We start from the raw sequence: 57,671 nt of genomic DNA, 5'->3' as shown, positions 1-57,671 counted from the left end.
CTGATCCTGATCGTCAGCGAGCTGCCGACGGATGTGTTTTCGCCCGAGTCGCAGAACTTCTTCTTCGTCATCGGGACGATTGCCATCTGGCGGTACTCCTGGTGGGCAGTGCAGGCAATCCGCTCGGTCTGGTACAACCGGGTGATCTTCCCGCGCATGCGGGCCGAAGCCGATGCGGTGGACGAGCACGAAAAGCCTCCGGAGCTTTTCGTGCTGTGCACCTCGTTCCGCATCGAGGCTCGGGTCAACTTCCAGGTCTATGATGCCCTGGTCAGGGAAGCTCACGCCTACGGCGTGCCGACGACGATCTTCGCCTCCGTCTCGGACCGTACCGACGTGGATGTCATCACCCACGTCATGGACGAGCACGGCTGGCCGCAGAACGTCGAAGTGCGCTACATGTTCCAGAAGGGGGACGGCAAGCGCTCGGCCATGGCCGAGGTGCTGCGGGCGATCTCCCGGCGCCTGCCGGCGCCGGGATCGCTGCTGATCTCGATGGATGGCGATATCCGGCTCGAGCCGGGCACGCTGTCCCGTTCGCTCTCCTTCTTCGCGGCACAGGACGACCTGGGGGCACTGACTACCAACAACCGTGCCGAGGTCACCGGTAACGACGCCACCCGCGAGTGGTATGACCTGCGCTATGCGCAGCGCCACCTGATGATGAGTTCGATGTCGGTATCGCGTCGGCTGCTGGTGCTTACCGGCCGCTACAGCGTGTTCCGCGCCGACCTGGCGACCCAGCCCGACTTCATCGAGCTGATCGAGAGCGACCACGTCGACCACTGGCGCTTCGGCAACTTCAAGTTCCTTTCGGGGGACGACAAGTCGTCCTGGTACTGGCTGCTGAAGAACGGCTGGCGCATGCTCTACATTCCCGACGTCTACGTGACGGGGTTCGAGGAGCTGCCTGATCGGCGGCGTTTCTTTGCCTCGACCACCGACCTGATGCGTCGCTGGTACGGCAACATGCTGCGCACCAGTAACCGCGCCATTGCGCTGGGGCCTCGCCCGATGGGCATGTTCACCTGGTGGAGTCTGGTCGATCAACGACTCTCCATGTGGACGACGCTGGTGGGGCCCACTGTGGTGACCCTGGTATCGCTGTTCATCAGGCCCTCGTTCTTCTTCGCCTATGTGCTGTGGATCCTGATGACCCGCGGCATTGCCACTCTGATCCTTGCCTGGCAGCGCGGGCGCTTCAGCCTGCTGTGGATCCCGCTGATCTATTACAACCAGGTGTGGGGTGCGATGCTGAAGACCTATGTCAGCTTCCGCTTCAACCGTCAGAAGTGGTCGCGCCAGGGCATTTCGGCGGGCGAGCCGGACGATCCAGCAGCGGCCCGCAGGCAACGCCGAATGGGCCACCTGCTGCATGGCTTTGCCTACGGCGTGCTGCTGTTCGTGCTGATCCTGTCGACCGGTGTGATGGCCCCACCCGACCGCACGTCGCTGCATATCGCCCGGGACCAGACCTGGGAGCGCAATCAACAGCCGGAGAGGCTCGACCGCTGGATCGCCGCCGCCATGGCCGACAACAGAACGAGTGAAGCGGTGCAGCTCCCGCCAGGACACTTCCGCTTGGAAGGCGATCTGATCGACACCCTGCAGCAAAGCGCCCGGCCAAGCGACAGGCAGATCCAAGGCAATCGCCGCACCACGCTGGCGATATCGCCCGCCTTGGCGGAACTGATGCAGGGACCCGATGGCGAGCCGATCCAGGATGCCGTGCAGTGCACCGTGGATGCGTCCTGCCAGTTGGCTCTCGATGAACACAACCTGACCCTCGTCAACGTAAGACTCAGGATCGAGCCCGCCGCCCAAACGGAAGTAGCGGCGACTCAACCCTGACGCAAGGAGCGACCTACGGATGACTGATCATTTTTCCAACGACGACCCCAAGCGACACGAGCCTACCCTCGGTGGGGATCGCGCAAGGAGGCAACCCGATGCTGCCGCCGAGCCGGGCGGCGTCGATCACGACAGCGCACGCTTGACTCGTGGCGACCGCCTGCAGCACGAACGGCGCGACGAGCGCGGCTACATTCGCGTTACCCTGCCCTTTCGCGTCGACCTGGGCGACAGCGATACGGAGCTGAGTGGCAACGACGTCTCCCTGGGCGGCTTTTCCGCCCACAGCCGGCGCGACTACCAACCCGGTGAGCGCATCTCCGCCTCGCTGCTGATGATGGCAGGCGCCACCGAGCTGATCGTCCCACTGAAGGCGGAGTGTTTGCGCACCACGCCCGCTGAGCGCGGCGAGGGTTACGACGTCAGCTTCGAGATTACCGAGATCGAGCCGCAGCACCGCGAGTTGCTGCGCCAGATCATCCGCAGCGCCCTCAGCGGCCGCTCGCCCAATGTCGAAGGATTGATTGGTGGCGAAGACCCGCAGACGCCCCGCAAGCGCCAGGCGTCCAGAGCGCTACCGCCGGCACGGCCGCCCAAGCCCATGGGGCGCTACATCCTGTTGTTTGCCGCCATCGGCGTGCTGGTCCTGGTAGGCGCCGCAACCGCCTACCGCAACTTCATGCTGATCGAGCCCAGCTTCGCCGCCGTGACGGCACCGCGCATCGACATTCGCGCTCCCAGCCCGGGCATTCTCGGCGAACATGAACTGGTGGCCGGCGACCAGGTCGAGCGCGACCAGCTGTTGACCAACGTGATCAATAGCGACCTAGAGTCCGACCTGATCCTTGCCGAGGCGGCGCTGGACTACAACAACCGGCTGCTCGACAACCTGCGCGAGCACATCGAAGGCGGCATGCAGGAAGTCAGTCTGGCCAACTCGGCCCAGCCGGCCAGCGGCGACACCATGACCTTCGAGTCCGTCTCGCCTGAGATCGCGCAGGCACGTATCGACCAGTTCGAAACGGTGCGCGACTACGAGAGCTCGCGTATCGCCGCCCTCGAAGCCCGCATGGCCAGCAACGACATCTACAGCCCCTGCGACTGCCTGGTGGCATGGGCGCTGAGCAGTGCCGACGGGGTCTACATCAACGAAAGCGAACGGATCATGACGCTGATCCGTACCGACGAGGACGACGTGCTGGTCGAGGCGCTGGTCCACATGAACGACATCAGCCGTATCGACCCCGACCAGCAGGCCTACGTTACCCTGGCCAATGCCAACCAGCCCATTCGCGCCCGAGTGCGCAACGTCGCTCTGGACGTCGAGCGCCAACCGCGCGCCGGGTTCCCCAGTTGGGTGCGACAGCAGCAGAACGTAGCCAGCGTGCTGCTGGTACCGGAGGAGCCGCTGCCGGCCGAGAGCGTCGGCCAGCCGGTGGACGTGCGCTTTACCGAAGCCCCGCTGCTGGGTGCCGCCTCGGAGCGAATCTGGCAGGGAGTACGCTCGGTCATCCAGTTCGGCGATGATATCTACCGCGCAGCCATGGAGGACAACGATGAAGTTACCGACGACAGCTAAGGAACGCGGTTCCGTCGGCATGCATTCCAGCCTGCTGCTGGGATGCCTGACCCTGCTACCGGTCGCGGTCGGCCACGCTGACGAGGGCGCAGAGGCCCTCGTCGACATTCCACAGGAGATAGCCTGCTCACAGCGCTACACGGCAATGGAGACGCCGCGGCCACGCCAGGCGGCGAATGCCACGGCTGCGGACGGCCATGCCGCCGTGCGCCAGAACTTTCATACCACGCGCCACTGGGGCACCGACGAGAACGTCGAGCGGCTGGGCGCCGGACAGACCGGCATCGGCGAACCCGGCCTACGCGTACGCTACCCCGCCGGCACCTCATCGCCGGGAGAAGAGCCCCGCGGTGGCGCCGGTTTCTACAGCGATCCGCCTTCTCTGCAGGGGGCCGACCGTGCCTGCCTGAGCTATATGGTCCGCTTTCCTGCCGATTTCGACTTCGTTCGCGGTGGCAAGCTGCCGGGGCTGTATGGCGGTGAAGCCCCCTCGGGCGGGGAAGAGGTCGACGGCGTGAACGGTTTCTCGATGCGCCTGATGTGGCGCGAGGAGGGCGAAGGCGAACTCTACCCCTATGTGGTCGGCTTCGAGGGCGCTTCGATCGGGCGCGGCTTCTGGCATTTTCCCCTTGGCCAGTGGGTGACCGTCGAGCAGGAGGTCGTACTCAACGATCCCGGCCAGGAGAACGGCGTTGCCAGGCTGTGGGTCGACGGTCGCCCGGTGCTGGAGCACCAGAACGTGGTGTTTCGCACCACGCCCGACCTCACCGTCGACGGCCTGATGTTCTCGACCTTCTTCGGTGGCACCGGCGAAGGGTGGCGCACGCCCCGCGATCAATACGTCGACTTTGCCGCGTTCCGTTTCTACACCCCCTGACACCCACGTTCGAGCGCCAATGGAGCGACGCCGATCATGCCCCTTGCCGTAGTAAAAGGACTTATTCGACACCCGCTGCTGCCGTTGCTGCCTGTCGCCCTGCTGGCGATGAGCGGCACCGCGGTAACGGCCGACACCCTCTCGCGAGAGGAGCGCATGGAACTCGACCTCTCCGAGTATCGCGTCAATGACACCGATGCCAGCTACTTCGACGTCGAGGCGCGCAAGGCCCTGCTGAGCGAGACCCGAAACCCACTGCTGTTGCAGGTCGAGGAAGAAGCGGGGCTGGGAATCAGCTGTCGCCAGAAGCTGAACTACGAGCCGATCACCACTCGTGGCGGCATACCGGGCTTCTATCCCAGCCCCGACGAGTGGGAGCTCGCCACCGAACCGCTGTTCGCCTTCGAAGACAGCGTCTCGGAGTTGGCCGGGGCATTCGTTGCCACCGGCGACACCTTCTATGCCGACTGCCTGGTGAAATATCTGTACGGCTGGGCCAACGCCAAGGCGCTGACCACCTTCCGCTATGACTCGCTGGAACCCCAGGCGTGGTTCGCCTCGGAGTCGATGCTGTTCGCCGCGGCCATGGCCTACTCCGTCGTGCGCCCCTACGTGGAAGGGTTCGAGGAGGAGCGGGCAGAAGTGGAGCGGTGGCTGCACGGGCTCGCCCTGCAGCACTCGGCGATACCCGGGGAACCGGAAGAGAGCTGTTGCAACAACCACTTCTACCGCCGCGCGCTCTACGCCAGCATGGTTGGCGTGCTGGTCGAGGATGACGACTTGTTCCGCTTCGGCGTCAGCGCCATCTATTCCGCGCTGCACGACATGACCGAAAGCGGCGCGCTGCCCCTCGAGGTGGGCCGCGGCCGGCGCGCCATCCACTATCAGAACTACGCCCTCAACTATCTGATCACCAACATGCAGGTGATTCATCGCCAAGGCTACGACATCTTCGATCTGGAATACGAGGGTAGCACCATCCACGAAGCCATCGACTATCTGTTCGTGATTCTGGACGACCCGGCGGCGTTGGAAGACTACGCACCACTCGAGCAGTTCATGGGTTTCCTGCGTGACCCCCAGTACTTCACTTGGATGGATATCTACCTGGCCCACTACGAGCACGAACCGATGGCCGACTTCGTGACCCGAGTACGCCCCACCTACAACCGCAGTGCGGGCGGCTTCATCACCCTCTACTTCATGGCCCCCGATGCTCAGGAGCACATCTACATGGACGAGGAGCGCCGCAGCACCGAAGCGTTCCGCGGCTTGGGGAATTGAAACGGGGCCAACTGCTACACGATACGACGACACATAGAGAGGGGAACACATGGAACGAATAGCGAACAGGACTCGACTCATCCCCTCGCTGCGATTCACCGCAGCGATAACCCTGTCGGCCTGGCTGGCCGGCTGCGCCGTGACGCAGGGGACGCCGGGCGGCGAGCATGCCCAGCCCATACCCGAGGCACATGAAAGCTGGTTCTCTGGTGGCCTTGATACCAACATAGATTCGATGGACTGGGACCAAATCAATCGCGCCCAGGACCTGATCGAAACGGGCCGCTATGACGAGGCCATCGAGCACTTGCAGCCGTTGATAGAACGTTACGTGCCGCCCGCCTATTATGAGATGGCCAAGCTTTACGATCAGGGCCTCGGCGTCGAGCAAGATCCCTCTCAAGCTGCTCGCCTCTACGGTCAAGCGATTGAGCAGCCTTCGTCCATACGCGGCCATGCCTCGCTGAACCTTGCACGGCTCTACCTTGAAGGCAGGGGCGTGGAGCGTAACGATGTACTCGCCTACCATCTGCTGTGGCAAGCCAAGGAGGCCGAACTCGACCGCACTGCCGAAGTGCTGCTGGCCCGCCTCCTGACTGAAGGTGGCGAAGGCGTCGAGGCCGATCCCGAGCTGGCCCACCGGCTCTACAGCGAAGCGGCTGCGCGCGGAGAGCCTGAGGCCCTTGAGGCCCTGGCAGAAGCCCATGCCCCCGGCGGCTGGCTGGAAGAGGATCCAGCCCGCTCGATGGACTACGCCCAGCGCTACGCCGACATACTCGAAAGCGAGGCGGCCCAGGGCGAGGTCAACGCCATGTTGCAGCTGGCGTCGTTGCATAGCGAAGACGGACTGCTCGGCGACCAGCCCGATCAGCGTATCCACTGGTTGCAGCAGGCGGCCCAGGCCGGCGATCTCGATGCCCTGGCCCGAGCCGGACGCGATCTGACCCGGGACGGGAATCGCCAGCAGGGTCTCGAGCTGCTGGAAGATGCGGCAAGCCAAGGCAGCGTCGATGCCATGACTCATCTGGGCCAGGCGCTGCTCGAGCCCGAAGCCGGCAATCCCGAACCGGTGCGCGCCGAGCGCTGGCTGCGCGAGGCGATCGAGGCCGGCTCGATCGATGCCCGAGTGATCCTGGGACGCGCCCTGGTGGAAGGCCAGGCCGGGCTCAACGACCTGCCCCGCGGCATGGGCCTGCTCGAGCAGGCCGCCGAGCAGAACCACCCGCAGGCGTTGGCACAGCTGGGCTCGCTCTATCTGGACGACGAACGAGTCGCAGGCCAACCCTACATCGCCGTCGACTATCTCGAACGTAGCCATGAGCTGGGGCACCCCTGGGCCACCGAGCAGCTCGGCGGCGCCCTGCTAGAAGGGCGCGGCACGGCACCGGATCCTACCCGCGCCGAGGAGCTGCTGGAACAGGCCGCCGAGCGCGGCCAGAGCGGGGCCATGCGCATATTGGGCGCCGCTTATCTCGCCGGCGAGGTGCTGCCGTATGACCCTGTCAGGGGGCGAGAGCTTCTCGAGCACGCCGCCCAGGCCGGCGACACCACAGCGCTGACCCAGCTCGGCGAAGCGTATCTGGATGGCAGCCTGGAAGGCGAACCCCGCGAAGGTATCCGATTGGTGGGTCAGGCCGCCCATGAGGGCGATGCCTATGCCATGGTGGTACTGGGCCGTGCCTATCGCCATGGCGACGGCGTGGAGCGCGATCTCGCCGAGGCCAATCGCTGGCTCACTCGCGCTCAGGAGGCGGGCCATGAGTCCGCCGACGACGCTCTGACCTATGTCCAGCGCGACCTGGGTGCTCAAGGCGATATCCAGGCCCTCGTGGCGGCGGCGGAAGACGGCCACCCCGGTGCCATGGCCGACCTTGGCCGTGCCTTCCTCAACGGTGAAGGCGTCGAACGCGATCAGAGCCAGGCGGAATACTGGTTGGGGCAGGCGCATCAGGCCGGCCATGCCGGCGCCGCCGCAAGCCTCGGCCGCCTGTACATGGATAGGGGTGACGACGCGACAGCCATCGAGTACCTGGAAGCCGCCGTGGCCCGTGGCCACACCGGCGCGCGAGCTAATCTGGGGGAGGCCTACCTGGCCGGCAACCATGTGGAGCAAGACGTCGACCGCGGGCTGGAGCTGCTGCAGCAGGCCGCCGATGCGGGCATGCCGAACGCCGCTTTCGCGTTGGGTGAGGCCTATCAGCACGGCGACGGCGTCGAGCAGAACGCCGAGGAAGCGGAGCGCTGGTATCAGCAGGCCGTCGACGCTGGCGCCGACTATGCAAGTGCCGGCCTGGGCCTCGCCCTGATGCGCGGCGACGGCGCCATTGCGCAGGACGTCGAGCGCGGCCATGAGCTACTACTCGCCGCCGCCGAGCAGGGCCATCCCGGCGCTCAGGCCTCCCTCGGCCGTGAGTATCTGCGTGGGGTGAACCTGGACCGCGACCCGGAGCGAGGCGCCGACTATCTCTACGAGGCTGCCAGCCAAGGGCACCACAGCGCCCGTCTGGCCCTGGCCGAGGCCTATCTCACCTCCCGCGGCCTGCAGGCCAACCAGGAGCAGGCCCTGCTGTGGCTGGACAATGTCTTCGAGAGCGAAGGTCAGCTCGCCGTGGAAACGCTGCGCCAGCTGCTCTCCGACGAGGAGGCCATCGCCGCCGCCGGCGACGTGGAAATAGCAGAATGAACCGTTGACTCGCCAGCGAGCCGGCGCATCAGGCTCGCTGGCACTCGCCGCGGCGGCGCTTCGCGTAACGAACGAGGCCGGCGACTTGGCCGGCCTCGAATCGTTACTGCGTATACCGCACTGTCACGGTCAAGCGTCGAAGGGGTTGCGCAGCACGATGGTCTCGTTACGGTCGGGACCGGTCGAGACGATGTCGATGGAGGTACCCACCTTCTCCTCGAGGTAGCTGATGTAGGCGCGTGCATTGGCCGGCAGGTCCTCGATTCGCTTGGCCCCCAGGGTCGACTCGCTCCAGCCCGGCAGGTCCTCGTAGACCGGCTCCACCGCTTCGTAGCCCTCGGAGTCGACGGGGTTCTCCATCACCTCGCCATCCTTGCTGCGATAGCCGACACAGACGCGGATATTCTCCAGGCCGTCGAGCACGTCGAGCTTGGTCAGGCAGATGCCGGAAACGGAGTTGATCTGTACCGCATGGCGCAGGGCCACGGCGTCGAACCAGCCACAGCGGCGCGGGCGACCGGTGGTGGCACCGAACTCATGGCCACGTTCGGCCAGATGGCGGCCGTGCTCGTCGAACAGCTCGGTGGGGAACGGGCCGGAGCCGACTCGCGTAGTGTAGGCCTTGGTGATGCCGAGCACGTAATCGAGATAGAGCGGGCCGACGCCGGAACCGGTGGCGGTGCCGCCGGCGGTGGTATTGGAGCTGGTGACGAAGGGATAGGTGCCGTGGTCGATGTCGAGCAGCGAACCCTGAGCCCCTTCGAACAGAATGTTCTCACCGGCGCGGCGCAGCTCGTGGACCAGACCCACGGTATCGCAGACCATGGGACGCAGCTCTTCGGCCATCTCCATGGCCTCGTCGAGGATCTGCTGGAAGTCCACGGCCTTTTCGCCGTGATAGTTGACCAGCACGAAGTTGTGGTAGTCGAGTACCTCGCCCAGCTTGGAGGCGAAACGCTCACGATGCAGCATGTCGCCCAGGCGCAGGCCACGACGAGCCACCTTGTCCTCGTAGGCCGGTCCGATGCCACGCCCGGTGGTACCGATCTTGGCCACGCCGCGGGCCTTCTCACGCGCCAGGTCGAGGCGCACGTGGTAGGGCAGGATCAGCGGGCACGCCGGCGAGAGACGCAGCCGCTCGCGCACCGGCACGCCCTTGGCCTCGAGCTCGCGAATCTCCTTGATCAGCGCCTCGGGAGAGAGCACCACGCCGTTGCCGATGACGCAGGTCTTGTCCTGGCGCAGGATACCGGAGGGAATCAGGTGCAGAACGGTCTTCTCGCCGTCGATGACCAGCGTGTGGCCGGCGTTGTGTCCGCCCTGGAAACGGACCACCGCCGCCGCGGATTCGGTCAGCAGATCGACTACCTTGCCCTTGCCTTCATCACCCCACTGGGTGCCCAGCACGACTACATTCTTGCCCATTGTGTCTCGTCTCTCGTGTCAGCGCCGCGTAAGTGCGCGTCGATGATCCGGCCCGCGGGCCGCGCTCGTGATCCGGCCCGCATGCCGGTGTCGTCCAAATCTAGCCTCGGCCACCGCGCCCAGGCCTAGAGTGCCTCCGTCTGCCAGCGCCCGTCGACCAGGCTCAGACGGCGGCTGCAGCGATGCACCTCGGGAGATGTCGTCTGCCCCGGCAGCGCCTGTACCACCCGCTGCCCGCCGTCGCGCAGCGCGGCAATCGCCTCGCTCAGCCCCTCTCCAGAGGCCGGCGCCCAGATGCCGTCGCAGGCCGGCTCGCTCTGCACCAGGGTAGCGAGCAGCTTGAGATCCATCGAGAAGCCGGTGGCGGGTCGGGCACGGCCGAAGGCGCGACCCGTATCGTCGTAACGCCCGCCTTTGGCCAGGGCCTGACCGTATCCCGGCACGAAGGCCGCAAACATCATGCCGGTGTGATACTGATAGCCACGCAGCTCGGCCAGGTCGAAGTATATCTCGACCTCGGGATGCTCCTCGATCACGCCCTGATGCAGCGCACGCAGCTGAGCCAGCGCTTCGGCCACCGCCGCAGGGGCGCCGGCGAATGCCTCACGCGCGGACTCCAGCACTTCGGCACCGCCATGCAGCCGCCCCAGCGCACGGAACATCTCCGCCAGCGCCGGGTCGGGTACGCTGACCTCGACCTGCTCGGCCAGGGCACCGGGCGACTTGAGTTCCAGCGCTTCGAACAACGCCCGCTCGCGGTCGTGATCCAGTGCTGCTGCCTGTACCAGGCTACGATAGATGCCGATGTGGCCCAGCGCCAAGTGCAGCTCGGCGGCCCCGGCCGCCTTGAGGCTCTGCAGCGCCAGGCGCAGGATCTCGAGGTCGGCTTCCAGGCCTGCGTGGCCGAACAACTCGACGCCGACCTGCACCGGGCTGCGTCCGCCCTGATACTGGTCGGCCTTGGCACGCAGCACGTTGGTGCAGTAGCACAAACGCGCCGGCCCCTGGTGCCGCATGGAGTGCGCATCCATGCGCGCCACTTGGGGCGTCACGTCGGCGCTCACGCCCATCAGGCGGCCGGTGAGCTGGTCGGTCAGCTTGAAGGTCTGCAGGTCCAGGTCGGTACCGGTACCGGTCAACAGTGAGTCGAGAAACTCCACCGGTGGCGGCATGACCTGGTCGTATCCCCAGCGGTAATAGAGATCGAGCAGCGTGCGGCGCAGCTCCTCCATGCGGCTCGCCTGGGGCGGCAGCACCTCATCCATGCCGTCGGGCAGCAGCCAGCGGTCAGCGATGGTCATATGGTCAATCCTGCAAGACGATTGGGCGGGGCGAAAAGGGTTCCGAAGGTAAAAAAGGCCCACAAAAAAACCGGGCCACGCCCGGTTCAGGGATTCTATCACGTTTGACGCCAGGTTGAACCCCGCCATGCGGGGGCAACGAGCGTCGGCCGGCCCGCGGCCGGCCGACGCTGCGGGTCACTCGTCGTTCTGGATCGCCGGGCTGCGCAGGTAGCGGAAGAAGTCGCTGGTCGGATCGAGTACCAGCATGTCCCGCTCGCCGTCGAAGCTCTCGCGGTAGGCATTGATGCTGCGCCAGAAGGTGAAGAATTCCTGGTTCTGGCCATAAGCCTCCGAGAAGATCGCTGCCGCTTCGGCATCGCCCTCACCGCGCAGGGTCTCGGCCCGCTCGGTGGCCTGGGCCAGCAGTACCTGGCGACGACGGTCGGCGTTGGCGCGAATCCGCTCGGCCTCTTCCTGACCCTGGGCACGCCACTCGCGCGCTTCCCGCTCACGCTCGGAGCGCATACGGTCGAAGACCGCAGCGGAGACGTCCTCGGGCAGGTCGATACGCTTGACGCGAATGTCGAGGATCGACACCCCCAGCTCCTCACGCATCAGCGCGTCGAGCTCCTGGGTCGGCCGGATCATCAGATCGTCGCGACGCTCGGCGATGATCTGCTGCAGATCCAGACGACCGAACTCGTTACGCAGGCTCTCGTCGACCCGCGGCTGAATCAGGCGGATCGCCATCATCTCGTCGCCGGCGGTAGCCTCGTAGTAACGGGTGGGGTTGACCACCTGCCACTTGACGTAGGAGTCCACGATCACCGCCTTCTGCTCGAGCGTCAGGTAGCGGCTGGTATCGGTATCCAGCGTCAGCACACGGGTATCGAACTTGCGAACCGTCTGGGTGATCGGCACCTTGAAGTGCAGCCCGGGCTGGATGTTCTCTTCGATGACCTCACCGAAGCGCAGCTTGACGGCACGCTCGGTCTCGTCGACCACGTAGAGACTGTTGCTGGCCAGCCAGGCCACGGCAGCGAGGCCACCCACGATGATCAAGGAACGGTTGTTCACCATTTAGCGGCCCTCCCTGCGGATACCACCGGTATTGCCACCCTGCGCCGAGCTGGTCGTACGCAGGCGCTCGAGCACACGCGGGTCGAGTTCGCCGCTTTCGCCGCGAGCCGCCTCACCGTTGCCTTCGCCACCGCCAGTCTGGCCACCGGGGCGCTGGTCGAGCGGCAGGTACATCAGCGGTGCGTCGTCGCGCACGTCGATCAGCACCTTCGGTGTGCGAGCGAAGACGTCGGCCATGGCGTCGATGTAGAGACGCTCACGCATGATCTCCGGTGCGTTGCGGTACTGAGCCAGCAGCGCGTTGAAGCGGTTGACCTGACCCTGGGCTTCAGCCACCACCGACTCGCGGTAACCCTGGCCCTGCTCGACCAGACGCTGCGCCTGACCCTGAGCGGCCGGGATGATGGCGTTGGCGTAGGCCATGCCTTCGTTGATGGTCCGCTGACGATCCTCACGGGCCCGGATCACGTCGTCGAAGGCATCGATGACGGGTGCCGGCGCGGAGGTCGACTCGATGTTGATGGTCTGCAGGCGGATACCGGTACCGTAGCTGTCCAGGTAGGTCTGCAGGCGGCTCGCCACCGAGCTGCCGAGGATCTCACGACCGGAGGTCAGAATCTCGATCATGTCGGTGCCACCAACCACGTGACGCAGCGCGCTGTCCAGAGCGTTCTCGATGGAGAGCTCCGGGTTGCGCACGTTGAGCACGAAGTCGCGCGGGTTGTTGACCTGATACTGCGCCGAGATCTCGACCTCGACGATGTTCTCGTCACGGGTCAGCATCGACTGAGTCTGGGTCAGCGAGCGTACGCGGGTCACGTTGACCATGCGCACGTCGTCGATCAGCGGCGGATTCCAGTGCAGGCCGGGGCCGACGACAGTCTGGAACTCACCGAAGCGCAAGACCACGCCGCGCTCGGCCTGATCGACCAGATAGAAACCCATCGCCCCCCAGATGCCCAGGGCGATGATCAGCAGCAGTCCTGGCAGCGCAAAGGTGTTGCGGGGCCGACCGCCGCCCTTGCCACCTTGACCGCCGCCGCCCTTGCCGCCGCGACCGCCAAGCATGCCGTTGAGCTTGTCCTGAAATTTCTTCAGGGCCTCGTCAAGGTCGGGTGGGCCCTGGTTGCCGCCACGGTTGCCACCGCCGCCCCCACTGCCGTTACCGCCACTGCCGCCACCGCGTCGGCCCCCACCGCTCCAGGGGTCATGCTGGTTGCCGCCACCCGGCTCATTCCAAGCCATACGTCGTCTCCACTCTGCGTTGCCTCTCTGTCGGCGCTTCGCTCAGCCGCACGGAGAAGCCGGTTGCCATCCTGTAGGGCGCCGGTAGGTTCCGCCGCCGTTATTTCTAGGGGAAGTCGATCCAGTCGATCAGGACACCGCAGTCGTCACGCATCCCATACTGGCCGCTCGTGCAGCTCGGACGGAAGATAGTCTTCCGCCCGCTCTCCCAGGCGAGCCATCAACTGCAGGAAATCACGGCGAGGCAGGCGCACGTCGAGCCGCACCTTGCCGCCTTCCTCGTAATGTTCTTCTTGTACGGCACCAAGCTCATGCATGCCTGCGCGCAGACGGCCCTGCTGCGGCGACAGCTGCATGCTGAACTCGATCACGTTATCCGCCAGACGCTCCGACAGCGCCTGGCCCAACAGCTCGAGCCCCCGCCCATCGCGGGCCGAGAGCCACACCACTTCGGGCCGACCCTGCCCGTCGCGCTCGATTCGCGGCGCACTGTCGAGCAGGTCGATCTTGTTCATCACCTTGAGCATCGGCACTTCCAGCGCACCGATCTCGTCGAGCACCTTCTCGACCTGCTCCACGTTGAGTTCGCGATCGGGATCGGCGGCATCGATCACGTGGACCAGCAGTGATGCTTCCGTTGCCTCCTGCAGGGTGGCCTGGAAGGCCTCCACCAGCTTGTGCGGAAGATGACGAATGAAACCTACTGTATCCGCCAATACCACCGGGCCGACGTCACCGACCTCCAGCCGCCGCAGGGTCGGGTCGAGTGTGGCGAACAGCTGGTCCGCCGCGTAGACCTTCGCCTCGGTTAGCGCATTGAACAGCGTCGACTTGCCGGCGTTGGTATAACCGACCAGCGACACGCTGGGAATTTCGGCTCGCTCACGGGCACGACGATTCTGGCTGCGCTGGCTGCGCACCTTGTCGAGCCGCTTGTGAATTGCCTTGATGCGCGCCCGCAGCAGGCGGCGGTCGGTCTCCAACTGGGTCTCGCCGGGCCCGCGCAGGCCGATACCGCCCTTCTGACGCTCCAGGTGGGTCCAGCCTCGCACGAGGCGGGTGGACATGTACTCCAGTTGCGCCAGTTCGACCTGCAGCTTGCCCTCGTGGGTGCGCGCGCGCTGAGCGAAGATGTCGAGTATCAGCCCGGTTCGGTCCAGCACCCGGCACTTGAGCTCCCGCTCCAGGTTGCGCTCCTGGGAGGGGCTCAAGCCGTGGTTGAAGATGACCAGCTCGGCACCGTGCACCTGCAGCGCCTCGCGCAGCTCCTCTAACTTACCGCTCCCGATGAAGGTACGCGAATCGGGGCGATGCCGGCTCCCGGTAAGCAACATGGCCGGGGCGGCTCCGGCGGAACGGACCAGCTCCAGGAACTCACCCGGATCCTCGCGCTCGCGATCGTCGTGAAAGTCCACATGAACCAATACTGCCGTTTCGCCGGCGTCGGGTCGTTCAAAAAACAATCAATACCTCACACGTTGCTGTCCGGCTGGGCCGCGGGATCCTGCGGCGGCAGCCGCACATTGCGCGAAGGTACCACGGTTGAGATGGCGTGTTTGTAGACCATCTGACTGACCGTGTTGCGCAGCAGAATCACGAACTGATCGAACGACTCGATCTGTCCCTGCAGCTTGATGCCGTTGACCAGGAAAATCGAAACCGGAATGCGCTCCTTGCGCAGGATGTTCAGGTATGGGTCTTGAAGGGATTGCCCTTTGGACATTTTACCTCTCCCTAAAACGTTCTCTTGAGGGGTGAAAGTTGTGTTCTTGGGTTGTCTGTCTCACGACATGACACCATGCCGGCTCGGCCTGGTCCCCCGGCCACTCGAAGCCATCATCTTACGCTAAGAGCCCGATTCACGCACGAATTTCAGGACTTGCTCCAGCGCCGACCGGTTCTGACTATCGACCCAGTGTAGCGCCGGCCAGCTGCGTAGCCAGGTCAATTGACGCTTGGCCAGCTGCCGCGTCGCCACGATGGTGCGGTAGCGCAGTTGCTCGACGTCACCCTGCCCGTCGAGGTATTCCCACACTTGACGATAGCCCACGCTCTTCATGGAGGGCAGGCCCGGGTGCAGGTCGCCGCGCGTACGTAGCGCCTCGACTTCTGCGACGAGACCGGCATCCAGCATGACCTCGAAACGCGCAGCTATTCGCTCGTGCAGCACGCGACGATCGAAAGGCGTGAAACCTATCGACAGCACTTCCCATGGGAAGGTTTCAGGACGTTGTCGACGCCACAGTTCGGTGAGGGTCGTACCGCTGGCGCGATAGACCTCCAGTGCCCGCATCAATCGCTGTGGATCGTTGGGGTGAATGCGCCGGGCCGCCTCGGGATCGACCCGTGCCAGCTCGTCATGCAGCCCCGCCAGGCCGCGCCGTTTGGCCTCTCTGGCCAGTTCGGCGCGAATGGCCGGATCTGCCGCCGGCAGGTTGGCGACCCCTTCGAGCAGTCGCTTGGCATACATCATGGTGCCGCCCACCAGCAGCGGGATACGTCCGGCTGCGGTAATTCGCCGCATCTCGCGACGCGCATCCTCGCGGAAGTCCGCCGCCGAATAGGGCTCCGCCGGATCGCGAATATCGATCAGGCGATGCGGGGCTCGCGCCAGCTCCTGGGGCGAGGGTTTGGCGCTGCCGATATCCATGCCGCGGTAGACCATGGCCGAGTCCATGCTGATCAGCTCGCAGTCGAGCCGTTCGTGCAGCTCGATGGCCAGGTCGGTCTTGCCGGCGGCAGTGGGGCCCATCAGCAGAATGGCCAGGGGGCGACGTTGCGACATCAGTCAGCGCTTCCTCACTACTGACCGCGCAGGAACAGGCGATCGAGCTGCTTGAGCGACATTTCGGTCCAGGTGGGGCGGCCGTGGTTGCACTGGCCACTGCGCTCGGTGCGCTCCATGTCACGCAACAGCGCATTCATCTCGGCCACGCTCAGGCGCCGGTTGGCACGCACACTGCCATGACAGGCCATGGTGGCCAACAGCTCGTTGATACTGGCCTCGAGACGGTCGGAGCGCCCGTAACGCTCCAGGTCTTCCAGCATGTCGCGAATCAGGGGCTCGACGTCGGCATCGGCCAGCAGCGCCGGCACCTGGCGTACCAGCAGCGTCTCGGGGCCGGCCACGTCGAGTTCGACGCCCAGACGAGCAAACGCCTCGCGCTCGGCCTCGGCGGTGGCCACCTCCGCATGGCTCGCCGCCAGCGAGACCGGCACCAGCAGCGGCTGCGTCTGCAGCTCGCCGCCGTGGACCTGAGCCTTCATGCGCTCGTAGACGATGCGCTCATGGGCCGCGTGCATGTCGACGATGATCATGCCCTGGGCGGTCTGGGAAAGGATGTAGATGCCATGCAGCTGCGCGATGGCGAAGCCCAACGGAGGTATACCGCTGCCCTCTTCCACTACGGGCAGAGCCGGTGCCTGGCCCACACCAGCGGCCTCCCGTACCGGCGGCGATGCCACGGCGGCATCCACCCCGGCCTCGGCCGGCTGCGGCGTCAGCAGGTGCTCCTCGTGCTCGGGGTGCAGCGCGCGATAGCCGTTCATGAAAGCGCGTACACGATCGGCCGTGACCCGCTCCGGCGACTCGCCCGTGGCATGCAGCGCCATGGGCTGCTGCTGCCAGCGCGGCGCGGGCTCGCGCACCTCAGCGGCATCGTCCTGCTCGGCTACAGCGTCATCGCCGTGGGCCTCGCGTTCCGCCGGGCGCGCCTCGGCCAGCGCCCGGTGCAGGCTGGAGAAGAGGAAGTCGTGCACCAGGCGGCCGTCGCGGAAACGCACCTCGTGCTTGGTAGGGTGAACGTTGACGTCCACCACCGTGGGGTCGACCTCGAGATAGAGCACGAACACCGGGTGCCGGCCGTGGAACAGCACGTCGCGATAGGCCTGACGAATGGCGTGGGCCACCAACCGGTCGCGCACCACGCGCCCATTGACGAAGAAATACTGCTGGTCGGCTTGGGCGCGGGAGTGAGTAGGCAAGCCGACCCAACCCCACAGCCGCAGCCCGCCGGCGGCCAGATCCAGGTGCAGGGCGTTGTCGAGAAAACTCTTGCCCAGCAGCGCGGCGATGCGACGCTCGCGGCGGGTCGGGTCATCGCCAGCCGGCAACTGGTGCACGGTCTTCTGGTTGTGACGCAGCACCCAGGTGATGTCGTAGCGCGACAGCGCGAGACGGCGAAAGGCCTCTTCCACGTGGCCATATTCGGTCTTCTCGGTGCGCAGGAACTTGCGCCGCGCCGGGGTATTGAAGAACAGGTCGCGCACCGTGACCGAGGTGCCGCGAGGATGCGGTGCCGGAGTGACGCGAGGCTCCATCTGACGCCCCTCAGCCACCACGCGCCAGCCGCCGCGCGGGTCATCCTCGACGTTGGCAACGAGCTCGAGGCGCGACACCGAACTGATCGACGCCAACGCCTCACCGCGAAAGCCGAGGCTGGCCACGCCTTCCAGGTCCTCAAGCGAGGCGATCTTGCTGGTGGCATGCCGCGACAGCGCCAGCGGCAGGTCCTCTTCGGCAATGCCGCTGCCGTCGTCGCGTACCCGGATCAGCCGGGCGCCGCCGGCCTCCAGCTCCACCTCGATTCGGCGGCTGCCGGCATCGATGGCGTTCTCGACCAGTTCCTTGACCACCGAGGCGGGACGCTCCACCACCTCGCCAGCAGCGATCTGGTTGGCCAGCCGGGGGTCGAGAACGCGGATACGCCGGGTAGCGTCGATCACCGTCATGAGCGAGGAATCCTCAACACCTGGCCGACGCGAATCACGTCACCATTGATGTCGTTGGCCTGCTTGAGCTGCGCCACCGGCACCCCGTGACGAGCTGCGATCTGCGACAGGGTATCTCCGGGCTGGATGCGATACTCGTTACTGGAAGGCGTGCGTCGATTGTCGCGCTGCCAGGCGAGCAGGCTGGCCGGTGGCGGGTTGCTGCGGAAGTGCGCCTCGATGCCGGCGAAGATCGATTCGGCCAGCCGCTGCTGGTGCCCCGAGTCCCGCAGCCGGCGCTCCTCGTCGGGGTTTGAGATGAAGCCCGTCTCGATCAGCAGTGACGGGATATCCGGCGACTTCAATACCATGAAGCCGGCTTGTTCCACGCGTGAACGATGCAGACGGTTGACCCGGCCCAACTGGTCGAGCACCTGGCCGCCTATGGACAACGAGTCATTGAGGGTGGCGGTCATGGTCAGGTCGAGCAGCACACCGCGCAGCACCTCGTCCTTGTCGTTGAGCGAGAGATTGCCGTCTACACCGCCGATCAGGTCGGCTCGGTTCTCGCTGGCGGCCAGCCACTGGGCCGTCTCCGAAGTGGCACCGCTCTGCGACAGCGCGTAAACCGAGCTGCCGCTGGGTCGCGGGCTGTTGAAGGCGTCGGCGTGAATCGAGACGAAGAAATCGGCCTTCTGTTCGCGGGCGATGCGCGTGCGCTGGCGCAGCCCGACGTAATAATCGCCGTCGCGAATCATCACGGCGCGGAAGCCTTCAGCACCATCGACCAATCGCTGCAGGCGGCGGCTGATCTCCATCACCACGTCCTTCTCGCGGGTGCCGCCGGGGCCGATGGCACCGGGGTCCTCGCCACCATGGCCAGGGTCGATGGCGATGATGATGTCACGCCTCGGATGCGGTGCTGCCGGCTGTTGCGCCACGACTTCGGGGTCGATGCGCGGCGTTTCGCTGGCCGCTTCGCCGCGATGCCGGTTGGCCGCCATCTCCTGCTCGCGGATCATCGCCTCGATCGGATCAATGGGGTTTTCCACCGCGCTTTCACCCGGGTACTCCATGTCCACCACCAGACGATGCCCGTACTGATCGTTGGGCGGCAGGGTGAAGTGACGCGGTTCCACTTCGCGGGAGAGTTCCAGTACCACTCGCAGGCCGCTGCCGTCGCGCACGCCGCTGCGCACGGCAGTGATGGCGCTGCCTTGCAGGTCGAGCGAGGCGAGGTCGGTATCGAGCCGGCTCTGCTCGAGATCGATCACCAGCCGTCGCGGGTTGTCCAGGGTGAAGACGCTGGCCTCGGCCTGACCGGATAGATCGAATACCAGGCGCGCATGGTCCGGCGCCGCCCACAGACGAATATTGTCGACCTGAGCCGCCTGCGCGGGCATGGCAAAGCACAACGACATCAACAGGAGCAAGCCGAGTGCACCGCGCAACATGGCGCGCAGCAGCCCATCTTGGCTCATCGGCGAGGGTCGGGTGAACATCACGGCGTATCTCGCTCTTCAGCGCTGATCAGTTCGGCCAACGCCGCCTCCTGTCGCAGCACGTCGAGCGCTGCCCGGCCATGTGCGGTATGTGCTTCGAGTACTGCCTGGCGTCCGGCGCCGTGCAGCGACAGGGTCACGTTGACATCCGGCAACGGCAACCAGCCGCGGCCTCGGCTCGGCCACTCGACGACGCACAGAGCCTCTTCGGCGAACAGATCACGCCCACCGATGAACTCGAGCTCCTCGGGATCGCCCAGACGATAGAGATCGAAATGGTAAAGGCGGCCGCTTGCCAATTCATAGGGTTCGACCAGCGTATAGGTGGGGCTCTTGACCGCTCCGGTATAGCCATAGGCACGCAGGATGCCGCGGGTCAGCGTAGTCTTGCCCGCTCCCAACTCACCTTCGAGATAGATGCGGCCGCGCCCCTGCAGGGCCCTACCCAGGCATTGCCCGAAGACGACCTGACGGTCTTCGTCCACGAGTCTTATGCGCATCAACGGCCCCCTGACAACGAATGAAGCCCCGGCTCGAAATCGGGGTTGACGATAACTCGGGCATAGGATGCCAGATCGGCCGCCAGCAGGCCACGTTCCCCCGCGTCGCGTACGGCCATGTCGGCGGCCAGGGCATGTGTCATGACCCCGACTCTGGCAGCCGCTTCGAGAGGCAACCCCTGAGCCAGCAGCGCGCCGAGCACGCCGGAGAGAACGTCGCCCATCCCCCCCGACGCCATGCCGGGATTGCCGTAGGGGCAGACCGCCAGGCCGGCGGGCCCCGCCACCAGGCTGCCAGCCCCCTTGAGTACGACCACGCCACCGTAACGCCGCTGCAGCTCGCGCGCCGCCGCGGGACGGTCGGCCTCCACCTCCGCCGCACGACATCCCAGCAGCCGCCCCGCCTCTCCCGGATGCGGGGTCAGGATCCAATCGTCACGCCGCTGACCGGTGAAGTGAGAGGCCAGCAGATTGAGCCCATCGGCATCCACCACCAGCGGACGTGAAGCAACCAACGCCGCCTGCAGCATGCCCTGCCCCCAGGCCCCCTGCCCCAGGCCCGGCCCCACCACCAGCACGTCGGCCTGCTCCGGCAGCTGGCCAAGCTCGGCGGCACCGCGCAGGCCATGCACCATCACCTCGGGACGATAGGTCAGGCAGGCCGTGACATGCGCCGGCGCCGTGGCCAGGCTTATCTTGCCGGCGCCCAGTCGCGCCGCCGCCTCGCTGGCAAGCAACGCCGCACCGCCAAAGCCCGGGGCACCGCCCAGCACCAGCACATGGCCCATGACGCCCTTGTGGGCATCGCGGGCTCGCGACGGCAGCCACGCCTTGATCAGCTCCTGGTCGAGCAGCTCCGCCTCCGGCAGCAGGTCGGCATATTGGCGAGCATCGACGCCCAGGGAGCGAAAGTGGACCTCACCGACCAACGCAGGGGCGCGTCCGGTATGCAGGCCGACTTTGTCGCCGATGAAGGTGACGGTGCGGCTGGCCCGTACGGCCACACCGAGCTCCGCCCCAGTGTCGGCGGCAAGGCCACTGGGTATGTCGATGGCCAGCACCGGAAGCCCGCTGGCGTTGATCGCCTCGATGGCCTCGCGGAAAGCACCGCGCACCTCGCCGCTGAGCCCGGTGCCGAGCAGCGCATCGACGATCACTTCACCGTCGAAGGCGATACCCTGCCGCCAAGGCTCGCAGCCGACGCCGGCTGCCGTGGCCATCTCCGCGGCCCGTGCGGCATCGCCCTCAAGCTCCTCGAGGGGCTTTACGGCGATACGCTGCACCGCCACGCCTGCCACTGCCGCCAGCGCAGCCAGCACATGGCCATCGCCGCCATTGTTGCCGCCACCGCACAGCACGCTGAGACGCTTGATGCCGGGCCAGCGCGCCCTGAGGCTCTGCCAGGCGGCGGTGGCGGCGCGCTGCATCAGGGCGAAGCCCTCAATGCCCCCCGCGATGGTGCGCCGGTCGAGCTCACGCACCTGTTCGGCACGATACAACGGGCGCAGCGCGACCTGCGGTTCGCTTGAATGATTCCCGGACATCCCGTGTCTCCCTGCCGGCATTGCTTTATCATGGGAGTGTAAGCGCCGTGGCGCTTTCGCCAATCCCCCCGCTTCATTTTTGCCCGGTTTTTTCTCGATCATGACCCTTCCCGCGATCCTGGAAGACAGCGCGCTGGACCAGTTGGCCACCACCATCAAGACCTGGGGACGGGAACTTGGTTTCCAGCAGGTGGGCATCGCCGACGTCGACCTCTCCGAGGACGAACGTCATCTGCAGCGCTGGCTGGATGCCGGCTACCACGGCGAAATGGGCTTCATGGCCAAGCACGGCACCAAGCGCACCCGGCCCGAGGAACTGGTTCCCGGCACGCTGCGGGTGATCAGCGTGCGCCTGGACTACCTGCCGGCCGAGGTCGAGAGCGCCAAGGTGCTGGGGCAGCCGCAGACGGCCTATGTGTCGCGCTACGCGGTGGGCCGCGACTACCACAAGCTGATGCGCAAGCGCCTGGCCACCCTGGCCAAGTGGATCGAGGACGAGATCGGCCCTTTCGGCTACCGCGCCTTCGTCGACTCGGCGCCGGTGATGGAGCGCGCCCTGGCACGCAAGGCCGGGCTCGGCTGGGTGGGCAAGAACGCCATGCTGCTCAATCCCCGGGCCGGCTCGCTGTTCTTTCTTGGCGAGCTCTACGTCGACCTGCCACTAACCGTCGACCCGCCCTTCGACAGCGAGCACTGCGGCAGCTGCAGCGCCTGCCGCACGGCCTGTCCTACCGGCGCCATCGTCGAGGACAAGGTGGTCGACTCCCGCGCCTGCATCTCCTATCTCACCATCGAGCTGTTCGGCGCCATCCCCGAACGCTATCGCGAAGCCATGGGCAACCGCGTGTTCGGCTGCGACGACTGTCAGCTGGTCTGCCCCTTCACCCGCTTCACCCGGGCAACGCAAGAAGAGGACTTCGCCCCGCGCCACGACCTGGATCGCGCCAGCCTGGTATCGCTGTTCGCCTGGGGCGAGGAGGAGTTCCTCGACAAGACCGCCGGTAGCCCGATCCGCCGCATCGGCTACGAGCGCTGGCTACGCAATCTGGCGGTGGGGCTGGGCAACGCTCCCTGGAGCGAGAGCGTGGAGGCGGCCCTGCGCGCTCGCCTCGCCTACCCCTCCGACCTGGTGCGCGAGCACGTGCGCTGGGCACTCGAACGGCAGCAGAAGAAGCGTGACCGGCTGATAGCAAGCGTCTGACGGTGGTAAGCCACGGCTATACCGGCGACAGTCCTTCGATACGGCCGCGGCTTTACCGGCGACAGCCCTGCGAGGAGGCGCTGTAAACCCATCCCTGGGCGCTATATTTGCCCTGCTTCGCTCTCGCATCCTGCTCCGCTTGCAGGACCGGGGCTGGCCATCCATGGCCAGCCCGTTCGGCGGAATCCGCCTCACCCATGGCAAATAACCTCCTCTTCGAGCTGTCCCCGGCGCCGCTCACCCTTGGTGGTGCCAGCCAGGGGCGCTCCTACTCCTCCTCGTCTCGCTCGCTGCCGGCCAGGCGCAAAAAGGTATTGCGGTAGTGCGCCAGTTCCGCCAACGATTCGCGAATGTCGTCCAGCGCCTGGTGGGTGTTGCGCTTGCTGAAGCCGGCCAGCGCCCCCGGGTTCCAGCGCTTGGCCAGCTCCTTGAGGGTGGAGACGTCCAGATTGCGATAGTGGAAGAAGCCCAGCAGCTCGGGCATCTCGCGTTCGAGGAAGCGCCGGTCTTGGTGCACGCTGTTGCCGCACATGGGCGACGAACCCGGGGCGACGTAGGCCCTGAGGAATTCCAGGGTCTGCCGCTCGGCCTCGGCAGTATCGATACGGCTCTGCTTCACTCGCTCGACGAGGCCCGACTCACCGTGGGTCTTCTGGTTCCAGTCATCCATCGCCGCAAGCAGGCTGTCGGGGTGGTGCACTGCGATCACGGGCCCCTCGGCCACCAGGTTGAGTTCGTTGTCGGTAATCAGGGTGGCCACCTCGATGATACGCTCGCGCTCGGGGTCGAGTCCGGTCATCTCGAGGTCGATCCACACCAGCAGGTCCTCGCGTGGTGCGGCAGTGTTGGGCATCGGTCAGGCTCCAGAGTTGAAGGGCGCGGCAGGACAGGCCGGACCACGCTGGGTACAATGACGCTATTGTAACGATCTTCGGGCGCCCATGAGCAAACGCAAGTTGAGCCGTCAGCAGCGCTGGCGAATCGAGAAGGTACAGGCCGAGCGAGCCAAGCGCGCCGAGCAGCGCGACGTCAAGGACTCGCAGAAGCTCGCCGCCGGCGAATACGGCTCCGAGCGCCCCGGGCGCGTCATTGCCCATTTCGGGCGCACCCTCGACGTGCAGGAGGACGGCGACGGGCCGACGGTGCGCTGCCACCTGCGCGCCAATCTCGAGGGGCTGGTGACCGGCGACCGGGTCATCTGGCGCGCCGCCGAGGACGCCGAAGGCAACATCACCGAGGGCGTGGTGGTGGCGCGCAGCGAACGCCAGAACGTGCTGGAACGCCCCGACGCTCGCGGACAGCTCAAGCCGGTGGCGGCCAACATCGACCAGATCCTGATCGTCTTCGCCGCGGAACCGGCGCCGCACCCCAACCTGATCGACCGCTACCTGGTGGCCGCCGAGGCCACCGGCATCTCCCCGGTACTGGTACTCAACAAGATCGACCTGCTGCCCGAGGACGGCGGCGAGCTGCGCGCCCTGCTGACTCGCTACGAGGCGCTCGGCTACCCGGTGGTATCCACCACCACGGCCCGCGCCGAGGGGCTCGATGCGCTGCATGCGCGCCTGGCCGAGCGCACCTCGGTCTTCGTCGGCCAGAGCGGCGTGGGCAAGTCGTCGCTGATCGACCGGCTGCTGCCCGATGAGTCGCTGCGTATCGGTGCGCTGTCGAAGGATTCGCGCAAGGGCACCCACACCACCACCACCGCCCGCCTCTACCGGCTGCCGACGGCCGACGACGCCGAGCTGATCGACTCGCCCGGCATTCGCGAATTCGGCCTCGTGCATCTGGACGAACAGCAGGTGGCCGAGGGCTTCATCGAGTTTCGCGACCTGCTCGGCCACTGCCGCTTTCGTGACTGTCGCCACCGCCATGAGCCGGGCTGCGCCCTGCTCGAGGCCGTTGAGCGCGGCGACATTCACCCCGAGCGTTTTGCCAGCTACCGTCATATCGTCGATAGTCTGAGCGAGACCTGATTCGGCCGCATCGCGACAATGAGACAAGGAGAGCGCCATGAGTTCCGAAGAGAATCTGCTGCCGCTGATCATCGAACCCGAGCAGCTCGCCGAGCATCTGGACGACCCCCAACTGTTGATCGTCGACGTGCCGCTGAGGTCGGAGAGCTATGAGGAGGACCACGTGCCCGGCGCCGTGTTCCTCGATTTCCGCCGCCTGATGCGCGGCGAGGGCGAGGTGCCCAACGAGGTGCCGAGCCCCGAGGCGCTGTCGCAGCTGTTCTCGTCACTGGGCCTGACCCGCGACACTCACGTGGTGGCCTACGACGACGAGGGCGGCGGCTGGGCCGGGCGCCTGCTGTGGACCCTGGAGCTGATCGGACATACCCGTTACTCCTACCTCAACGGCGGCATCCACGCCTGGCGCCAGGCCGGTCAACCCGTATCCCATGAGCCGAGCGCACCGACGCCCAGCGAGTATGAGGCCGAATTCCTGCATCCGGAGGTCGCCATCGACCGGTTGGAGCTGCAGGAGCGGCTGGGCGAAAAGGGCTTTGCGGTTTGGGACGCCCGTTCGCCGGCGGAGTATCGCGGCGAAAAGGGCGAGAACAGGCAGCTTGGGCACATTCCCGGCGCGGTCAACATGGAGTGGACCGAGGCCATGGACAAGGAGCGCGCGCTGCGCATTCGCGACTATGCCGAGCTGATCACCGAACTCGAGGCGCTGGGGCTCACCCCGGATATGGAAGTGATCACTCACTGCCAGAGCCACCACCGCAGCGGCTTCACTTGGCTGGTGGGCAAGGCGCTGGGCTTCGAGAAGATACGCGGCTACGCCGGCTCCTGGAAGGAGTGGGGCAACCGCGACGATACGCCGATAGAGAAGTAAACTACGCCCTCATCGCTGGGCGGTCATGCGAGGCGATTCGCGACAATCGAGAACGAAACCCTGGCCTTCGAGAGCCGGGTGACGCGCCGGGCAGGATCAAGGTCCCTCTTGCCTGCCTTAAATCGACATCCCTGTCGATTTGCGCTACCCGGCTCCCTCAGGCCAGCGTCCTCGACAAGGTCGCGTCACTGCCTCACAGACCGCGCAAAATTTGCCTGCATGGAATGGACTTACCTTGTCTCTCGCCAAGTTCTTCGCCCTGATCCAGTATCCGATTCCCCATCACCTGCTCTCGCGGCTGGTGGGCTGCCTTGCCGAAACCCGCGTGGCCTGGCTCAAGAATGCGCTGATCCGCGCCTTCATCAAGGTCTTCAAGGTCGACATGGGCGAAGCCGCCGAGCCGGATCCCACCGCCTACGCCACTTTCAACGACTTCTTCACCCGCGAGCTGAAGCCGGACGCCCGCCCGCTGGGCGATGGCCTGCTGTGCCCCGCCGACGGCAACCTGTCCCAGTTCGGCCCCGTCGAGGCCGACAAGCTGCTGCAGGCCAAGGGGCATCGTTTCTCGATGATCGACCTGCTGGGCGGCGACGCCGAGGCAGCCAGGCGTTACAGCAGCGGCAGCTACGCCAACGTCTACCTCTCGCCCAGGGATTACCACCGCGTGCACATGCCGCTGGCCGGCACCCTGACCGAGATGGTCTACGTGCCAGGACGGCTGTTCTCGGTCAACGCCGCCACCACCGACCATGTGCCCAACCTGTTCGCCCGCAACGAGCGCTTGGTGTGCCACTTCGATACCGAGCACGGCCCCATGGCCGTGGTGCTGGTCGGCGCCATGATCGTGGCCGCCATCGAGACGGTGTGGGCCGGCCAGGTCACGCCGCTCTCGGGCCAGGTGCAGCGCATCCGCTTCGACCAGCCGATCCACCTGGAGCGCGGGGCGGAGATGGGTCGCTTCAAGCTCGGCTCCACGGTGGTGCTGGCCTTCGGCGGCAAGGTCGATTTCGACGCCGCGCTGGCACCCAAGACCAAGGTCAGCATGGGTCAGTCGCTGGGTGGGGTGCCCGATCCCGGCCCGGAGTTCGTCTAGACGTCGCCCGTCGATTTTTTAGACGCAGCCTGTATCAGCAATTGGGCGTGGCAAAAGCCATCACCTCCGCCACGCTCGCTTTTCCCAGCGCCAGCTGAATCAGCCGGTCGATGCCCAGCGCCACGCCGCTGCCGGCCGGCATGCCGTGTTCCAGCGCCGCCAGCAGGCGTCGGTCGACGTCCACTTCGGGCAGGCCCAGCTGTCGCCGGGAGGCGTTGTCCTCGGCGAAGCGTGCACGCTGCTCGTCGGCATCGGTGAGTTCGTCGTAGCCGTTGGCGAGCTCCAGCCCGGCGAGATAGACCTCGAAGCGCGAGGCGACCCACTCGCCGTCCTCCGGGTCGCGATGACGCCGTGCCAGGGCTGCCTGAGTCGCCGGGTAGTCCACCACCACGTCGATTCCATCGCGCCCCAGAGTGGGCTCGATGGCCAGGCTCATCAGCAGGTCGAGGCAGTCGTCGCGGGCGGCATCGCTCATGTCGAGCCCGCCGCGCTCGCCGGCCTGCCGCTGCAGCTCACCAAGCTCGACGCTGAAGGGGTCGAACCCCAGCCCCTCGCGGAACAGCTCGCGGTAGCGTCGACGGCGCAGCGACCCCACCTCACCCCTCAGCTCTGGACCGAGCACCTGACGAATCAGCGCCACGGTCTCGTCGATCAGCTCGTCGAGGGAGAAGCCCGGGCGATACCACTCCAGCATGGTGAACTCGACGTTGTGGCGGCTGCCCACCTCGCCGTCGCGGAAGCTGCGCGCCAGCTGAAAGATCGGCCCTGAACCTGCGGCCAGCAGCCGCTTCATGTGGAATTCCGGCGAGGTCTGCAGCCACAGCCGCTCGCGCCCCGCCGGCGTGGTCGCCTCCAGCGACAGCGAGGCCAGGTGCACGTCGGTGCTGCCGCCGTGGCCCAGCACCGGCGTCTCCACCTCCAGTACGCCGCGCGCAGCGAAGAACGCCCGCACCTCGGCCAGCAGCCGCGCCCGCTCGTGCAGCGTCTCGATACTCGCCGTGGGGCGCCAGTCAGTTGCCATGACACGGTCTCCAGAACGATGAAGGCCACGCCGAATCAGCGTGGCCTACTTTGGGCGGCGTGGAACCGCGGCTTGCCGGCGACAGGGCTATACGGACACGCTGTGAACCCATCCCTGGGCGCTAACTTTTTCGTCCCTGAAAAAGATGTCCGCTGCGCCCTGTCCCCTATGCCGCTCGTGTCCCGGTAAAATCAAGCACGCGACACATACTCGCCGGAGCGAGTATCGACTTTCAGCACTTCACCCTGGTTGATGAACAGCGGCACCCGCACCACGGCGCCGGAAGAGAGCGTAGCCGGCTTGGAGCCGCCCTGGGCGGTGTCGCCCTTCAGGCCCGGGTCAGTCTCTACCACTTCCAGCTCGATGAAGTTGGGCGGCGTCACGCTGATGGCATTGTCGTTCCACAGGGTCACGGTGTAGACCACCTGCTCCTTGAGCCACTTGGCGGTATCGCCCAGCGCCTTCTTCTCCACCGCGTACTGCTCGAAGGAGCCATCGGTCTTCATGAAGTGCCACATGTCGCCGTCGGTGTAGAGATATTCCATCTCCAGGTCCACCACGTCGGCACCTTCCAGGCTCTCGCCCGACTTGAAGGTGCGCTCCCACACGCGGCCGGTGATCAGGTTGCGCAGCTTCACGCGGTTGAACGCCTGGCCCTTGCCCGGCTTGACGAATTCGTTCTCGACGATCGCACAGGGGTCGCCGTCCAACATCACCTTCAGACCGCCCTTGAATTCGTTGGTAGAATAGTTAGCCATGTTACCTCTCGAATGATCGGGCGCGCCGCAGCAGGCTCTGGGCGCGCAAAAGTACCGAATCGACGAGGATTCGAGCCCTCGCCCCATTGTGACTGGTGTGCCGCATGATAACCCGAAGCTCCGCCCTTTTGCAGAGAGCGGAATCGACCCCCGTCGACGTTGCCCCTCTGACGCTGCAGAGCCCCTGGCAGACCCAGCTGTCGCGGGCGGTCCGAGACCCACGCGAGCTGTGCCGCCGACTGGGGCTGGACGACACCTGGCTGCCGGGTGCCGAAGGAGGCCATGCGCTGTTCGAGGTGCGCGTGCCCGAGGCGTTCCTGGCGCGTATGCGCCCCGGCGACCCGCACGACCCCCTGCTGCGCCAGGTGCTGCCGCTAAGTGCCGAGGGCGAGAGCGTACCCGGCTACGTGACCGATCCGCTGCAAGAGTCCGCACATACGCCGGGGCCGGGACTGATCCACAAGTACGCCGGCCGCGTACTGCTGATCGCGAGCCCAGCCTGCGCGGTGAACTGCCGCTACTGCTTCCGCCGTCACTTCCCCTACGACGACAACAGCCCCTCGCGCGCGCAGTGGGAGAGCTCGCTGGACACGCTGCGCAGCGACCCGAGCATCCGTGAGGCGATTCTCTCCGGCGGCGACCCGCTGGCCGCCAGCGACCGCCAGTTGGCCTGGCTCGTCGAGCGCCTCGAGGCGATCCCCCACCTCGAGCGCCTGCGCCTTCACACCCGCCTCCCGGTGGTGATCCCGGACCGCATCGACGATGCCCTGCTCGGCTGGCTCGGCAACACGCGGCTGCAGAAGGTGATGGTGCTGCACATCAACCATGCCTACGAGATCGATCAGGCGGTATTCGAGGCCTGCGCGCGGCTGAAGGCGGCCGGGGTCACCCTGCTCAACCAGAGCGTGCTGCTGCGTGGCATCAACGACTCGGTGGCGTCGCTGGCCGAGCTCTCGGAGCGGCTGTTCGAGGCCGGCGTGCTGCCCTACTACCTGCACGTGCTCGATCCGGTGGCGGGCGCGGCACATTTCGACGTGCCCGACGAAGAGGCCCGCGAACTGGTCGCGGGCCTGCGGGAGGTACTACCCGGCTTTTTGCTGCCGCGCCTGGTCAGGGAGATCCCCGGCGAGGCGAGCAAGACGCCGCTGTAGCCGACAACCACGGCACAAGCAGCGTCGGGGACAGGTCAGGGATGGGTTTACAGTGCCTCCTCGTAGACCTGTCGCCGATCAAGCTGCGAGGCCAGGGCGGTTACTTTACGTCTGCCAAGCTCTCCGCCGTTACGTTGGCCGCCGCCGGCTGGGTGGAGACGTGGCGGTTGATGGCGCTCATCACCGCCTTCATCGAGGCGCTGGTGATGCTCTCGTCGGTGCCCACACCGAACACCGCCTTGCCGTCGATGCGCACCTCCACGTAGGCGATCGCCTCGGCGTCGGAGCCCTGGCCGCGGGAGTGCTCGTGGTAATCGATGATCTCCACGTCGTGGCCGGCCGCCGCCAGGGCCTTGATGAAGGCCGCCAGCGGACCGTTGCCCTCGCCGCCGATGGCGCGCCGCTCGCCGTGCTCGTCGATGTTGGCCTCGAGCTTGACCCTCGGGCTATCGGCTTCGGAAGCGAGGCGATGGTTGACCAGCGCATAGGGTGAAGTGCGCTCCAGGTACTCGTCGGCGAAGGCCTGGTAGATCATCTGCGAGGTGATCTCCTTGCCGGTACGGTCGGCCACTTCCTGCACCACCTGGCTGAACTCGATGGAGAGCCGGCGCGGCAGCTCGATACCGTGCTCCTGCTCGAGCAGGTAGGAGACTCCGCCCTTACCCGACTGACTGTTGACGCGAATCACCGCCTCGTAGCTGCGCCCCACGTCCAGCGGGTCGATGGGCAGGTAGGGCACCTCCCACATGGCCTCCGGATTGGCGCGACGCTCAGTCATGCCCTTCTTGATCGCATCCTGGTGAGAGCCCGAGAAGGCGGTGAACACCAGGTCGCCCACGTAGGGGTGGCGCGGATGCACCGGCAACTGGTTGCAGTACTCCACCTCACGCATGATCGGCGTGATGTTGGAGAAATCGAGCCCCGGGTGCACGCCCTGGGTATAGAGATTCATGGCCAGGGTGACGATGTCGACGTTGCCGGTACGCTCGCCGTTGCCAAACAGCGTGCCCTCGACGCGGTCGGCGCCGGCCATCAGGGTGAGCTCCGCCGCCGCCACGCCGGTGCCGCGGTCGTTGTGCGGATGCACGCTGACGATCAGGTGATCGCGGTTCTTGACGTTGCGACAGAACCACTCGACCTGATCGGCATAGTTGTTGGGCGTGGCCGCCTCCACCGTGGCCGGCAGGTTGACGATCATCGGCTTCTCGGCCGTGGCACCGTAGGCCTCCATCACCGCCTCGACCACTTCCTTGGCGAAGTCCATCTCAGTGGTGGTGAACAGCTCCGGCGAGTACTGGAAGGTCCAGTTGGTTTCCGGTGCCGCCTGCATCAGCTCGCGGATCTGGGTGGTGGCGTCCACCGCGATGCCGATGCACTCCTCCTTGCTGACGTTGAACACCACGCGGCGGAACACCGGGTCGGTGGCGTTGTAGACGTGCACGATGGCGTTCTTGGCACCCTTGAGCGACTCGAAGGTGCGCTCGATCAGATGCGGACGCGCCTGGGTCAGCACCTGAATGGTAACGTCATCCGGCACCCAGCCGTTCTCGATCAGCGAGCGCACGAAGTCGAAATCGGTCTGCGAGGCGGAGGGGAAACCGACCTCGATCTCCTTGAAGCCGATTCTCACCAGCAGGTCGAAGAAGCGCTGCTTGCGCTCCTGATCCATGGGATCGATCAACGCCTGGTTGCCGTCGCGCAGGTCGACGCTACACCACAGCGGCGGCGTCTCGATGCGTCGGTTCGGCCACTGTCGGTCGGGCAGATCGACGGCGACGAAGGGGTGGTACTTGGCGGCGGGGTTGTCGAGCATCATGGCGGTGGTCTCCCTAGCTGGCGGCTCTGATTCGGACAGACGGCATTCAGAAACGACGACGCCCCGGCTGCATGGAGCATACCGGGGCGTCGTGGCGATAGACGGAACGGTGCACGCGACCCTTTACCATCACGGAAAATACGGTCACGGCAAAACGGTGTACGTAGCGGAAAGCAATTCGGTTGGTTGACATCTCGGTACCTCGACTGACCTGGACAAAAACGCGATGCGCAGCGCATCGCCCGACACTCAAAGGCCGGGTAGTAGTCGTAGGTTCAGGCTGAGGTAGCAAAATGTCGTGTTCATGCTCTCTAGAAAATCAGTCTGCGTGATGCTTGTCAAGGGTCGCCCTCGTTTTTGGCTTCGTCATCGGCCCGCCGCCACCACTCGAGCAACCCCCCGGGGAGCGCTTCCTCGGCCAGCGTCAGGCTCCAGAGCGAAGCGCCGTCGGCATCCTCCACGCTCAGGCAGAAGCGGCGCCGGTCGGCACCCTGCGCCTCTTCACGCCCCGCTGCCCGCCCCGCTTCCGCACTCGACAGCAGGCGCCAGAGCTCGTCACGCTGTGCCTCGCTGTAGCGGGCACAGCGGATACAGCGTGGGCGCGCCAGGCCGGGGAAATGCGCCACGCCCCCCTCTCGGCGCAGCCAAACCACACTGGCCGGCGTCAGGGGTGGCGGCTGGCTCACGGCAACACTCCCACGCGCCGCCAGCCTTCGCGTACCGCTGTCGCTTCCCGGCTTGCGGCACCGTAACGACGCTCGGCGTTGTCATGGGTCAGCGAGGCAAAGGTGACGAAGTCGCTATCATGACTCAGACGGCGATCGACGAGGGTGTCGTACCAGATCCGTCCGGCCCGCTCCCAGGCATGACCGCCCAACGCCATGGCCACGAGATGAAAGGCGTGATTGGGAATGCCCGAGTTGATGTGCACTCCGCCATGATCCGCCTCGGTGACCACGAAAGCCTCCATGTGATCGGGCTGCGGGTCGCGCCCCAGCAGCGGGTCGTCGTAAGCGGTGCCCGGCCTCGCCATGGAGCGCAGGGCGCGACCGGCAACCCGCTCGGTGAACAGCCCCTTGCCAATCAGCCAGTCAGCCTCATCGACGCTCTGCCCCAGTTCACGCTGCCTGACCAGACTGCCGAACACGTCGCACAGCGACTCGTTGAGCGCCCCGGACTGCCCTGCATAGGCCAGCGCGGCTTCGTGCTGGATGACGCCGTGGGTCAGCTCGTGGGCAATGATGTCCGGCGCAATGGTGAAGCGGTTGAACAGCTCGCCATCGCCGTCGCCGAAGACCATCTGGCGGCCATCCCAGAAGGCGTTTTCGTAATCCTGGCCATAGTGCACCGTGGCCAGCAGCGCCATGCCGTCATCGTCGATGGAGTGTCGCTCGTAGATCTCCCAGAACAGCCGGTAGGTCGCTCCCAGGCCCCGATACGCCTCGTCGACGGCAGGATTGCCGATCTCCCCCTGCCCCTCGCTTCGCACCAGCCTGCCGGGCAGTACCTGGCGCTGCTCAGCGGAGTGGACGTAGCGGGCCGGCTCACCGCGCCGGGCGCTGCCCTGCGGCAGGGCAACACTGCCCGCCCGGGCACGAAAGCGGCCGTCGGCCAGCAGGGTCTGCCGGGCGCACTCCCGCTGATGGTCCGAGCCGCTACTGGCGACTCGCTCGAGCAGATAAGGCGGCAGAAAGGTGCGCACCCCTGAGGCTGAATGGTCGGTCATCCCTTACTCTCCTTCTGCCAGACGTTCTGCCACTTGGCTCGGCCATCGAGCCGCTCATTTGAGCATAGCGGAAGCGCTATTTTTCGCGCCGCTCGAGCATCGCCTCCATGCGTGAAAGCTGATCGCGCAGCTGGCGTACGTCGTTGCGCAGGCCGTGCAGCTCCGCCGCCTCGCCCTCGCCGCTCTCCAGCTCGATCTGGATGCTCTCCTTCTGCATCACGTCGAGCACGATGCCGATCATCATGTTGAGGAAGATGAAGGCGTTGAGAAAGATGAAGGTGAGGAAGAAGATCCAGGCGTAGGGGTAGTGCTCCATGGTGGGATAGAGCACCGCCGTGGCCCAGCTCTCGAAGGTGGCGACCTGGAACAGCGTCAGCATGGCCAGCGAGATGTTTCCCCACAGCCGCTCGTCGACGTCATGGAACAGGAAGCTGCCGATGGCCGCGTAGATGTAGAAGATGATGAACATCAGCAGCGCCACGTAGCCCATGCGCGGAATCGACTTGAACAGCGCCGCCACCAGCAGGCGCAGCTCGGGAATCATCGACACCAGTCGCAGCACGCGGAAGATGCGCAGCAGCCGCGCCAGCAGCACCATTTCGGAATCATCCATGGGGATCAGGCTGGCGGTGACGATGAGGAAGTCGAAGACGTTCCAGCCCTTCTTGAAGAAGTCGGCCAGCCGCCGCTCCGCCGCCATGCGGATCAGAATCTCCACCAGGAAGAAGATCGTGACCGCCACGTCCAGCACCCGCAGCCATTGCTGGAAATGGGTGATCTCGTCGTAGGTTCTCGCCCCGATCAGCAGGGCCGAAAGCACGATGATCGCAATCACCGTGAGCTCGAAGATCTTGTTGGCACGCAGCCGCTCGAAGCGCTCGCGCCAGGTATCGAAGGAAGCGCTCATGGACATTCTCGGAAACACGCTCTGTGAAACTCCAACCCGTTGCCACATGCCGGACCGCCGGCCGGGCGCAGCGATGGTATCACGAGCGCGAAGCGCACAACGCCCCATCACGGCGAATGGCAACACCGGACGTTACGACAACGAAACCTTTATTCACGCTCCCCGCCTTGTCCTGCTTCCATCCTCCCGCCTACTTTCTATTCATCACGTGCAAGGGAAAAGGAGTCCAGCACATGAGCGAAGAGAAGCAACCCCCACAGGAGCAGTCCCACCAGCCCGGCGCCGAGTACAAGATGGACCCGCAGCCGGAATACATTCGCCAGAGCTACCGCGGCGCCGACAAGCTCAAGGACAAGGTGGCTATCATCACCGGCGGCGACAGCGGCATCGGTCGCGCCGTGGCGGTGCACTACGCCCGCGAGGGCGCCGACTGCGTCATCGTGCACCTGGAAGAGGATACCGACGCCCGCGACACCCAGCGTCTCGTGGAAGCCGAAGGGCGCCGCTGCCTGGTACTCAAGGGCGACGTGGGCGAGCCGTCGTTCTGCGACGAGATCGTCGACAAGACCCTGGCGGAGTTCGGCAAGCTTAATATCGTGGTACACAACGCCGCCGAGCAGTATGACTGGGACGACATCACCGAGATTCCCCCGGATCAGCTGCAACGCACCTTCCAGACCAACGTGTTCAGCCACTTCTACCTGACCAAGGCGGCCCTGCCCCACATGCACGAGGGCGACAGCATCATCTGCACCTCGTCGATCAACGCCTTCAAGGGCAATCCGACGCTGATCGACTACACCGCCACCAAGGGCGCGATCCAGGGCCTGGTGCGCTCGCTGGCGGTGCCACTGGCCGAGAAAGGCATTCGCGTCAATTCAGTGGCCCCGGGGCCGGTGTGGACGCCGCTGATCCCGGCCAGCTTCGACGCCGAGAAGGTCGCTTCCTTCGGCGGCCAGGTGCCGATGAACCGCGCCGGCCAGCCCTCCGAGATGGGGCCGGCCTACGTCTACCTGGCCTGCGAGGAGTCTTCCTACATGAGCGGGCAGACGCTGCACCTGAACGGCGGCGTGGTGTTGAACACTTGATACCCGAGCGCCTGACGCACGACGGCCGCCCAAAGAGGGCGGCCGTCGTCGTTTCGGGCCGGCTCGGATGACCAGCCCGAGTGCTTCGATCAGGTGGTCAGCTCGGCAGGATCCAGCAAACCGGTGAGTTCCTGAGCGAAGTAAGCGGCCTCACGCCCACGCGGGGTCAGGTAGCCGCCATCGGCCTGGGTCACCAATCCCTTCTCATACAGCCGCTCGGCAGCGGCCACAGCGCCGGGAGATGCGCTACCGGCATGCACCTTGAGGCCTGCCTGGGTGGTATCGAGGTTGTACAGGCAGAGCAGGTTCAGCTCGTCCAGCAGCTCGGCGGAGAAATGCGCTTGGGCCATGGCGACCTCCGTTTCAATGGGGTTCTCCGAAGGTACGCCACTTCCCACTGCGGCACCAGTGCTCTCGCCTTACCCCTTTCGTCGGTTAGCCCGCGCGGCTATCGTCTTCCAGATCCCCTTCGCGATAGCCCATCAGGTAGAGCACGGCGTCGATGCCCAGCGTCGAGATCGACTGGCGCGCCTGGCTGCGTACCAGGGGCTTGGCACGGAAGGCGATGCCGAGACCGGCGGCGGCCAGCATCTTGAGATCGTTGGCACCGTCGCCCACGGCGATGGTCTGCTCCATGGCGAGCCCCTCGCGGGCGGCGATCTCACGCAGCAGCTCGGCCTTGCGGCTGGCATCCAGGATCGGTTCGCGCACCTCGCCGGTGACCTTGCCGTTCTCGATCACCAGCTCGTTGGCGTGAATCTCGTCGAAGCCGAGCTTCTCCTGTAGATGGCGGGCGAAGTAGGTGAAGCCACCGGAGAGGATGGCGGTACGGTAGCCCAGGCGCTTGAGGTGCTTCATCAGCCGCTCGACGCCATCCATCAGCGGCAGTTCCTCGGCGATCTCGGCCAGCACCGCTTCGTCGAGGCCCTTGAGCTTGGCCATACGCTCACGGAAGCTCTGCTGGAAATCGAGTTCGCCGCGCATGGCCCGCTCGGTGACCGCCGCAACCTCCTCGTAGACGCCGTGCCGGCGGGCCAGCTCGTCGATCACCTCGGCCTGGATCAGGGTCGAGTCCATGTCGAAGCAGACCAGGCGACGGTGGCGGCGCCAGATCGAGTCCTCCTGAATGGCGATATCGACGCCGTGCATGGCGCCCAGCGCCAGCGCCTTCTCGCGCAGGCTGTCGAGATCGATCTCTTCGCCACGCAGCCAGCACTCGACGCAGGAGCCGAAGCGCGGCACGCCACCATCCAGCGGCTCACGGCCGGAGAGGCGATGGATCAGCTCCACGGTGAGGCCGTGCTCGGCGGTCAGAGCCCCCATCTCGGCCAGAATACCGGCGGGCAGGTGCGGTGCCAGCAGCGTCAAGATCAAGCGCGGTTCGCTGGCCTGGCTGCTCCAGCGCTGATAGTCCTCGGCGCTGACCTGAATCGCCTGCACGTCGAGGCCCAGGCTGTCACCCGCCTCGTTGAGGGCTCCTTCCAGGTCGCTGTCGTGCTCGAGGCCGACCAGGGCTTCCAGCGAGACCATACCGAAGGTCACGCTCTGGTTGATGTCGAGCAGCCGTGCGCCGCTGCGCGCCAGGGCCTGGCCAAGGCCGGCCAGTTGGCCGGGTCGTGCCGCGCCGGTGGCGCGTATCAGCAGTCGTCGTGTCATTCCCCACACTCCAGGCGGTCGACCTTCTGCAGGCCGCGGGGCAGCTTGCTGCCGCGTCGACCGCGTTCGCCGCGATAATAATCCAGTTCCGCGTCCTTGAGAGTCAGATGCCGCTTGCCGGCATGAATGATCAGTGACCCTCCTGCAGGCAGCAGCGCGATGTCACGCACCAGTTCCTCACGCCGCGCGGCGCGGGCGCCGGGAATATCGATCATCTTGTTGCCCTTGCCCTTGGCCAGCTCGGGCAGTTGCTCCAGCGGGAACAGCAGCAGCCGCCCTTCGTTGGAAACCGCCGCCACCCAGATGTCCTCACCTTCGGGCACGCGCACCGGCGCCATCACGCGACAGCCCTTGGGCACCGATAGCACCGCCTTGCCCGACTTGTTCTTGCCGATCAGCTCCTCGAGCTTGGCCACGAAGCCGTAGCCACCATCGCTGGCCAGCAGGTAGCGGTTCTCTGGCGGGGCCAGCATCAGCCCGGCCATGTGCGCACCGGCCACCACGTTGACCCACTTGGTGACCGGCTCGCCCTGGCTGCGGGCGCTGGGCAGGTTGTGGGCGGCCAGGGTGTAGGCACGGCCGGTGTCGTCGAGCAGCACCAGCGGCTGGTTGGTCTTGCCGCGGCCGGCCAGAGCGAAGCGGTCGCCGGACTTGTAGGAGAGACCTTCCGGATCGATTTCGTGGCCCTTGGCGGCACGAATCCAGCCCTTCTCGGAGAGCACCACGGTGATGGGGTCGGCGCCCATCAGCTCGACCTCGGAGAGCGCCTTGGCCTCCTCGCGCTCGACGATGGGTGAACGGCGCTCATCGCCGTGCTCACGGGCCGCCTCGCGCAGCTCCTCCTCGATCAGGTCGGTGAGCTTGGCTTCGCTGCCGAGCAGCTCCTTGAGGCGCTTGCGTTCGGCTTCGAGGGCGTCCTGCTCGCCGCGGATCTTCATCTCCTCGAGCTTGGCCAGGTGGCGCAGGCGCAGCTCGAGGATCGCCTCGGCCTGGCGGTCGGAGAGGCCGAAGGCGGCCATCAGCGCGCTCTTGGGCTCGTCCTCCTCGCGGATGATGCGGATCACCTCGTCGATGTTGAGATAGGCGGCAAGCAGGCCTTCGAGGATGTGCAGGCGATCCTCGACCTTGCCCAGGCGATGCTCCAGGCGCCGACGCACCGTCTTGCGCCGGAAGGTGAGCCATTCGCCGAGCATGTCCGGCAGCGGCATCACCCGCGGCCGGCCGTCGAGACCGATCACGTTGAGGTTGACGCGGATGTTCTTCTCGAGATCGGTGGTGGCGAACAGGTGCGCCATCATCGCCTCGATGTCGACCCGGTTGGAGCGCGGCTCGATCACCAGCCGGGTCGGCTCCTCGTGGGTCGATTCGTCACGCAGGTCGGCCACCATGGGCAGCTTCTTGGCCTGCATCTGGGCGGCGATCTGTTCGAGCACCTTGGCCCCGCTGACCTGATAGGGCACGGCGGTGACCACCACCTTGCCCTCTTCCAAGGTGTAGCGAGCGCGCAGCTTCACCGAGCCACGACCGCTCTCGTAGAGCTTACGCAGGTCGTCGCGGGAGGTGATGATCTCCGCCGCAGTGGGGAAATCCGGGGCCGGCAGGTGCTGCATCAGGTCGGCGGTGGTGGCCTCGGGGTTGCGCAGCAGGTGACAGGTGGCCTCGACCACTTCGTTCACGTTGTGCGGCGGGATGTCGGTGGCCATGCCCACGGCGATGCCGGTACCGCCATTGAGCAGCACGTGGGGCAGGCGTGCCGGCAACACCACCGGCTCGTTCATGGTGCCGTCGAAGTTGGGGGTCCAGTCGACGGTGCCCTGGCCCAGCTCGGCGAGCAGCACTTCGGCGAACTTGGAGAGCCGCGACTCGGTGTAGCGCATCGCCGCGAACGACTTGGGATCGTCGGGGCTACCCCAGTTACCCTGGCCATCCACCAGCGGATAGCGGTAGCTGAACGGCTGCGCCATCAGCACCATCGCCTCGTAGCAGGCGCTGTCGCCGTGGGGGTGGAACTTGCCCAGTACGTCGCCGACGGTACGCGCCGACTTCTTGTACTTGGCGCTGGCGTTCAGCGCCAGCTCGCGCATGGCGTAAACGATGCGCCGCTGCACCGGCTTCATGCCGTCGCCGATGTGGGGCAGCGCCCGGTCGAGGATGACGTACATCGAGTAATCGAGGTACGCCTTCTCGGTGTATTCGCGCAGCGAGAGGCGCTCGACGTCGCCCTCCGCCACCTGGATATCCATGGTCATACGATATGCCCTTGGTCAGGGTTCAATGTCTCTCGTTCCGGCCGCGGCTATCCCGGCGGCAGGCCTTCGCGGAGGCGCTGTGAACCCATCCCTGGGCGCTACATTTGCCATACATGGCAAATGACCTCCGCTACGGCCTGCCCCCGGCGCCGCTCGTGCTGGCGCTATACTTCGATATCCGCCAGGTTGCCATAATCTTCCAGCCAGCTCTTGCGGTCGGCGGCGCGCTTCTTGGCCAGCAGCATGTCCATCATCTCCATGGTGCCGTCGCCGACCTCGCGGGTGAGCTGTACCAGGCGCCGGGTCTCCACCGCCATGGTGGTCTCACGCAGCTGCAGCGGGCTCATCTCGCCGAGGCCCTTGAAGCGCTGCACGTTGGGCGTGCCGCGCTTGCCCTCGAGCTTGCGCAGGATCGCCGCCTTCTCGCTCTCGTCCAGGGCGTAGTGCACCTCCTTGCCCAGGTCGATGCGGTAGAGCGGCGGCATGGCGACGTAGACGTGGCCGGCATCCACCAGCGCCGGGAAGTGGCGTACGAACAGCGCGCACAGCAGTGTGGCGATGTGCAGGCCGTCGGAGTCGGCGTCGGCCAGGATACAAACCTTGTGATAGCGCAGCTGGCTGAGGTCGTCGCTGCCCGGGTCCATGCCCACCGCCACGGCGATGTCATGGACCTCCTGGGAGCCGTAGATGTCGTGGCTGTCGACCTCCCAGGTGTTGAGGATCTTGCCGCGCAGCGGCAGGATCGCCTGGGTCTCGCGGTTGCGCGCCTGCTTGGCGCTGCCGCCGGCCGAGTCGCCCTCGACCAGGAACAGCTCGCTCTGGGCCGGGTCCTGGCCGGAGCAGTCGGCCAGCTTGCCGGGCAGCGCAGGGCCGGCGGTGACCTTCTTGCGCGCCACCTTCTTGGCACTCTTCTGGCGCCGCTGGGCAGCACTGATCACCAGTTCGGCCAGCGCCTCGGCCTGGTCGACGTGATGGTTGAGCCACAGCGAGAAGGCGTCTTTCACCACGCTCGAAACGAAGGCCGCCACGGTGCGCGAGGAGAGGCGCTCCTTGGTCTGACCGGCGAACTGCGGGTCGAGCATCTTTACCGAGAGCACGTAGGCGACCCGCTCCCATAGATCCTCGGGAGTGAGCTTGACCCCCCGCGGCAGCAGGTTGCGGTATTCGCAGAACTCGCGCAGCGCCTCGAGCAGGCCCGAGCGCAGCCCGTTGACGTGGGTGCCGCCCTGGGGCGTGGGGATGAGGTTGACGTAGCTTTCCATCAGCGTCTCACCGCCTTCGGGCAGCCACTGCACTGCCCAATCCACCGCCTGATCGTCGTCGGCGAAATGACCGATTAGCGGCGAGGCAGGCAAGACTTCGAAGCCGTCTGTGGCCTGGGCCAGGTAGTCGCGCAGGCCGTCCTCGTACTGCCATACGCTCTCGGCACCGTCGGTTTCCACCAGGGTGACCTTGAGCCCCGGGCACAGCACCGCCTTGGCGCGCAGCACATGCTTGAGCCGGCCCATGGCGAGCCTGGGGCTGTCGAAATAGGACTCGTCGGGCCAGAAGCGCACCAGGGTACCGGTGGTACGCTTGGCCACGCTGCCGATCTCGGCCAGCTCCGAGACCTTGTCGCCGTGCTCGAAGGCCATGGCGTGGCGGGCGCCGTCGCGCATCACCTCGACCTCCAGGCGCCGCGACAGGGCGTTCACCACCGACACCCCGACGCCGTGCAGACCGCCGGAGAAGCGATAGCTGGACTGGGAGAACTTGCCGCCGGCATGCAGCCGGGTGAGGATCAGCTCGATTCCGGAGACGCCGTGTTCGGGATGGATGTCGATGGGCATGCCGCGGCCGTCGTCGGCCACTTCGATACCCCCATCCTCCAGCAGGCGCACGGTGACTTCCCGGGCATGCCCGGCCAGTGCCTCGTCGACGCTGTTGTCGATGACTTCCTGGGCCAGGTGGTTGGGGCGGGTGGTGTCGGTGTACATGCCGGGGCGCTTGCGCACCGGATCGAGACCGGAGAGTACTTCGATTGAGCTGGCACTGTACTGTGTCATGCGTGTCCCAAAGCCATTACGAATTCGATTGCGCTCCCAGCGTGACCTCTGCGCATCCCTGTCGCCCGCCCTGCTGCCGCTCGGTTCACCCCTGCCGGCATGATACCCGTTCCGGCGGCAGGCCGTGTCCACCATGGGCCATGATGGCCGGCAGATACGCCTCCAGGGCGCTGAACACATGATCGCCGCCCGGGTGCAGCACGGTCCTGGCGCCCCGGTAGAGCGCGAAGGCATACGCCGGATCCAGCGTCTCGTCGGCGCTACCCAGCAGCAGCAGGTAGCGCTCGGGCGTCACCCGCTGCGGCGTCAGCGCATCGAGCTCTTCCCGATGAGCGGTTTCGATGGTGAAGCGCTCGCCGGTATGCTCGTTGACGAAGGCTTCGCCGACCCACTCCGATACCAGCCGCGCCGGACGGACCGCCGGATTGATCAGCACGGCGCGAAGATCGTGACGCTCGGCCAGACAGCTGGCCAGAAACCCGCCCATGGAGCTGCCTACCATCAGCGGCCTCTCCCCCAGCCCCTGCAGCAGCGCCTCGGCCTGCTGTAGTGCCGCCCAGGGCCGATGCGGCAGCTGCGGCGTTTCGCAGGGTAGCGCCAGCGCCGCACAGGCGGCGCGCATCAGCACCGCCTTGGGCGAGCCGTAGCCGCTGTTGAAGCCGTGCAGATAGAGCACACCGCTGGCCGGTGGCGCTGTCAGCGGCGTGCTCAGCATACCCAAGCCACTGTATACATTACCAGCCCTACTGAGGCCTGATACGGATATCGCTTCAACGCTCGCCCCCCTGCTCGGCGCGCCACACCGCTTCGATCAAAGCCCGGCTTGAGGCATCCATCCTGTCGAGGCCGTCGCGCTCGGCCAGAATCCGCTCGGTCTCGCCGGCGATCTGCTTGCCCAGCTCCACGCCCCACTGGTCGAACGGGTTGATACCCCAGATGGCGGCCTGGACGAACACCTTGTGCTCGTAGAGCGCGATCAGCGCCCCCAGCGTGGCGGGCGTGAGACGGTCGAGCAGCAGCGTGGTGGAAGGCTGGTTGCCGCGGTAGCGCTTGTGTCCCGGTCGTTCGCCCGGCTCGTCGATGGCGTCGTCGCCGAGCATCAGCAGGCGCGACTGGGCGAAACAGTTGGCCAGCGTCAGGCGATGCTGGGCCATCAGGTGATCGCGGGTCGCCGCGTCCTCGACGTCGTCGTAGCGCGTGAGCGGCGCGATGAAGTCGCACACCACGGGCTGAGTGCCCTGGTGCAGCAGCTGGTAGAAGGCGTGCTGGGCATTGGGACCGAGCTGCCCCCACAGCACCGGACAGGTGGAGTAGCCGACCTGACGGCCGTCATGGGTGGCCGACTTGCCGTTGGACTCCATCTCCAACTGCTCGAGATAGGCGGCGAAGTGCTCCAGGCGGCCATCGTAGGGCAGGATCGAGTGGGCGCGGATATCAAGGAAATTGACGTTCCAGATCCCCGCCAGGGCCAGCAGCACCGGCAAGTTGTCGTCAAGCGGCGCCTGGGCGAAGTGCTCGTCCATGGCATGGGCGCCGGCCAACAGCTCGCGGAAGTTGGCCATGCCGATCACCAGGGCGATGGGCAGCCCGATGGCGCCCCATAGCGAATAGCGCCCGCCGACCCACTCCCAGAACAGCAGCTGGTTGGCCTCGGCGATGCCCCACTCGCTCATCTTCTCGGGCTTGGCCGAGACGCCGACGAAGTGCTGGCGCATCACCATGGCCTCGTCCACGTCCTTGCCATCCTCCACCAGCCGCGCCATCAGCCAGTCGCGGGCGGTACGTGCGTTGGACAGCGTATCGATGGTAGTGAAGGACTTCGACGAGATCACGAACAGCGTGGTCTCGGGGTTGAAGCGGGTGAGGTAGTCGGCAAGCTGCGAGCCGTCCATGGTCGAGGCGAAGTGCACTGCGACGTGATGGGCATCGGCGGGGCGGTAGTCTGCCAGGGCGTGAGTCACCATCAGCGGGCCCAGGTCGGAGCCGCCGACGCCGAGATTGACCACGTCGTGAATCGGCCGGCCGGTGGCGCCGCGCCACTGACGGGCATGCAGCCGCTCGACCATGGTCGCCATACGATCCAGGGAGGCATGCACGCCAGGCACCACGTCCTCGCCCTCGACGAGAAGCGAGGCCTCGGGGGGCAGGCGCAGCGCCGTGTGCAGCGCCGGACGATCCTCGCTGACGTTGACGTGCTCACCGCTCAATAGTGCCTGAATGCCTTCAGGCACCCCGGCCTCTCGCGCCAGGTCCAGCAGCAGCGCAAGCGTCGCATCGCTCCAGCGCTGCTTCGACAGATCGAGGGTCAGGCCCGCCGCCCGTCGCGTGAAAGCGCTACCTCGCGCTTGGTCGACGAACAGCTGGCGCAGGTGAGCGCCGCGCATCTGCTCGGCATGTTCCATCAGCCGCTGCCAGGCACCGGTCCGGTCGATGGGTGCTTGGTTCATGGCAATCCTCCTTGACGTCTTTGCGGGAGCCGCCGCATCTGGGAAGGCTCTCGTCGAAACCGGGCAAAGTTCCACCGCTCTCAGGCTAGCCTTGTATCCGCCTGTAAATCCACCGCTCCATCGCTGTGGCGCTATCCGTGCAGCCGGCCGGCAGCAAGCGTAGAATGTCCGCCTGTTCCACGCTACCGGCCTGACCTGCTCATGAGTGACGCATCTTATCGTGACGCGATCTTTTCGACACCCCTGGACCGGGTGGCGCGCTTCTCCTTCGACGAGCAGGTGGTGGCCTGTTTTCCCGACATGATCCGCCGCTCGGTACCCGGCTACGGCCAGATTCTGGGCATGCTGGGGCTGATCGCGGCACGCCATCTGCGCCACGGCGCTCACGTCTACGACCTGGGCTGCTCGCTGGGCGCCGCCAGCCTGGCCCTGGCCGGTCAGCTGCCGCCGGACGCCTTCCGGCTCACCGCGGTGGACATCTCCCCAGCTATGGTGGAGCGTGCCCGCGAGACCCTCGCCACGGAGTGTCCCGAGCATGCCATCGAGGTGATCGAGGGCGATATCCGCACCCTCGACTATCGCCCCTCGGGTCTGGTGATCCTCAACTTCACCCTGCAGTTTCTGCCCCCCGAGGATCGCGAAGCCCTGCTCACTCGGCTCTATGCGGCGCTGGAACCGGGCGGGGTGCTGGTGCTCTCGGAAAAGGTGGTCGATCCCGACGAGCGCGACAACGCCTGGCGGGTGGAGCGCTACCACGACTTCAAGCGCGCCAACGGTTACAGCGAGCTGGAGATCAGCCAGAAGCGTACGGCGCTTGAGAACGTGCTGGTGCCGGACACCCTGGAAGCCCACCATGCGCGCCTGGCGCGGGCCGGCTTCCCGCGCTCGCTGACCTGGTTCCAGTACCTCAACTTCGCCTCGCTGATCGCGTTCAAGGAGGCCTGAGGTGGCGATCCCTGCCGAACACCGCCCGCTCTATCGCGCCTTCATCGATCAGGGGCTGGACACTTGGCTCGCCCGCCTGCCGGAGCAGCTGGCCCGCGGCCTAGACCGCAAGCGCTACGGCGATCTGCCGGCCTGGGAGAAGGCGGTGGCCAAGCTGCCCGATCTGCCCGAGGCTCGCGACGTCCAGTTGGACGTCGATACCGTGACGGTGGACTGCGCCCTCGACGACAGCCGGCGGCGCCAATGCGAGAACCTGCTGCGCAAGCTGATGCCGTGGCGCAAGGGCCCCTACCGGCTCGCCGACATTCCTATCGACACCGAATGGCGCTCCGACTGGAAATGGCAGCGGGTCACCCCCCACCTGGCCCCGCTGAGCGGCAGGCGCGTGCTCGACGTGGGCGGCGGCAGCGGCTACCACGCCTGGCGCATGGCCGGCGCCGGTGCCGCCTTCGTGCTGGTGATCGACCCCTCGCCGCGCTTCTATTACCAGTTCCAGGCCCTGCGCCACTTCGTCGGCGATGCCGATGGCGGACGCACTCACTTCCTGCCGGTAGGCATCGAGGACGTGCCCGAACGGCTCGAGTTCTTCGACACGGTGTTCTCCATGGGCGTGCTCTATCACCGCCCTTCCCCACTGGAGCATCTGGTGCAGCTGAAGGACGCCCTGCGCCCCGGCGGTGAGCTGGTGCTGGAGACGCTGGTGGTGGAAGGCGACGCCACCACGGTGCTGCTGCCCGGCGAACGCTACGCCGCCATGCCCAACGTCTACTTCCTGCCGTCGTCCCTGGCGCTGTGCCAGTGGCTCGAGCGCTGTGGCTTCGTCAACGTGCGGGTGGTGGACGAAGCGTTCACGTCGCTGGAGGAGCAGCGTTCTACCGAGTGGATGACCTTCCAGTCGCTGGCCGACTTCCTCGATCCGACCGACCCCACACGCACCCGCGAGGGCTACCCGGCGCCGCGGCGGGCGGTGGTGATGGCGGAACGGCCACGCTGAGCCACAGGTCACCGCGGTAATAGCACGGCTTCTATGATCGACGCCTGCCCTGCTTCCCCACGACTCACTTGAGTCGTGGGGAATGCCTACGCATATATCTGCCGTGCGCACCCATAAAAGCGACGTTTCTTGCGGTTTCCCCCCCACGCATCGAAACCATCTGTTTGCAACCCCATGGTGTAATGGGTTTACGGCGCAAAGTGAATGACCCCATTCGTGAGGCATGCCTCGGGATACAACTGACGACGCCGAAGGGCTTTTTTTCACCATCGTAAAAAAACAGGAAACCCAACTCATGAGCACATTCAAGCCGAAGTACATCACCTTCGATTGCTATGGCACGATGACGAACTTCCAGATGGGCCCGTCGGCGCGCAGAATCTTCGCGGATCGCATCCTTCCGGAACAGATGGAAGCCTTCGTCGAAGATTTCCGCGTCTATCGCCTCGACGAAGTCCTGGGCGACTGGAAACCGTTCAAGGAAGTCGTTCACAACTCGGTCGAGCGCACCTGCCGCAAGTGGAAGCTCGAATTCCGCGAGGAAGAAGCACTGGAGATCTACAACTCCGTGCCGACCTGGGGCCCGCACCCGGACGTGCCGGCAGGCCTGCTGAAGGTCGCCCACGAAATTCCGCTGGTGATCCTCTCCAACGCCGACAACGACCAGATCTACCAGAACGTCGAAAAGCTCGGCGCCCCGTTCGCTCATGTCTTCACCGCCGAGCAGGCCCGCGCTTACAAGCCGCGCCTCCAGGCCTTCGAATACATGTTCGACCAGCTCGGCTGCTCACCGGCAGAGTGCATGCACGTCTCCAGCAGCTTCCGCTACGACCACATGTCCGCCTCCGACATGGGCTACGGCGCTCGAGTGTTGGTCGATCGCAACCATGAGCCGAACCTGGCGCCGAATTACGTGACCCACGTGATCAAGGACATGGGCGGCCTGGCCGGCCTGGTGGGTCTCTAAACACGAAGCCACCGTCCTCGACGCGACCCCACGCATCGCCCGGCGAAGCGTGGGGTCGTCGGTTATCGCACGTCGGTTATCGCAGGAAGTGAATATGTGGCCTTGCATGATGCGGCGAGGTTTCCACATGAGCTTCCACCGAGAAGACCTCGCGTAACAGGTCCCGCGTCAGTACCTCCTCGGGCACACCAGCGGCGACGACCTTTCCCGCCTGCATGACGATCAGCCGATCGCAGAACATCGCGGCGTGATTGAGGTCGTGGAGCGCGATGATGCTGGTAATGGGCAGGCTGGAAACGAGCCGCAGCAGGCCGATCTGATGCTGGACGTCGAGATGGTTGGTCGGCTCGTCGAGGATCAGCTCCTTGGGCGACTGTGCCAGCGCACGCGCCAGGTGGGTACGCTGCTTCTCGCCTCCCGAAAGGCTCTGCCAGGCATCATGGCGCTTCGCGCTCATCCCGGTGCGCTCAAGTGCCTCACTAACCGCCGCATCGTCTTCACGGCTCCAGCCGGAAAACATCGAGCGGTGCGGGAAGCGACCGAGCTTGACCACGTCTTCGACCTTGAGATTGGCATTGGTGGTGGCGTGCTGCTCGATGAAGGCGACCCGCTGCGCAATGGCACGACGGCGAAACTTGGAGAGGTCCCGATCATCGAGCATGACCCGCCCGGCATGCGGGCGCTTGAGCCTCGTCAGCAGCCGCAACAGGGAGGTCTTACCGGAGCCGTTCGGGCCCAGCAGCCCAAGCATCTTGCCCGGCTCCGCCTCGAAAGAGACGCCGTTGATGACCGTTTTCCCACCGATCTTCCAGACCAGATTGTCGGCCTTGATACTCATGATGCCCGCTGCATTCTGTAGAGGATGATGGAGAAGAACGGCACGCCCACCAGCGCCGTCACCACGCCGATCGGCAACGACTGCCGGGGAATGAGCGTGCGCGACGCAATGTCGGCCAACACCATGAAGATCGCCCCCACGATGGCGCAGGCCGGCAGCAGCCTTGCATGACGTGGGCCGACCACGAAACGCGCGGCATGGGGAACGACGAGACCGACGAAACCGATGGTGCCTACCATGCTGACGATGGTGGCCGTCATGACCGCGGTGAGGGCGAACAGGATGATCCGTGTTCGACCGACATTGACCCCTAGGGAAGCGGCAGCCTCGTCGCCGAAGGCGAAGGCATCCAGCACCCGCGCATAGAAAAGGCACGCCACCAGCCCCAGCCCGACCACCACCGATACCAGGAAGAACTCCGGCCAGCGCACGCCGCCGAAGCTGCCGAGCAACCAGAACATCACGTCGCGTGCCTGCTGAGCATTGCCGGCAGTGGTAACGATATAGGAGGTCGCGGCATTGAACAGCTGCGATGCCGCGACGCCGGCCAGTATCGTGCGGTCGGCCCCGCCGCGTGCACCGTTCGAGAGCAGTGCAACGAACAGGAAGGCGGCAAAAGCCCCGGCGAAGGCGCCCGACGAGAGCGATACCGCCCCGGCCCCCAGCCCCAGGATCACGACCAGGACCGCGCCGGTCGAAGCCCCGGCGGAAATGCCCAGCACGTAGGGTTCTGCCAGCGGGTTGCGCAGCATCGATTGCATGATGGCACCGGCAAGGGCCAGGCCCGCACCGCACAACGCGGCCACCAGCGCCCGGCTCAAGCGATAATCCCAGACGATGGTCTCGTGGATACGGTTGAGTTCGATCGACGTCCAACCCAGCTTGTTGGTTATCGTGGCGAAGGTGGTGGAGAGCGGGATCGGCATATCGCCGATCCCGACGCTGATCCCGACGACCAGGGCGATGGCCACCAGTGAGGCCAACAGCAACCCGGCAGACCAGACGAACCGTGACAAGCGCTCATCTGGCCGGTTGACACTAACCGCCATACTCATCTCAGACCGAGCGCCTGCAGCTGTTCGGCCACCTGCTCCGCGCCGAAAATCGTCCTGAGCGTCGGGTCCATGGCATTACCGTCCATGACCACGATGGCCCCGTTCTTGACCGCTCTCATTTCGCGGGTGGCCGAGTCCGAGTTGAGATATTCGATCTTTGCTTCCGCCTTGTCCAACTCCCAGCGGTTACGGTCGACGCGGGCTACCACGATGACGTCCGGATCGGTCGCGATGATGCTTTCCCAGCCTAGCGCCGGCCATTCGGCCTCTGCGTCGATGGCGTTGGTGCCGCCCAGCACGTCGGCGATGAAGCCGGAAGCACCGTGCTTCCCACCCAGATAAGCGTCGGCAGAGGGCGCCGGGCTGGAGAACCAGAAGACATAGGAGAGCGGGTCTTCACCTTGAGGAGACTCGGCTCGCAGCGCGGCTTCACGGCGCCTGAGGTCCTCGATCAATGCCTGGCCCCGGTCGTTCACGTCGAAAATCTGGGCGAGCTCTTCGATCTCCTGGTAGAGAGAATCCATGCTCCAGAGCTGGGCACGATTGCCGTAACCGAACTTGTCCTTGTCCATACCCTCAGCGACGCAGGTGTTGGGTGACAGGTAGGTCGACACACCCACCCTGTCGAAGTCCTCCCGCGTCGCCACTCTGCTGGATGGGCCTATCAGGCTAGGCAGCGCCGCCGTTACGAAATCCGGCTCTTTGGCCAGAATGGACTCGAAGGTGGGGAACTCGACCGTCAGCACTTCCACCTTGGCATTGGCTTCGGCCAGCTGCGGCAAGACACTATTGGGCCAGAAGGCGGTGCCCACCATCTTGTCTTCGAGGCCAAGCATCAGCATGATCTCCGCACTGGCCTGGCCAAGGCCGACTGCCCGCTCCGGGGCCGTGTCAAAGGTCACCTCTGCGCCGCAATTATTCAGAGTAAGCGGATACTGCGTGGCGTCGGCAAAGGCAGGGCTCATCGTCAGACCAAGCGCCATGCCAAGTCCGGAGAGGGCAAGAAGACGTTTCATAGACCACCCATCGCTCTTTCGTTAAGAATCCCGGCCGGCCGTTGTGGCGTCCTGCCAGTCATGAATACGATTCCGCATGATCCTCGAGACCGGCACAGCCTCACCACCGGGGTAGCGACTACCAGAAATGAAGATACAGATACTACTGATACGCATTATCACACGCGGCGAAAAATAACCGCAAATCATGCTCGCTGCAATATGCTGCTCTACCGTTGTCGGAACAAACTTGCTCATTGCACTTCGAGCCGATGTTTAGCGCCGTCTGGCCACCCGCAGACAGCTTTCAGGCACAGCCCAGATGGCGTTCGACGAGCGCGACATGCAGGCGGATACCGGTCGCCAGTACCTCGTCGTTGAAGTCGTACTGGGGATGATGCAACGGGACTTCATCGCCACCGCGCCCCTGCCCCAACCAGATATAGGCGCCTTCGCAGGCCTGCAGCATGAAGCCGAAATCCTCCGAGGTGAAGGCCGGCTGCGGCGCCAACTCCGCGCGGGCAAAGCCAGCCGCGGCGGCCAGGGCTTCCTCGGCGGCATCTGCGCTGTTGATCGTCGCCGGGTAGTAGCGGTCGTAATTCACGGCGATACGCGTGCCACTGGCCAGGGCTACGCCCTCGGCGACTTGGCGCAGGGATTCCTCGATCCTGTCCTGTACCGCGGGCTCGAAAGTGCGCACCGTGCCGACGACGCGAACGGCGGCCGGCAGCACGTTGTGCGAACTGCCACCCTCGATCCGGGTCACCGAAAGCACGGCCGTGGACATGGGCGGAATGCGACGGGACACCAGGCTGTTGAGCTGGGTCACGAGATCGCTGGCCGCCAGGATCGCATCCGGTGTCTTGTGCGGCATGGCGGCATGGGCACCGCGCCCCTCGACCACAATCTCGAACTTGTCCGCCGCCGCCATGATCGGGCCGGGGCGCGTCGAAACCGTGCCGGCCGGTAGGTCCGGCCAATTGTGGAAGGCGAACACCCGGTCGCAGGGAAAGCGCTCGAACAGTCCGTCCTCGATCATGGCCCGGGCACCGCCCTGCCCCTCTTCGGCCGGCTGGAAGATGAAATGGACCGTACCGTCGAAGCGGCGGCTACGGGCGAGATAGCGGGCGGCGCCCAGCAGCATCGCCACGTGACCGTCGTGACCGCAGCCGTGGAAGACCCCCGGGTTGCGGCTGGCATAGGGAAGTCCGGTCTCCTCATGGATGGGCAGTGCATCCATGTCGGCGCGCAGGCCGATAGTACGCGGGGAGCTGCCCACTTTCAGCGAAGCGACGATACCGGTGCCGCCAATGCCCGTGTGCACCTCCAGCCCGAGCTCGCGCAGCGCCTCTTCGATCTTCTTCGCCGTACGGTGCTCTTGATACCCAAGTTCGGGGTTGGCATGCAGGTCGCGCCGAAACGACACCAGCGGCGCTACCAGATCGTCGATTTCCACACTGTCACTGTTTTTCATGGCATGACTCGGATAAGTGGGTTGTCTACTTGAAAAACTCGTAGGGCGTCCCGAGCCCCTTCTCCAGGGCTGCCTCATACAGCATGGCAACCGTCACGGTGTCCTGAATGGCCATGCCGACCGAGTCGAAGATCGTTATCTCATACGGGTTTTCGCGACCGACCTTTTTTCCCAGCAGGATCTCACCAATTTCCGCATGGATGTCTTCCGTCTTGATGATGCCTTCTTTAACGGCATGCTGGGTATCGCCGTACTTGATACACAGCTCGACGGAGTCGTTGACCACCTTGGCCTCCTGGAAGATATCGGCGCCAAGCTCCTGCTTGCCCGGCATATCGGAGCCAATGGCAACGATATGCGTGCCCGGCTTCAGCCACTCCTTCTTGACGATGGGCCCTCTGTGGGCCCGTGTGGTAGTGACGATGACATCGGCTGCACGAACGGCTTCCTCCGCGGTTTCGCACTTGCGAATGTCGAGGCCCGTTTCCTCGGACATTTCCCGCACGTACTCGTCGAGCGCTTGCGAGGAAGCGTTCCACACCAGCACCTCGTCGAAATCCCTCACCCGAATGATGGCCCGAAGCTGTCTGCGTGCCTGGTTTCCCGCCCCGATGATACACAGCGTCTTCGCATCCTCGCGTGCCAGGTATTTCACCGATATGGCGCCCGCGGCGGCGGTACGGCAGCCGGTGATCCAGGTGCCGTCCATGACACACCTGAGAGCACCGGTGCTGGCCTCGAACAGCATCACGGTGTTCATGCCCGTCGGCAGGCCCAACTCAGGATTTCCCTTGTATCCACCGGCAGAGGACTTGATGGAGATGTACCCCCCAGCAAGATCGAGACCGCCCTTGAAATCGATGCACGCATGTGAACCAGGGAGCTCGATGCTCATGAAATCCGGCTGAACGACTTTCCCGCTGTTAAATACTCTGTAGCCGTTTTCCACGGCTTCGAGCACGGCATCCAGATCGATGAGCGATCCCACCTCTTCCTTGTTCAGCAATAGCGTCTTCATATGCGATCCCTTCTTTAAAGCTCGCTAAAAAATGCCTGCCACACGCTCCCCCTTGAGGAGCCTGCCGATCATGTCTATGCCCCAGTTACCGGAGGTAAGGACCACACAAACCTTTTCATCCGGGCGAGTCGTCACGGCACCTGACTGCAAGGCGGCGATTCCTACACAGGCGGAAGGCTCTGCCACGAGCTTGGCATCGTTTGCCACCATCCTTACCGCCTCCTCAATGGATTCTTCCGAGACGGTGACGATGTCATCTACATATTTTTCGATGATGGGATAGGTGTTGTTGCCGGGCCAATCGCAGGCAAGACCGTCAGCCAGGGTCTGCTTGACCGTCGCCTTGGTTCGCTCACCGTTTTGGCGGCTCAAGTAGTAAGGACAGCAGGCCTCGGCCTGGACGCCAACGACCCTTATTGCGGGGTTGGTCTCCTTGATGGCGGTGGAAATACCCGATATGAGCCCGCCACCACCGATGGGAACCAGCACGGTTTCCACATCAGCCAGATCCTCCAGGATCTCGAGGGCAATCGTGCCCTGCCCGGCCATGACGTCGAAGTCTTCATAGTTGTGCACGATGGTGTAGCCGTGCTCCTCGACCTCGGCATGAACCTTTTTCCAGCGCTCCGTATAGGCACGGTCCCACAAGATCACCTCCGCACCCATGGACCTGGCGTTGTTGACCTTGAGCTTGGGCGTGTCTTCCGGAACGATGACGGTCGCGCGAATGCCGAGCACTTTGCCGGCATAGGCACATGCCTGGCCATGGTTACCCGATGAACTGGTGATGATCCCTCTGTCCCGTTCGGCCTGCGTCAAGGACAGGATCTTGCTCAATGCCCCTCTGATCTTGAAAGCGCCGGTCACCTGAAGCATTTCGGGTTTGACATAGACCTGGCAGCCTAGAGCCTCGTCCATCTTGCTCTCTCTGAGCAGCGGTGTACGGCAAACGTAAGGCCGGATACGTACAGCCGCTTGCTTTATGTCCTCGAGCGTTACCGCTGTCTTTTCCACGACTACCCCCTTGAGCTGCCGCCGGCTTCACTGACCTGCAGACTGTGTATATCGCGTCCTGTATTGGCGAGGGGTCATCCCGCAGAGGCGCTTGAAATGCCTCGCCAAATGGCTCTGGTCGAAAAAGCCGGTCTCGCTGGCAATGTCCGTTGGCCGCAGCCCCTGTTCCATCATCGTTTGTGCCTGCCGAACCCGTACCTGACAGACATAGCGATAGGGGGAAATGCCGAATCGCTTGCGAAACCGCTTGGCCAGACTGAAACGTGTCATGCCGACGAGCTCGGCCAGATCGTCGAGATTGATCGGTTCGCAGAAGTGCTCGTCGATGTATCGCTTGGCCGTTGCCATCGCCACGGCCGTTTCGTCATCGCTTCGCTTCCCGTCAGGGTCAGGCTCACCCGCTTGCCACACCGGGGGAATGCCGCTCTTGTCGTTCATGCTCCACACTCCCTACGCCGGCATCACCGCAAGCCCGGTGCTACCGGCATGACACAATGCAACGTCAGTTGCTGGCCGCCATGGCGGGCACAGGCTCGTCGAGCTTCCGCAGTTCGATATCGCTGTGGTGACAGAGGATCTCGTTGCCTTTGTCGAGCCGCACCCGCGGTGGCGAGACCTTGTTGCACTTGCCGTCGATCCTGACCGCACAGCGTGACAGGAACGGACAGAGCGGCGTCGCTGCGGCCGGCGGAGCGATCTGCGGCAGCGCGCCGCGCCCCGCCCGGGTCTCCTCGAGCCAGCCCTGGTGCATCTCCGGCACCGACTCGATCAGCAGATGGGTGTACGGATGGTACGGCGGTGCCTGGAACGTCGAGCGCCCCCCCTGCTCCACCTTGTTGCCGGCGTACATCACCACCACCTCGTCGCAGATCGCGCGTACCGTGCTGATGTCGTGGCTGATGAAGAGGTAGGTAACGTTCAGCTCCCGCTGCAATTGCGCCATGAGTTCGAGGATCGCGGCACCGACCACCGTATCCAGGGCCGAGGTGACCTCGTCGCAGAGGATCAGGTCCGGCTCGGCCGCCAGCGCACGCGCCAGGTTGATGCGCTGCTTCTGGCCGCCGGACAGCTCACTCGGGCGTCGCTTCGCCAGGCTCGCCGGCAGTTGCACCAGCTCCAGCAGTTCGGCCACCCGGCGGCGGCGCTGCGCGCTGCGCATGCCGTGGTAGAAACGCAGGGGGCGCGCCAGGATCTCCTCGATGGTGTGCTGCGGATTCAGCGCCGTATCGGCATTCTGGAACACGTACTGGACCCGGCGGAACTCATCCCGCGTACGCCCCGACAGCGACCTGCTGAGCGGCTGGCCATCCAGCAGGATCTGCCCGGCCGAGGGCTCCACCAGGCCGGCAATGGCCCGTGCCACGGTGGTCTTGCCCGACCCGGATTCACCGATGATCCCGACCGTGGCTCCGCGACGGACCTTCAGGTCGATATCCTGCACGACCCGTTTGCTGCCATAGCAGATCTCGAGATCGCGCACCTCGAGCAACAGGTCCTCGTCGATATCGGAAGCTGCTGGCGCCGCTTCAGCCACTTGCCCCGTCGGTCTCATCGCTGCCAGCAGGCTGCGGGTATAGGGGTGCTCGGGCTCCACCAGGATCTGCTCGGTGCGGCTGTCCTCCTGGATCTCGCCGTTGCGCAGCACCACGATGCGGTCGGCCATCTGGGCCACCACCGCCAGGTCGTGGGAGACGTATACCGCCGTGGTATCGAGGTCGCGCACCACCTTCTTGAACGCCCGCAGCACCTCGATCTGGGTGGTGACGTCCAACGCGGTGGTCGGCTCGTCGAGGATCACCAGCGCCGGATCGGTGATCAGTGCCATTGCCGCCATCAACCGCTGCAGCTGCCCGCCCGATACCTGGTGTGGATAGCGCGCGCCGATATTGTCGGGATCCGGCAGTGCCAGCGCCCGGAACAGCTCGACCGCCTTGGCCTGCGCCTCTCGCCGCGACAGTACGCCATGGATCAGCGCACTCTCGATCACCTGCTCCATGATGGTCTTGGAGGGGTTGAACGCCGCCGCGGCGCTTTGGGCGATATAGGCCACGGTGCGGCCACGCAGCTTCGCCAGCTCATTGTCCGACAGCTTCAACACGTCGACGTCGCCGATGCGCACCGAGCCTCCGACGATGCGGCAGCCGGCGCGGGCATAGCCCATCAGCGCCAGGGCGATGGTGGTCTTGCCGGAGCCGGACTCACCGATCAGCGCCAGCACCTCGCCCTTCTTCAGAATGAAATCGGCACCGTGCACGATCGGCACATCGACGCCGGCATCGTTACGTGCCGCTACGCGCAGCCCGCTGACCTTGACGATATCGTTCATCTCAGTTCTCCATCTCGCGCTTGGCCCGTGCACCGAAGCTATCGATGATCAGGTTGACCCCGACGGTCAGGGTGGCGATGGCTACTGCCGGTGCCAGTACGGCTGGAGCGCCTTCACCCAGACCCTGGATGTTTTCCCGTACCAGAGAGCCCCAGTCCGCATCCGGCGGCTGCACGCCCAGGCCGAGAAAGCTCATCGCGCTCAGCAGCAGCACGACATAGACGAAGCGCAGGCCGAAGTCGGTCAGCACCGGACGGAGCATGTTCGGCAGCACCTCGATGAACATGATGTACGGCATGGCTTCACCCCGCGCCCGTGCGACCTGGACGAAGTCCATCGTCATGACGTTGACGGCGACCGCACGCGCAATGCGGTAAGAGCCGGGCATGTAGGCAAAGGCGGCCATGATCAGCAGCAGGGGCACCGAAGAGCCGAAAGAGGCCACCATGATCAGCGCGAAGATCTTGTTGGGAATGGCGATCAGGGCATCCTGGGTGCGGCTGATGGCAGCATCGATCCAGCCACCGGAGGCCGCTGCCACCAGGCCCAGCACCACGCCGAACAAACAGGCCAGTACCGTTGCCGCCAAGGCCACGCCGATCGTGTAGGGCGCACCGTGCAACAGGCGGCTGAGGATGTCCCGGCCCAGGAAGTCCGTGCCAAGCGGGTATTCCAGGCTGATGGGGCCGAATATCTCGAAGCTGACCAGCGCGTTGGCACCATGGGGCGCCAACCAGGGGCCGACCAGGGCCATCAGCAGCCAGAACCCGACGATCAACAGCCCCAGGGCGCCGCTGATCGGCCGTTTGGCACGGCGGCGCACGACCTTCGGCGGCTTGTCGCCGAACGCCACATCGAGCGCGGCCTCGGCTCGAGCACCCGACGTGCTCAACTTAGGTGACGGCGGAAGAGTGTTCGGGTTCATGTGCGCAGCCTCGGGTTGGATAGGATGGCAATGATGTCGGCGATCAGCACCAGCAACAGAAAGCCCAGGGAGAACAGCATCACGCACGCCTGCACCAGCGGCATGTCGCGAGTCACCACGGCGTTCACCATCAGCGTCGCAATGCCCGGATAGTTGAAGATCGTCTCGACGATGACCACGCCGCCAAGCAGGTACGACAGGCTCAGCGCCACGGCATTGGCGATCGGACCGATCGCATTCGGCAGCGCATGCCGGAGCACCACCCGCATCGGCCGCGCGCCCTTGAGCACCGCCATTTCAACGTAGGGAGAGCTGAGCTGATCGATGACGGCCGCACGGGTCATGCGCGCCATCTGCGCGACCAGCACGCAGCACAGAGTTAGCACCGGCATGGCATAGACACTGAGCAGCTGCAGGAAGGAATCGACTTCCACGGAGCGCGACAGCGCCGAGAGCCAACCCAGCTTGACCGCGAAGATCAGCACCGCGACGGTGGCAATCAGGAACTCGGGAACCGATACCAGAAACACCGCCAGCATGTTGGTATAGCGATCGAAGATCGAGCCGCGATACATCGCCGAGAAAATGCCGATGGACAGCGCCAGGGGCACGGCAATAAGAGCGGTGGCCGCTGCCAGCTTCAGAGAGTTGGGCAGCCGGCTCGCGATGAGGTCGTCGACCGGCATGCCGTTGACCAATGAAACGCCGGGGTTGCCCGTTACAAGGCCACCCAGCCAGCTCAGATAGCGCATGTACACGGGCAGGTCCAGGCCCAGCTTCGCACGCAGCGCCGCCACCGCTTCCGGTGTCGCCTCCTGGCCAAGCTGTTCCTGGGCCGCGTCGCCCGGCAATAGGCTGGTGAGAATGAAGACCACCAGCGAGACGATGAGCAGGGTGAGCACGCCGATACCCAGCCGGCCGATGATGAGCCGTGGAATGCTGCTGTTCATGGTTTGCCCTTCTTATTATGGCGTCACCTCACTCCCGCCAAGGTGACGCCTTCATGGTTGAGTTGTCGTCAGAGTGATTGGCTCAGGCGTCCAGCCAGACGTGTTCGGCGAACATGTAGCCCATCAGGCCGCCCAGCGGATGGGGGGTCAGTCCCCGCAGCTTGGTGTTGTGGCCGTCGATGCTGCTCCTGAACTGCGGAATGCCGATGCCGCCGTGCTCGTGGATCAGCACCTGCATGTCGCCGTACATCTGCTTGCGCTTGGCTTCGTCGGTCTCGCCGCGTGCCGCCAACAGCAACTGGTCGAACTGTTCGTTGCGCCAGCCCGACTCGTTCCAGGCGGCCTCGGACTGGAAGAACAGGCTGAACATCAGGTCGGCGGTCGGCCGCGCACTGATGGCGCCGAAGCCCAGCGGATGCTTCATCCAGTGGTTGGACCAGTAGCCGTCCGACGGCACCCGCCGGATATCGAGCTTGAGCCCGATCTGCTGCGCCGAGAGCTGCATCAGCTGGGCCATGTCCACCGAGCCGGTAGCGGCCTCGGAGGCCACCAGGGGAAGCGTACGGTTGCCGATGCCGGCGCGCTCCAGGTGGTACTTCGCCCGG

At 65.3% G+C, this 57,671-nt stretch carries 49 protein-coding genes and 1 pseudogene (1 of these 50 running past the window's edge); 14 read left to right on the top strand and 36 right to left on the bottom strand.

Going from position 1 to position 57,671, the window contains the following annotated elements:
* The 5 genes in view from B8115_RS08335 to B8115_RS08315 are tightly spaced (at most 49 nt apart) and all read left to right on the top strand, a layout consistent with a single transcriptional unit that may run on beyond the window.
* Nucleotides 1–1,851, top strand: partial view of a glycosyltransferase gene (locus tag B8115_RS08335; RefSeq protein WP_010627327.1) — the 3' portion only. 78 nt of this gene lie to the left of the window's left edge; 1,851 of the gene's 1,929 nt are visible here — the last part of the coding sequence; the start codon falls outside the window, past its left edge; its stop codon occupies nt 1,849–1,851.
* A 19-nt stretch (nt 1,852–1,870) separates the two neighbouring features.
* The gene (locus B8115_RS08330) at nt 1,871–3,430 is read left to right on the top strand and encodes an HlyD family efflux transporter periplasmic adaptor subunit (RefSeq protein WP_010627326.1); all 1,560 of its coding nucleotides are present in this window, start codon (nt 1,871–1,873) and stop codon (nt 3,428–3,430) included.
* The gene (locus B8115_RS08325) at nt 3,408–4,307 is read left to right on the top strand and encodes a polysaccharide lyase (protein WP_026037981.1); all 900 of its coding nucleotides are present in this window, start codon (nt 3,408–3,410) and stop codon (nt 4,305–4,307) included. The genes B8115_RS08330 and B8115_RS08325 overlap by 23 nt, the downstream gene beginning before the upstream one ends.
* A gap of 36 nt (nt 4,308–4,343) precedes the next feature.
* The gene (locus tag B8115_RS08320; RefSeq protein WP_010627324.1) at nt 4,344–5,591 is read left to right on the top strand and encodes an alginate lyase family protein; all 1,248 of its coding nucleotides are present in this window, start codon (nt 4,344–4,346) and stop codon (nt 5,589–5,591) included.
* 49 nt (nt 5,592–5,640) lie between these two features.
* On the top strand, nt 5,641–8,274 hold the full coding sequence (locus B8115_RS08315) for a tetratricopeptide repeat protein (protein ID WP_010627323.1): 2,634 nt from the start codon (nt 5,641–5,643) through the stop codon (nt 8,272–8,274).
* Nucleotides 8,275–8,403: 129 nt separating this feature from the next.
* Here B8115_RS08315 and B8115_RS08310 read toward each other — a convergent pair whose 3' ends face one another.
* The 11 genes from B8115_RS08310 to B8115_RS08260 form a co-directional block, all read right to left on the bottom strand.
* A complete protein-coding gene (locus tag B8115_RS08310) occupies nt 8,404–9,699 on the bottom strand; it encodes an adenylosuccinate synthase (protein ID WP_010627322.1) in 1,296 nt (431 codons plus the stop codon).
* A gap of 125 nt (nt 9,700–9,824) precedes the next feature.
* On the bottom strand, nt 9,825–11,000 hold the full coding sequence (locus tag B8115_RS08305; RefSeq protein ID WP_010627321.1) for an ATP phosphoribosyltransferase regulatory subunit: 1,176 nt from the start codon (nt 10,998–11,000) through the stop codon (nt 9,825–9,827).
* Between the two features lie 177 nt (nt 11,001–11,177).
* Entirely contained in the window at nt 11,178–12,062 is an 885-nt protein-coding gene (gene hflC, locus B8115_RS08300; protein WP_010627320.1) for a protease modulator HflC, read from the bottom strand.
* Nucleotides 12,063–13,307 (bottom strand): FtsH protease activity modulator HflK, encoded by a 1,245-nt coding sequence (hflK, locus tag B8115_RS08295; protein WP_010627319.1) that lies wholly within the window; start codon nt 13,305–13,307, stop codon nt 12,063–12,065.
* A 146-nt stretch (nt 13,308–13,453) separates the two neighbouring features.
* Entirely contained in the window at nt 13,454–14,770 is a 1,317-nt protein-coding gene (hflX, locus tag B8115_RS08290; protein ID WP_026037979.1) for a ribosome rescue GTPase HflX, read from the bottom strand.
* Nucleotides 14,771–14,778: 8 nt separating this feature from the next.
* Nucleotides 14,779–15,030 carry an RNA chaperone Hfq gene (hfq, locus tag B8115_RS08285; protein ID WP_010627317.1) on the bottom strand — a complete coding sequence of 84 codons (252 nt, stop codon included), beginning with the start codon at nt 15,028–15,030 and terminating at the stop codon, nt 14,779–14,781.
* 123 nt (nt 15,031–15,153) lie between these two features.
* Nucleotides 15,154–16,092, bottom strand: coding sequence for a tRNA (adenosine(37)-N6)-dimethylallyltransferase MiaA (gene miaA, locus B8115_RS08280; RefSeq protein WP_010627316.1), 939 nt, complete (start codon nt 16,090–16,092; stop codon nt 15,154–15,156).
* 17 nt (nt 16,093–16,109) lie between these two features.
* Nucleotides 16,110–18,038: a DNA mismatch repair endonuclease MutL gene (gene mutL / locus B8115_RS08275; RefSeq protein WP_010627315.1), complete on the bottom strand. Its 1,929-nt coding sequence runs from the start codon at nt 18,036–18,038 to the stop codon at nt 16,110–16,112.
* Nucleotides 18,035–19,471: an N-acetylmuramoyl-L-alanine amidase gene (locus B8115_RS08270; protein WP_035590524.1), complete on the bottom strand. Its 1,437-nt coding sequence runs from the start codon at nt 19,469–19,471 to the stop codon at nt 18,035–18,037. Before B8115_RS08270 ends, mutL begins: the two co-directional genes overlap by 4 nt.
* 47 nt (nt 19,472–19,518) lie before the next feature.
* Nucleotides 19,519–20,019: a tRNA (adenosine(37)-N6)-threonylcarbamoyltransferase complex ATPase subunit type 1 TsaE gene (gene tsaE, locus B8115_RS08265; RefSeq protein ID WP_010627313.1), complete on the bottom strand. Its 501-nt coding sequence runs from the start codon at nt 20,017–20,019 to the stop codon at nt 19,519–19,521.
* A complete protein-coding gene (locus B8115_RS08260; RefSeq protein ID WP_010627312.1) occupies nt 20,019–21,563 on the bottom strand; it encodes a bifunctional ADP-dependent NAD(P)H-hydrate dehydratase/NAD(P)H-hydrate epimerase in 1,545 nt (514 codons plus the stop codon). The genes tsaE and B8115_RS08260 overlap by 1 nt, the downstream gene beginning before the upstream one ends.
* Before the next feature lie 100 nt (nt 21,564–21,663).
* On the opposite strand from B8115_RS08260, the gene queG reads away from it, so the two are divergent.
* The gene (gene queG / locus B8115_RS08255; protein ID WP_010627311.1) at nt 21,664–22,764 is read left to right on the top strand and encodes a tRNA epoxyqueuosine(34) reductase QueG; all 1,101 of its coding nucleotides are present in this window, start codon (nt 21,664–21,666) and stop codon (nt 22,762–22,764) included.
* Between the two features lie 268 nt (nt 22,765–23,032).
* Here queG and orn read toward each other — a convergent pair whose 3' ends face one another.
* Nucleotides 23,033–23,617 (bottom strand): oligoribonuclease, encoded by a 585-nt coding sequence (gene orn / locus B8115_RS08250; protein ID WP_010627310.1) that lies wholly within the window; start codon nt 23,615–23,617, stop codon nt 23,033–23,035.
* An 88-nt stretch (nt 23,618–23,705) separates the two neighbouring features.
* On the opposite strand from orn, the gene rsgA reads away from it, so the two are divergent.
* The 3 genes from rsgA (at nt 23,706) to asd (ending at nt 26,701) form a co-directional block, all read left to right on the top strand.
* Nucleotides 23,706–24,740, top strand: coding sequence for a small ribosomal subunit biogenesis GTPase RsgA (gene rsgA / locus B8115_RS08245; protein WP_010627309.1), 1,035 nt, complete (start codon nt 23,706–23,708; stop codon nt 24,738–24,740).
* Between the two features lie 37 nt (nt 24,741–24,777).
* Nucleotides 24,778–25,608: a sulfurtransferase gene (locus B8115_RS08240; RefSeq protein WP_010627308.1), complete on the top strand. Its 831-nt coding sequence runs from the start codon at nt 24,778–24,780 to the stop codon at nt 25,606–25,608.
* A 235-nt stretch (nt 25,609–25,843) separates the two neighbouring features.
* Nucleotides 25,844–26,701, top strand: a complete 858-nt coding sequence (gene asd / locus B8115_RS08235) for an archaetidylserine decarboxylase (RefSeq protein WP_010627307.1) — start codon at nt 25,844–25,846, stop codon at nt 26,699–26,701.
* 34 nt (nt 26,702–26,735) lie between these two features.
* On the opposite strand, the gene epmA is transcribed toward asd, so the two are convergent.
* Both epmA and efp read right to left on the bottom strand, forming a co-directional pair.
* Nucleotides 26,736–27,722 carry an EF-P lysine aminoacylase EpmA gene (gene epmA, locus B8115_RS08230; RefSeq protein WP_010627306.1) on the bottom strand — a complete coding sequence of 329 codons (987 nt, stop codon included), beginning with the start codon at nt 27,720–27,722 and terminating at the stop codon, nt 26,736–26,738.
* 191 nt (nt 27,723–27,913) lie between these two features.
* On the bottom strand, nt 27,914–28,480 hold the full coding sequence (efp, locus tag B8115_RS08225; protein WP_010627305.1) for an elongation factor P: 567 nt from the start codon (nt 28,478–28,480) through the stop codon (nt 27,914–27,916).
* A gap of 104 nt (nt 28,481–28,584) precedes the next feature.
* On the opposite strand from efp, the gene epmB reads away from it, so the two are divergent.
* Nucleotides 28,585–29,631 carry an EF-P beta-lysylation protein EpmB gene (gene epmB, locus B8115_RS08220; protein ID WP_035590513.1) on the top strand — a complete coding sequence of 349 codons (1,047 nt, stop codon included), beginning with the start codon at nt 28,585–28,587 and terminating at the stop codon, nt 29,629–29,631.
* Nucleotides 29,632–29,731: 100 nt separating this feature from the next.
* Here epmB and leuA read toward each other — a convergent pair whose 3' ends face one another.
* From leuA to B8115_RS08200, 5 genes are all read right to left on the bottom strand, one after another.
* On the bottom strand, nt 29,732–31,447 hold the full coding sequence (leuA, locus tag B8115_RS08215; RefSeq protein ID WP_010627303.1) for a 2-isopropylmalate synthase: 1,716 nt from the start codon (nt 31,445–31,447) through the stop codon (nt 29,732–29,734).
* A 46-nt stretch (nt 31,448–31,493) separates the two neighbouring features.
* The gene (locus B8115_RS23580) at nt 31,494–31,640 is read right to left on the bottom strand and encodes a hypothetical protein (RefSeq protein WP_158409644.1); all 147 of its coding nucleotides are present in this window, start codon (nt 31,638–31,640) and stop codon (nt 31,494–31,496) included.
* 145 nt (nt 31,641–31,785) lie between these two features.
* The gene (locus B8115_RS08210) at nt 31,786–32,133 is read right to left on the bottom strand and encodes a protealysin inhibitor emfourin (protein WP_010627302.1); all 348 of its coding nucleotides are present in this window, start codon (nt 32,131–32,133) and stop codon (nt 31,786–31,788) included.
* Nucleotides 32,130–33,173: a M4 family metallopeptidase gene (locus tag B8115_RS08205; protein ID WP_010627301.1), complete on the bottom strand. Its 1,044-nt coding sequence runs from the start codon at nt 33,171–33,173 to the stop codon at nt 32,130–32,132. The genes B8115_RS08210 and B8115_RS08205 overlap by 4 nt, the downstream gene beginning before the upstream one ends.
* Nucleotides 33,174–33,249: 76 nt before the next feature.
* Entirely contained in the window at nt 33,250–34,080 is an 831-nt protein-coding gene (locus B8115_RS08200) for an ion transporter (RefSeq protein WP_026037977.1), read from the bottom strand.
* A 233-nt stretch (nt 34,081–34,313) separates the two neighbouring features.
* Between B8115_RS08200 and B8115_RS08195 the strand changes: the two genes are divergently transcribed.
* Nucleotides 34,314–35,168, top strand: a complete 855-nt coding sequence (locus tag B8115_RS08195; RefSeq protein ID WP_010627299.1) for an SDR family oxidoreductase — start codon at nt 34,314–34,316, stop codon at nt 35,166–35,168.
* Nucleotides 35,169–35,257: 89 nt separating this feature from the next.
* Here B8115_RS08195 and B8115_RS08190 read toward each other — a convergent pair whose 3' ends face one another.
* The 6 genes from B8115_RS08190 to pgi all read right to left on the bottom strand — a co-directional run bounded on the left by B8115_RS08190 (nt 35,258) and on the right by pgi (nt 43,565).
* Complete coding sequence (locus B8115_RS08190) at nt 35,258–35,518, bottom strand: TIGR02647 family protein (RefSeq protein ID WP_010627298.1); 261 nt, start codon at nt 35,516–35,518, stop codon at nt 35,258–35,260.
* 85 nt (nt 35,519–35,603) lie between these two features.
* Nucleotides 35,604–36,824, bottom strand: a complete 1,221-nt coding sequence (gene serB / locus B8115_RS08185) for a phosphoserine phosphatase SerB (RefSeq protein ID WP_010627297.1) — start codon at nt 36,822–36,824, stop codon at nt 35,604–35,606.
* Nucleotides 36,821–39,073, bottom strand: coding sequence for a DNA topoisomerase IV subunit A (parC, locus tag B8115_RS08180; protein ID WP_010627296.1), 2,253 nt, complete (start codon nt 39,071–39,073; stop codon nt 36,821–36,823). Before parC ends, serB begins: the two co-directional genes overlap by 4 nt.
* 164 nt (nt 39,074–39,237) lie before the next feature.
* Nucleotides 39,238–41,118 carry a DNA topoisomerase IV subunit B gene (gene parE, locus B8115_RS08175; protein WP_010627295.1) on the bottom strand — a complete coding sequence of 627 codons (1,881 nt, stop codon included), beginning with the start codon at nt 41,116–41,118 and terminating at the stop codon, nt 39,238–39,240.
* An 85-nt stretch (nt 41,119–41,203) separates the two neighbouring features.
* Nucleotides 41,204–41,833, bottom strand: coding sequence for a YqiA/YcfP family alpha/beta fold hydrolase (locus B8115_RS08170; RefSeq protein WP_010627294.1), 630 nt, complete (start codon nt 41,831–41,833; stop codon nt 41,204–41,206).
* 55 nt (nt 41,834–41,888) lie between these two features.
* Entirely contained in the window at nt 41,889–43,565 is a 1,677-nt protein-coding gene (gene pgi / locus B8115_RS08165; RefSeq protein WP_010627293.1) for a glucose-6-phosphate isomerase, read from the bottom strand.
* A gap of 201 nt (nt 43,566–43,766) precedes the next feature.
* On the opposite strand from pgi, the gene cmoA reads away from it, so the two are divergent.
* The 3 genes from cmoA to B8115_RS08150 all read left to right on the top strand — a co-directional run bounded on the left by cmoA (nt 43,767) and on the right by B8115_RS08150 (nt 46,471).
* Nucleotides 43,767–44,510, top strand: a complete 744-nt coding sequence (gene cmoA, locus B8115_RS08160) for a carboxy-S-adenosyl-L-methionine synthase CmoA (RefSeq protein ID WP_010627292.1) — start codon at nt 43,767–43,769, stop codon at nt 44,508–44,510.
* Nucleotide 44,511: 1 nt separating this feature from the next.
* On the top strand, nt 44,512–45,504 hold the full coding sequence (cmoB, locus tag B8115_RS08155; RefSeq protein WP_010627291.1) for a tRNA 5-methoxyuridine(34)/uridine 5-oxyacetic acid(34) synthase CmoB: 993 nt from the start codon (nt 44,512–44,514) through the stop codon (nt 45,502–45,504).
* A gap of 295 nt (nt 45,505–45,799) precedes the next feature.
* The gene (locus tag B8115_RS08150) at nt 45,800–46,471 is read left to right on the top strand and encodes a haloacid dehalogenase type II (protein WP_010627290.1); all 672 of its coding nucleotides are present in this window, start codon (nt 45,800–45,802) and stop codon (nt 46,469–46,471) included.
* 76 nt (nt 46,472–46,547) lie between these two features.
* Here the strand turns inward: B8115_RS08150 and B8115_RS08145 are convergent, their stop codons facing one another.
* From B8115_RS08145 to B8115_RS08095, 11 genes and pseudogenes are all read right to left on the bottom strand, one after another.
* Complete coding sequence (locus tag B8115_RS08145) at nt 46,548–47,309, bottom strand: ABC transporter ATP-binding protein (RefSeq protein WP_010627289.1); 762 nt, start codon at nt 47,307–47,309, stop codon at nt 46,548–46,550.
* On the bottom strand, nt 47,306–48,358 hold the full coding sequence (locus B8115_RS08140; protein WP_051004617.1) for an iron ABC transporter permease: 1,053 nt from the start codon (nt 48,356–48,358) through the stop codon (nt 47,306–47,308). The genes B8115_RS08145 and B8115_RS08140 overlap by 4 nt, the downstream gene beginning before the upstream one ends.
* A gap of 2 nt (nt 48,359–48,360) precedes the next feature.
* Nucleotides 48,361–49,380 (bottom strand): ABC transporter substrate-binding protein, encoded by a 1,020-nt coding sequence (locus tag B8115_RS08135; RefSeq protein WP_010627287.1) that lies wholly within the window; start codon nt 49,378–49,380, stop codon nt 48,361–48,363.
* A 286-nt stretch (nt 49,381–49,666) separates the two neighbouring features.
* Complete coding sequence (locus B8115_RS08130) at nt 49,667–50,833, bottom strand: M20 aminoacylase family protein (RefSeq protein ID WP_026037974.1); 1,167 nt, start codon at nt 50,831–50,833, stop codon at nt 49,667–49,669.
* 25 nt (nt 50,834–50,858) lie between these two features.
* Nucleotides 50,859–51,851, bottom strand: coding sequence for an ornithine cyclodeaminase family protein (locus B8115_RS08125; RefSeq protein WP_010627285.1), 993 nt, complete (start codon nt 51,849–51,851; stop codon nt 50,859–50,861).
* A 24-nt stretch (nt 51,852–51,875) separates the two neighbouring features.
* Complete coding sequence (locus B8115_RS08120; RefSeq protein ID WP_026037973.1) at nt 51,876–52,865, bottom strand: threonine/serine dehydratase; 990 nt, start codon at nt 52,863–52,865, stop codon at nt 51,876–51,878.
* A gap of 27 nt (nt 52,866–52,892) precedes the next feature.
* Nucleotides 52,893–53,303 (bottom strand): helix-turn-helix domain-containing protein, encoded by a 411-nt coding sequence (locus B8115_RS08115; RefSeq protein ID WP_010627283.1) that lies wholly within the window; start codon nt 53,301–53,303, stop codon nt 52,893–52,895.
* A 64-nt stretch (nt 53,304–53,367) separates the two neighbouring features.
* Nucleotides 53,368–55,191, bottom strand: a complete 1,824-nt coding sequence (locus B8115_RS08110) for an ABC transporter ATP-binding protein (RefSeq protein WP_010627282.1) — start codon at nt 55,189–55,191, stop codon at nt 53,368–53,370.
* A 1-nt stretch (nt 55,192) separates the two neighbouring features.
* Nucleotides 55,193–56,116: an ABC transporter permease gene (locus B8115_RS08105; protein WP_083861803.1), complete on the bottom strand. Its 924-nt coding sequence runs from the start codon at nt 56,114–56,116 to the stop codon at nt 55,193–55,195.
* Entirely contained in the window at nt 56,113–57,066 is a 954-nt protein-coding gene (locus B8115_RS08100; protein ID WP_010627280.1) for an ABC transporter permease, read from the bottom strand. The genes B8115_RS08105 and B8115_RS08100 overlap by 4 nt, the downstream gene beginning before the upstream one ends.
* Before the next feature lie 82 nt (nt 57,067–57,148).
* A pseudogene (locus tag B8115_RS08095) lies at nt 57,149–57,671 on the bottom strand (ABC transporter substrate-binding protein); the annotation flags it as partial.

Source organism: Halomonas sp. KM-1 (assembly GCF_000246875.1).
GTDB lineage: Bacteria > Pseudomonadota > Gammaproteobacteria > Pseudomonadales > Halomonadaceae > Halomonas > Halomonas aerodenitrificans.
This window is presented reverse-complemented; position numbering and strand designations above follow the sequence as displayed.

Coding starts and splice junctions, on each gene's coding strand:
- B8115_RS08330 (WP_010627326.1), top strand. CDS start 1,871: ATGACTGATCATTTTTCCAACGACGACCCCAAGCGACACGAGCCTACC.
- B8115_RS08325 (WP_026037981.1), top strand. CDS start 3,408: ATGAAGTTACCGACGACAGCTAAGGAACGCGGTTCCGTCGGCATGCAT.
- B8115_RS08320 (WP_010627324.1), top strand. CDS start 4,344: ATGCCCCTTGCCGTAGTAAAAGGACTTATTCGACACCCGCTGCTGCCG.
- B8115_RS08315 (WP_010627323.1), top strand. CDS start 5,641: ATGGAACGAATAGCGAACAGGACTCGACTCATCCCCTCGCTGCGATTC.
- B8115_RS08310 (WP_010627322.1), bottom strand. CDS start 9,699: ATGGGCAAGAATGTAGTCGTGCTGGGCACCCAGTGGGGTGATGAAGGC.
- B8115_RS08305 (WP_010627321.1), bottom strand. CDS start 11,000: ATGACCATCGCTGACCGCTGGCTGCTGCCCGACGGCATGGATGAGGTG.
- hflC (WP_010627320.1), bottom strand. CDS start 12,062: ATGGTGAACAACCGTTCCTTGATCATCGTGGGTGGCCTCGCTGCCGTG.
- hflK (WP_010627319.1), bottom strand. CDS start 13,307: ATGGCTTGGAATGAGCCGGGTGGCGGCAACCAGCATGACCCCTGGAGC.
- hfq (WP_010627317.1), bottom strand. CDS start 15,030: ATGTCCAAAGGGCAATCCCTTCAAGACCCATACCTGAACATCCTGCGC.
- miaA (WP_010627316.1), bottom strand. CDS start 16,092: ATGTCGCAACGTCGCCCCCTGGCCATTCTGCTGATGGGCCCCACTGCC.
- mutL (WP_010627315.1), bottom strand. CDS start 18,038: ATGACGGTGATCGACGCTACCCGGCGTATCCGCGTTCTCGACCCCCGG.
- B8115_RS08270 (WP_035590524.1), bottom strand. CDS start 19,471: ATGTTGCGCGGTGCACTCGGCTTGCTCCTGTTGATGTCGTTGTGCTTT.
- tsaE (WP_010627313.1), bottom strand. CDS start 20,019: ATGCGCATAAGACTCGTGGACGAAGACCGTCAGGTCGTCTTCGGGCAA.
- B8115_RS08260 (WP_010627312.1), bottom strand. CDS start 21,563: ATGTCCGGGAATCATTCAAGCGAACCGCAGGTCGCGCTGCGCCCGTTG.
- queG (WP_010627311.1), top strand. CDS start 21,664: ATGACCCTTCCCGCGATCCTGGAAGACAGCGCGCTGGACCAGTTGGCC.
- orn (WP_010627310.1), bottom strand. CDS start 23,617: ATGCCCAACACTGCCGCACCACGCGAGGACCTGCTGGTGTGGATCGAC.
- rsgA (WP_010627309.1), top strand. CDS start 23,706: ATGAGCAAACGCAAGTTGAGCCGTCAGCAGCGCTGGCGAATCGAGAAG.
- B8115_RS08240 (WP_010627308.1), top strand. CDS start 24,778: ATGAGTTCCGAAGAGAATCTGCTGCCGCTGATCATCGAACCCGAGCAG.
- epmA (WP_010627306.1), bottom strand. CDS start 27,722: ATGGCAACTGACTGGCGCCCCACGGCGAGTATCGAGACGCTGCACGAG.
- efp (WP_010627305.1), bottom strand. CDS start 28,480: ATGGCTAACTATTCTACCAACGAATTCAAGGGCGGTCTGAAGGTGATG.
- epmB (WP_035590513.1), top strand. CDS start 28,585: ATGATAACCCGAAGCTCCGCCCTTTTGCAGAGAGCGGAATCGACCCCC.
- leuA (WP_010627303.1), bottom strand. CDS start 31,447: ATGATGCTCGACAACCCCGCCGCCAAGTACCACCCCTTCGTCGCCGTC.
- B8115_RS23580 (WP_158409644.1), bottom strand. CDS start 31,640: ATGTCAACCAACCGAATTGCTTTCCGCTACGTACACCGTTTTGCCGTG.
- B8115_RS08205 (WP_010627301.1), bottom strand. CDS start 33,173: ATGACCGACCATTCAGCCTCAGGGGTGCGCACCTTTCTGCCGCCTTAT.
- B8115_RS08200 (WP_026037977.1), bottom strand. CDS start 34,080: ATGAGCGCTTCCTTCGATACCTGGCGCGAGCGCTTCGAGCGGCTGCGT.
- B8115_RS08195 (WP_010627299.1), top strand. CDS start 34,314: ATGAGCGAAGAGAAGCAACCCCCACAGGAGCAGTCCCACCAGCCCGGC.
- B8115_RS08190 (WP_010627298.1), bottom strand. CDS start 35,518: ATGGCCCAAGCGCATTTCTCCGCCGAGCTGCTGGACGAGCTGAACCTG.
- serB (WP_010627297.1), bottom strand. CDS start 36,824: ATGACACGACGACTGCTGATACGCGCCACCGGCGCGGCACGACCCGGC.
- parC (WP_010627296.1), bottom strand. CDS start 39,073: ATGACCATGGATATCCAGGTGGCGGAGGGCGACGTCGAGCGCCTCTCG.
- parE (WP_010627295.1), bottom strand. CDS start 41,118: ATGACACAGTACAGTGCCAGCTCAATCGAAGTACTCTCCGGTCTCGAT.
- B8115_RS08170 (WP_010627294.1), bottom strand. CDS start 41,833: ATGCTGAGCACGCCGCTGACAGCGCCACCGGCCAGCGGTGTGCTCTAT.
- pgi (WP_010627293.1), bottom strand. CDS start 43,565: ATGAACCAAGCACCCATCGACCGGACCGGTGCCTGGCAGCGGCTGATG.
- cmoA (WP_010627292.1), top strand. CDS start 43,767: ATGAGTGACGCATCTTATCGTGACGCGATCTTTTCGACACCCCTGGAC.
- B8115_RS08150 (WP_010627290.1), top strand. CDS start 45,800: ATGAGCACATTCAAGCCGAAGTACATCACCTTCGATTGCTATGGCACG.
- B8115_RS08145 (WP_010627289.1), bottom strand. CDS start 47,309: ATGAGTATCAAGGCCGACAATCTGGTCTGGAAGATCGGTGGGAAAACG.
- B8115_RS08140 (WP_051004617.1), bottom strand. CDS start 48,358: ATGGCGGTTAGTGTCAACCGGCCAGATGAGCGCTTGTCACGGTTCGTC.
- B8115_RS08135 (WP_010627287.1), bottom strand. CDS start 49,380: ATGAAACGTCTTCTTGCCCTCTCCGGACTTGGCATGGCGCTTGGTCTG.
- B8115_RS08130 (WP_026037974.1), bottom strand. CDS start 50,833: ATGAAAAACAGTGACAGTGTGGAAATCGACGATCTGGTAGCGCCGCTG.
- B8115_RS08125 (WP_010627285.1), bottom strand. CDS start 51,851: ATGAAGACGCTATTGCTGAACAAGGAAGAGGTGGGATCGCTCATCGAT.
- B8115_RS08115 (WP_010627283.1), bottom strand. CDS start 53,303: ATGAACGACAAGAGCGGCATTCCCCCGGTGTGGCAAGCGGGTGAGCCT.
- B8115_RS08110 (WP_010627282.1), bottom strand. CDS start 55,191: ATGAACGATATCGTCAAGGTCAGCGGGCTGCGCGTAGCGGCACGTAAC.
- B8115_RS08105 (WP_083861803.1), bottom strand. CDS start 56,116: ATGAACCCGAACACTCTTCCGCCGTCACCTAAGTTGAGCACGTCGGGT.
- B8115_RS08100 (WP_010627280.1), bottom strand. CDS start 57,066: ATGAACAGCAGCATTCCACGGCTCATCATCGGCCGGCTGGGTATCGGC.